Genomic DNA, 54,542 nt, shown 5'->3' on the forward strand with positions numbered 1-54,542 from the left:
GCGTACTGGTCCAAAGTGCCCGCGCCCGCGAGCACGCCTTCGCGGGCTTCGTCCCACGGGCGGCCGGTTTCCGCTTCGTTCGCCTTCGCCAGCTCGTCGGCGTGAGCCCGCAGCCGCCCGGCCGCGGTGTGCAGCAGCACGCCGCGTTCGGCGGCCGGGGTCCGGGCCCACTGGGCCCGGGTCCGGTTCGCCAGCGCGAGCGCGGCGTCGATCTCGTGTTCGCCCGCGGCCGGCATCCTGCCCACCACGCTGCCATCGGCCGGGTTCCGGATTTCGATCGTCCCCGCGGTCATCCGCACCTCCTTCTCGTCGTGGCCGGGTTACCCCTGCGCGAGGAGTTCGACACGCCGTTTGACCGGCCCGACAGCGGGTAGCCCGCTGCGGTGACTGCTTCGCTCGACTACACCGTGGTGATCCCCACGACGGGCCGGGAGACGCTTCGGCCACTGCTGGACACCCTGCTCGGCGGGGAAGGCCCGCGACCGGCGGAAATCCTGGTCGTCGACGACCGCCCCGGCGGGTCCGATCTGGACGTTCCCGGCGAGGTCCGCGTACTCCGCTCCGGCGGGCGCGGCCCGGCGGCGGCCCGCAACCTCGGCTGGCGCACCGCGAAGAGCGAGTGGATCGCCTTCGTCGACGACGACGTCGTGCTCGCGCACGACTGGCCCCGGCAGCTCGCCGGCGATCTCCTGTCGCTGCCACCGGACGTCGCCGCGTCCCAGGGCCGGATCACCGTCCCGCTGCCCGCGGACCGGCGGCCCGCCGACGACGAGCGGGGCACCGCGGGGCTCGAGCACGCGCGGTGGATCACCGCCGACATGGCCTACCGCCGCAGCGCGCTCCTCGAGGCCGGCGGTTTCGACGAACGGTTCCCGCGCGCGTTCCGCGAAGACTCCGATCTCGCGCTGCGCGTGGCCGAAGCCGGGCACCGGATCGGCCAGGGCACGCGGCTGACCACGCACCCCGCTCGCCGGGCCGGGTTCTTCTACAGCCTCAAAGCCCAGCGCGGCAACGCCGACAACGCGCTGATGCGGGCCAAGCACGGCGTGCTCTGGCGCCAGCGGACCGGCGCCGGCCCCGGCAGGCTCGGCAGGCACGCACTGTCCACAGTGGCCGGTCTGGCCGCGCTGACCCTGCCGTTGCTGCGGCAGCGCGGAAAAGCGCTGCTGGCGGCCGGAGTCTGGGCCGGGCTGACCGCGGAGTTCGCCACCCGGCGGATCCTGCCGGGCCCGCGGACGCCCGGCGAAGTCGCGCGCATGGCCGTCACCAGCGTCCTCATCCCGCCCGCGGCGTGCTACCACCGGCTGCGCGGGGAAATCGCGGCCCGGCGCCCCCGGCCGCCCGTCGCGGTGCTGTTCGACCGGGACGACACGCTGATCGTCGACGTCCCCTACCTGAACGACCCGGACGGCGTCCGCCCGGTACCCGGGGCCGTCGAGCTCGTCCGCGGGCTCCGGGAGCGTGGCATCCCGGTGGGTGTGGTGAGCAACCAGTCCGGAGTCGCGAAAGGGCTGATCACGCGAGAACAGCTCGACGCGGTGAACGCCCGCGTCAAGGAGCTCTTCGGCCCGTTCGGCACCTGGCAGGTCTGCGTCCACGACGACGGTGACGGGTGCGCGTGCCGCAAACCAGCCCCCGGCATGGTGTTCCGCGCGGCCGACGAGCTCGGCGTCGATCCCGCGTCCTGTGTGCTCATCGGCGACACCGGCGCCGACGTCGACGCCGCTCTCGCCGCGGGCGCCCGCGCGGTGCTGGTGCCCACCGCCCGGACTCTGGAGCCGGAGATCGCCAGGGCCCGCCGGGACGCCGCCGTCGCCCGCGATCTGTCCGAAGCGCTGCGCCTCGCCGGAGTCGCCGGATGACCCGGGTGCTCGTCGCCCGCCAGGACAACCTCGGGGACGTCCTGCTCGCCGGGCCCTGCGTCCGCGCGGTCGCCGCGTCCGCGTCGCACGTGACGCTGCTGGCCGGGCCGCACGGCCGCGCCGCCGCCGAACTGCTGCCGGGCGTGGACGACGTGCTCACCTGGACGGCGCCGTGGATCGACCCCGAGCCGCCGCCGGTCACCGCGGAGGACACCGGCGAGTTCGTCTCGCTGATCCGGTCCCGGTCCTTCGACCGCGCGCTGATCCTGACGTCATTCCACCAGTCGCCGTTGCCGCTGGCACTGTTGCTGAGACAGGCCGGGGTGCCGTGGATCGGCGCGATTTCCGAGGACTACCCGGGCAGCCTGCTCGACCTGCGCCACCGCGTCGACGGCGATCCGCCGGAGCCGGTGCGCATGCTGTCGCTCGCGGAAGCGGCGGGCTTTTCGCTGCCGCCGGACGACCACGGCGCCCTGGCGCTGCGGCGCCCGCTGCCGAACACCAGCAGGCTGACCGGCGGCGGGGCGTACGTCGTGGTGCACCCGGCCGCGTCCGTGCCCGCCCGCCAGCCGTCCGCCGGCTGGAGCCGCGGGATGGTGCGGGCGCTGGCCGCCGACGGGCACCGGGTGCTCGTGACGGGCGCGCCGTCGGAACGGCCGCTGACACAGCACGTGGCGGGAACGTCGGCGGTGAACCTCGGCGGCCGGACGTCACTGGCCGAACTGGCCGCGGTGCTGTCGGGGGCCCAGGTCGTGGTGGCACCCAACACGGGCCCGGCCCACCTCGCGGCGGCGGCGGGCACGCCGGTGGTGTCGCTGTTCGCCCCGGTGGTGCCGCCGGAGCGCTGGGCACCGTACGGGGTTCCCACGGTGGTGCTCGGCGACCAGCGGGCACCCTGCCGGGCCAGCCGCGCCCGGGTGTGCCCGGTCCCGGGTCATCCCTGCCTCGACACGATCGACCCCGCGGACGTCTGCCGCGCGGTCACCGCGCTCGCCCAGCCCGGCGTCGTCCCCCCGGTCCCGGCGGCGATAGCCGTTCAGCCACCGATCTCCTTGCTCACGCCGCTCGGCCCGTCGTAGGTCCGGTCCGGCAGGCGCCGGACGACGTCGAGGGTGCCGGAGTCCGCGCCGTTCTTCTCGGCGGCGCGCACCAGGTCGTCACGCTTCGCCGGGTAGTCGACGCCGGCGAGGTACTTCTGGAGTTCGATCGGGTTCGGCTTGCTCACGGGAGCTCTCCTTCCGTTCGGGGAACGGCGCGATTACCCCGTCCGGCGGCCGGCACACGCTCAGGACGGCACCGGCTGCTCCCCCACCGGATGAAGCGGCCGGACCGTGGCGTCGGGATGCCGGGTCAACGGCTGCAGCGGCAGCGGCGTCGATTCGGCGAGCTGTTCCAGGTGCCGCAGCAGGATTCCCTCCCGCAGCGCCCACGGGCACACTTCGACGCTCGACACGTCCAGCGCCGTCAACGTCACTTCGGCCGCCACCGCGCCGGCCACCACCTGGCGGGCGCGCGGTTTCGAAATTCCGCGCAGCGCCGCCCGCTCGGCCGCTCGCACGCGGGCCAGCCGCGGGATCCACTCGCGGACGTCCGCGACCACCAGCTCCCGCGTGACGAACGGGCCCTTGCGCTGCGGCGGGGCGCCGGTGAGACGGGCCAGCTGCTTGAACGTCTTCGACGTCGCGACGACCCGGCGCGGCGGGCCTTCCCAGCGCAGCCGGTCCAGCACCTCCGACAGCGTGTCGCGGACGTGCCCGCGCAGGGCCTTCACCTGCTTGCGCGTCGGCGGGTCGGCGGTGAGGAACTCGCGGGTGAGCCGGCCCGCGCCCAGCGGCAGGGAAACCGCCAGCTCCGGCTCGACGTTCCGGCCCAGCACCAGCTCCATCGAGCCGCCGCCGATGTCGATCAGCAACAACCGCCCGGCCGACCAGCCGTACCAGCGGCGGGCGGCGAAGTACGTCAGGCGCGCCTCCTCCTCGCCGGAGAGGAACTGCGGCCGGATCCCGGCGCCCGCCTGGATGCGGTCGATGACGGCGTCGCGGTTCACCGCGTCGCGGACCGCCGCGGTGACGAACGGGTACAGCTGGTCGACACCCAGCCGCACCGCCGCGTCCACCGCCCGGCCCACCGCGGCCGTCACCCGCTCGATCCCGGTCTCGCTCAGCGTCCCGTCGGGCAGCAGCTCTTCGGCGAGGAGCGTCGGTTCCTTCACCGCGTGCGCCGGGAGCGGCGGCGCCCCCGCGGACACGTCCACCACCTGCAGCTGGGCCGAATTCGACCCGATGTCCAGCACCGCAAGTCTCATCCGGCCGGGGTACCCCGCGGGTCGCGTGTTTAGTCCCCGGCCGAGGTGGTAGCCGATCGGTGACGAAAGGAGATGCCCGTGTCGCTCCCGGCGCCCCTGCCCGCGGAAGCCGCTTCGCCCCGGCGCGCGGTCGTCACCGGGGCCGACTCCGGCATCGGCCGCGCGGTCGCGGTGGCCCTCGCCGGTGGCGGCCTGGACGTCGGCATCACCTACCACTCGGACGCCGGCGGCGCGGAGGAAACCGCTGCCGAGGTCCGTTCGCACGGCGTGGCCGCCCACGTCCGGCAGCTCGACCTGACCGAGCTCCCCGGGGCCGCCGACGTCGTCGATGCGTTCGCCGAGGACCTGGGCGGGATCGACGTGCTGGTCAATTGCTCCGGTACCGGCAGCAGCCAGCGCGTGCTGGACCTCAGCTACGAGAAGTGGCGTGAAGTCCTCGACGTCGACCTGGACGGTGTTTTCCTGCTGTCGCAACGCGCCGCGAGCCACATGATCGACGCCGGGCACGGCGGCCGGATCATCACCATCACCAGCGTCCACGAGCACGTCCCGCGAGTCGGCGCCGCGCCCTACTGCGCCGCCAAGGCCGGGGCGGGCGGGCTGACCCAGGTGCTCGCGCTGGAGCTGGCCGAGCACGGCATCACCGTGAACTCGGTGGCCCCCGGCGAAATCTCGACGCCGATGACCGGGCAGGCCGACGCCGACCCGCGGGAGCAGGACCGGCCCGGCATCCCGCTCGGCCGCCCCGGCCACGCGGCCGAGGTGGCGGCCGCGGTCGCGTTCCTGGCCACCCCGGCGGCCGGCTACATCACCGGCACGTCGCTCGTCGTCGACGGCGGTCTGCTCCTGATGGGCGCCCAGCACGGGACCGCCTACCGCGGTCACGACTGGCGTTCCCCCTGAGACCAGGGGCCCGCGTCCTGGCTGCAGGGACCGGCGCGGGTCCCGGCCGCGGGCCGGGCGGCGGCTCAACCCCGCCGTCCGGCCCCTTCCACTCCGTTTCCCGCCCGCTCCGGCGGGTATCCGGGCGAGAACGGACAAAGGAGGCACCCATGACGTCCGCCGAGACCCGCCGCCGGAGTGCGCCGGCGTGGCTGCGCCCGGCTGTCGCTGTGCTGGGCCTGCTCTATCTTGCGCTCGGGATCGCCGGGTTCCTGACGCCGGAAACCGCCGCGGTCGGTCACGAGACGAGCCGCGCGGTGTGGATCTTCAGCACCACCCCGCTCCTCAACATCGTCCACGTGGCCGTCGGGGTGCTCGGCCTGCTCGCCGCGACCCGCCGCACCGGCTCGATCCTCTACTGCTGGGTGCTGTTCGTCGGCTTCGCCGGGATGACCTCGTACGGCATCCTGGCCACCGCGTTCGGCAACCCGGAGGACCCGGTCAACCTGAACTGGGCGGACAACTGGCTGCACGGGCTCACCGCGGTCGCCGGGCTGGTGCTCGGCGTCGTGGCCGCCCGGGCGGCGGCGCGGGCCGCCGCCCGCTGATCCGGGGAGTTTTCGGCGTGCGGCCACCGGGTAGCCGGGACAGGACACCGCGTGAAGGAGGTTCCATGCACCGCGAAAGCGATCAGCATGCGCCGTTGGGCAGCGGGGCATGACGGCCGGCGGCCCGGCTCAGCCCACCGTCGTCGTGCATCACCGGCTCCACGCGGACTTCGCCGTCCCGTTCCCGTGGCTGCGCCGCGTCCTCGGCTCGCGAAGCGGCCTGGAACTCGACGCCGCCGGCCTGCGCGTCCGCTTCGGCCCGTGGCTGGTGGAGACCCCGCTGAGCAACCTGGCCGGCGCCGAGGCCACCGGCCCGTACAGCGTTTTCCGCGGCCTCGGCGTCCGGCTCTCGCTCGCCGACGGCGGCCTGACCTTCGGCACGACGACGCGAGGCGGCGTGTGCCTCCGGTTCCGGGAGCCGGTGGCCGGGATCGACCCGTGGGGCCGGCTCCGCCACCCCGGCCTGACCGTGACGGTCGCCGAACCGGAACTGGTCGCCGAAGCCGTCAACCGGATCGTGGCGGCCGCATGACGAGGACCCGCATCCTCGCCGTGGCGGTCGACTGCCGTCAGCCGGACCTGCTCGCCGAGTTCTGGGAAAAGGCGCTGGGCAACGGCAAAACCCGGACGTGGACCGACTCGCACGGCCTGACCTACCGCCAGCTCGACTTCGCCGACGGCCCCGCACTGTTGTTCCAGCCGGTACCCGAAGAGAAGGCCGGGAAGAACCGCCTGCACCTCGACCTCACCCCGGTGGGCCGCGACCAGCGGGCCGAGGTGGAACGGCTGGTGATGCTCGGGGCGAAGGTCCTCGACGACCCACCCGACGACCCGTGGGTCGTCCTCGCCGACCCGGAAGGGAACGAGTTCTGCGTGCTCCCGCCGCGGTGATTCAAGAATGGCCCTCGGGCAGCGAGACGGTGTCGCCGGCGTGGGCGGCCAGGCGTTCGTCGAAGCCGTCCGGGGCCCCGGGTCTGCGGAAGCCCGGCGGGTCGGGCTGGCCTGGGTACTCCTCGCCGTAAAGCTCCTGGACGAAGGCCACGACCGTCTCCGGCTGCGGCAGGACGTCCTCGCCGAGGTAGGCGAGCACGATCACGTCCTCGCCGGTCGCCGACTCGACCGCCGCGGCCCAGCCGTCCCGCTCGTCCCACAGCAGCGCCGTCTCGTGGTCCGGGAACCGCGTGAGCCGCCGCTCGAGCGCGAGGTAGGCGCCGGCGGGTACGTCGACTTCGCAGAACCAAGCGGGCACGTCCAGCTTGGCCGCGACGGCCAGCAGGTACTGCCTCAGCCCGCGCGCCGCCGCGCCGAGCCCGTCCCGTTCGATCATCGCGCGCCTGCCCATCCGGTCGGTGCCCCCGCCGGGTGATACCCCGTCACCCACCCGGTCAACCCGGTGTTCCCCGGGTGGAGCAGCACGTCACGGCTCGTCCTCTGTGGATTCCCGAGGGTCACCGGCCGAGCAGGCGCAGCACGTCTTCGTCGCCGGTCTGGCGGAAATCGGCGTACCACTGGCCGACCGCGCGAAATTCCGGCGGCTCGGCGACGCAGACGACGTCGTCGGCTTCCTCCCGCAGCCGCGCCGCCGCGCCCGGGGCGGCGACCGGCGCGGCGAAGACGACCGTCCGCGGGCCGGCCGCCCGCACGTCACGCAGCGCCGCGGTCGCGGTGACGCCGGTGGCCAGGCCGTCGTCGACGAGGACGACGTCACGACCGGCCAGAAGGACCGGCGCCCGGCCGGCACGGTAACGCTCGAGCCGACGGCGCGCCTCCGCCCGCTCCCGGCTCTCCGCCCGCGCCATCCGGGCGGCCGTCAGCTTCAGCGCGTGCAGGATGGCTTCGTCGTAGATCGCCGGGCCGTCGGCGGTCACGGCACCGACGCCGTACTCGCGCCGCCCCGGCGCGCCGATCTTGCGGGCCACCGCGACGTCCAGCTCGGCGCCGAGCCGGCGGGCGACCACGGCGGCCACCGGGACGCCGCCGCGGGCGAGGCCGAGCACGAGCGGGTCGGCCCAGCGGCGTTTCCGCAGTTCCGCGGCGAGCTGCCGTCCGCCGTCGTCGCGATCGGCGAAGATCCGGGGCATCGGTCCCGGCCGGCGGGAAACGCTCAGGGGCGCCATTCGTCGCGCCAGTCGGGGTGGGCTTCGTACACGGACGCGATCAGCTTGACCGAAGCGTCGTCGTGGGCGTCGCGGATCTCGCGGCGCAGGAACTCGGCCTTCTCGGCGAACGGCACCGGGTGCCTGTCCTCCATCGCTTCGACCGGCCCGCCGGCGAGCAGCAGCCCGTCACCGTCGTCGGTGTACATGATCCGGAGCCGTCCGCGCCGCTCGGCCTCGTCGATCAGCGGCAATTCGCCCGCCCGGACGCGCTCTTCGTCCTCCGCGAGCCGGGCGAGCACGAATTCGTCGAGCTTCGCGGTCGTGGTGTCGTCGAGGTTCGTCATGCGCCCGGGTTACCCGGACGGCGGCCCTGGCACACACCGCTCAGACGTTCGCGCGCGCCAGCCGCCTGGCCACCGCGAACCCCGTCCCGAGCAGGACGGCACCCCCGGTGATCCACGGCCACAGCGGCATCGAGCCGTCTCCACCCGGGCTCGCCGCCCCCGCGGCGACCGGCACCGCGGCCGCCGGTACCGCCGGCTGCGGGCCCGCGACGGTGAGCCGGAACGGGACCGAGCCGGAGACCGGGTGCCCGTCGGCGGAGGTGACCCGGTACCGGATGGTGTAGACCCCCGCCGGGCCGAGCGGGCGCAGCGGCGCGGACACCCGGGCATCCACAACGGACGCCGGGCCGGACTCCCAGTGCGAAGTGCCGTCGGGGCCGAGAACGGCGAGCTCGGTGAACTGGTTCTCCACGGGCTCGTTGAACACGAGCGCGGCCTCGGCCGGGGAGGTGGCGACGGCCGCGTCCTTGGCCGGAGTGCTGGACACCAGGACGCTGTGCGCGTCCGCCGCGGGGGCGCCGAGCAGGATCGCGCACCCGGCGGCCGCCAGCGCGCCGGCGATCCGGACGCGGAAAGACAAGCGGGAAGTCATGATTTCCTCGCGTTCTGGGGAATTCGAGCGACAGGGGAACCGTAGCGAGCACGTCCGGCCTCGCAATGGGAGCCGTGAAACGGCTGTGTTAACCAATTCTCACCGCCGCGCGGCGCGACCACCCGCGAACCGGGCAAATCGGGCGACTACTCCAGTGGTTCGCCACTCCAGCCACCCGAACGGCGCGGTGTTCGGGGCGTTCGGCGCAACTTCTCACCGTGGCGAGCCGCCGGGACGGCCGACGACTTTACCTGGCCTTCATGTGAAGATCACCCCCCGAAACGTGCCGGCTGGTTTTCTGCTCCCCACATCCCGTTCTTTCCCGCCGCTCCCCGATTCCCGGCACATCTCTTTCCCGGGGTGCGGATTCCCGTTCTTTGGAGGACGAAACCGTGCGAGGACCCGCCCTGCGCCGTGACCACGTCATAGCCGCGAGCCTGGCAGGCGCGGTCGTGATCGTCGTCGGCTACGCGTCCGGCATCGGCCTGCGTCCCGGTGGCACCGCCGACGCGGCGACCCCGCCCGTGGTCGCGGACGGCGGGCACCCCGCCACCCCGGCAACCCCTGGCACGCAACCACTTCCGCCGGGTCTGCCCCCCGCGGACGTGCCGGCGGTCCCGCTGCCCGCGGTCCCCGTCGGCGACCAGCCGGGCCAGACCGTGCCGTCGATGCCGTCGATGCCGTCGATGCCGTCGATGCCGGGCGACATCGGCGTGGTCCCGACCCCGGAGCCGGTGCCCACGGAACCCGGCTCGCCGGAACCCGCGCCGCCGCCGACGACCCCGGTGCCACCGGGCACCGACGTACCTCCGTGCCAGCCCGGTCTGCCGCAGCAGGTGCTGGACACCGTCGGCGGGCTGCCCCTGCTTGGCTCCGTCACCACCAGTCTCGGGGTGACCGGGCCGAGCGGCGTGGGCGCGCTCGTCCTCGGCTACTGCCGCACGACCGACGGCGGCCTGGAGCCCGCGATGGTCCCCGCCGGCGCCGTCGACGTCCCGGCCACGACCGTCCCCAGTGGACGGTGAGCGTGGAACCCGTCAAGGCCTGGTACGTGCTCGCCCGCACCGTCGACTACGCCGGCCTCACGCTGTTCGCCGGCGGGCTGCTGTTCCTGGCCGTGCTCTGGCCCGCCGGGGCAGGCCACCGCGGCGCCCGTTCGGTGCTGGTGACCGGCTGGCTCCTCGGCCTGCTCGGCACGCTCGCCGGCCTGGGGCTGCAAGCGGCGTGGGCCGCGCAACGCCCGCCGGGCGACCTCTTCGCCTGGGACCTCCTCAGCCAGGCACTGGACAGCCAGTTCGGGCGGATCTGGTTCGCCAGGGCCCTGCTGTGGCTGCTCGGCGGCGTGGTGCTGGCCTGGCTGCTGCAACGCGGCCGCGCCGCCGCGACGGCGTTGCCCTGGCGCGTCGGGACCGGCGCGGTCCTGCTCGGGCTGCTCCGCACGACCGGGCTCACCGGCCACGCGGTGGAGAGCACCCGGCCGTGGCTGACGCAGCTCGCGGATCTCGCCCACCTCGCGGGAGCCTCCGCGTGGATCGGCGGTCTCGCCGTGCTGCTGTTCGGCGTCCTCGCCCGCCGTGACCCCGAGGAACTCGCCGCGGTCGTCCCCCGGTATTCGAAGTTGGCGATGACGTCGGTCGCCGTGGTGGTCGCCGCGGGCACGGTGCTCGCGTGGCAGACCATCGGCAGCTTCGGCCGGGTGTTCAGCACGGCCTACGGGCAGACCCTGCTGGTCAAGCTCGCCGTGCTCGCCGCCGTGCTGCTCATCGCGCAGGCCAGCCGCAGCTGGGTGGGCCGCCGCCTCGACTTCGCCGTCGTGCTGCGCGGGGACGCCGCCACCGTCCGCCCGTTCGTCTATTCCGTCGCCGCCGAGACCACGCTCGTGCTCGTGGTCCTCCTCGCGGCGAGCTTCCTCGTCACGGCCAGCCCCGGCCGATGATCACCCCCGAAAGGAGTCTCTCGATGGACAACCCCAACCCCGCCGCCCCCGAGCAGCCGGAGGTGGTGCGGCGACGGCGGAACTGGCCGATCGCCGTGGCGATCCTCGCCCTGGCGACGGCGTTGTTCAGTCTCTCCACGCTTCGCGGCGGGCAGACCGAACAGGCCGCGCCGAGCCAGGCCGCGAACGTCGACCTCGCCGCGCTGGCCCAGCAGGGTCCGCTCGCGGTTCCGCTCTACCAGGGCCTCGCCGCGGAACAGGCCGGTGGCGCCGCGGCCGCCGCGCCGGCTGCCGCGCCGACGACGAAGTCGGTCGACGCGATGGGCTACAAGTTCACCCCGGCGAGCCTGACCATCTCGGTGGGCGACACGGTGACGTGGACCAACCACGACACCGCGCCGCACAACATCGTGGTCACCGACGGGCCGGAGAAGTTCACCTCGCCGACCCTGCAGACCGGGCAGACGTTCAGCCACACCTTCACCAAGGCCGGGACCTACTCCTACTACTGCGCGATCCACCCGGACATGAAGGCCACCATCACCGTCACCGGCACGGCCCCGACGACGGCCCCGCCGACCTCGGCCCCGACGTCCGCGCCGACGACGGACCCGACCCACTCGATGCCGATGCCGTCCACCCCGGCCGGCGGCGGCTCCTGCGTGCCGAAGTCGGTCCTGCAGCCGATCTTCGACCACATCAAGAGCGCGCACCTGGAGACCTCACCGGGTCAGCAGGTGCAGGACATCCTCAACCTGGACCAGTACATCAAGACCCACACGGTGTGGCTGGAAACGGTGCTCGCCCCGGCGTTCGACGGGTCGGCGGAAAAGGTCGTCACCGACACCCTCGCCCCGATCGTCGCGCACATCAAGAGCGCGCACCTCGAGGAGTCGCTGGGCCAGCAGGTGACCGACCTGCTGAACCTCGACCAGTACATCAAGACGCACACGGTGTGGCTCGAAAACGTGCTCACGCCGATGCTGAACCAGGCGAGCTGCTGAGGTTCGCCGTCCCCGCGGGTGGCCCGGTCTTCCGGCCGGGCCACCCGCTCCCTTCCCCGGAGGCCATCCCCATGACCGACACCGCCGTCCTGCCGGCGATCGGCTACACCCTGCGCCAAGACCGCTGCGTCATCGAGGTTTCCCCGCGCCCGCCCGTGATCCGCGGCCGGCTCGCCGCGACCGGCGGGCACTGGACGCCCGGCTCGACGCTCACGGTCACCTTCGACCCCGGCTCGCTGCGGACCGGGATCCCCTTCCTCGGCCGGGCGTTCCGGGGCGGCGAACTCACCTTCACCGCCGACGAAACCGGTGACGACCCCTTCGTGGCCGAGGGCCGGGTGGGCGGCCGAGAAGTCCGGCTGTGCGGGGACGTCCGGCACCGGGACTCCCGCAGTGTGGTCGTCTGGGCCGTCGGCGTCGTGCCCCCGGCCCGGCGGAAACCGCGGCGGGCGGGACGGCTCGTGCGGCTGCTCGCCCGGCGGCGGCTGCGCGTCGAGATCGCGATCGAGTTCGTCCGATGAGGCGCGTCGCACTGGTCGTCGCCGGACTGCTGCTCTTCCTGAACCTGCCGTTCGCGGGGCCGGCGGCCGCGGCGACGCAGCAGGTGATGATGCAGAACTACGCCTTCTCCCCCGCCTCGCTGACCGTCCGGGTCGGCGACACGGTCACCTGGATGCAGCACGACGAGGCCCCGCACGACGTCGTCACGACGAGCGCGCCGGTCGCGTTCCGCAGCCCGCGCCTGTCGGCCGGCCAAAGCTGGAGCTACACGTTCCAGCAGCCCGGCACCTATGCGTACTACTGCTCGGTGCACCCCGACATGCGGGCCTCGGTGACGGTCCTGCCCGCGCCCGCGACGGCCGCCCCGAAACCGGCACCGACCACGCCGGCGGCGGCCAAACCGGCACCGGCCCGCACCCCGACGTCCGCCGGAGCCCCGGCCGCCGCGGCGCCGGCGACCACCACCCCGGCCACCACACCGCCGGCCTCCGCCGCTCCGGCGTCCACGCCACCGGTGGTCCAGCAGGCGGTCGCGGCGACCCCGCCGACCCTGGACCCGATGCTGCTGGTCGCCGGGCTCGTCACCGGGATCGCCGTGCTGTGCCTGCTCCTGCTGGGCTCGCGCAGGGCGTGAATTCCTGTCCGGAACCTGTCCGGACAAAGGACTGGACCACTGGGATCAGGCCCCGACAATGGAAGCATCGCCCTTCAGCGTGGAAGGTGGCCGATGAACTTCCTCGTTCCCTTGCTGAGCCTGGTCCTCGCGGCCACCCCGGCCGCGGTTCCGGCCGCCACTCCGATCTGCGGCAAGTACTGTGACACCAGGGATCCGGCGCTGTCACCCGGTGACCGCGAAGGCGCTTCGGCCACGACCGGAGGGCGCCGGATCTCCCTGCACCTCGACGACGGCGACGACATGGGCTGGGCGGCGATCACCGGCGGCGCGGCCGGCGACCACGTCTGGCTGGACCGCTCGTTCGACGCCGGGCGGACGTGGGCGTCGGGCAGCAAGCTCGGGGACACCGCGACCCCGGCCGGGGCGACCGGCTGGCGGACCCTGATGTACAACGCCGACGACTGGGCGAACAAGGGCGTCGGGCTGCTGCGCGCGTGCGGGCAGCCCGGCGGGTCGGGGACCATCGCGTGCACCGGCTGGGCCCGCCCGACGTGGAACGCCTGGGACCGGCGCACCGCGGCCGCCACGGCGCTGATGGAGCGCTACAACCTGGGCACCGGCCTGTTCGACACCACCGGGTGGTGGAACTCGGCCAACGCGCTCACCGCGGTCATCGACGACGTCCGGGTCAGTGGCATGGGCAGCTACCGCTACGCGATCGACACGACGTACACGAAGAACCTCGCCGCTCAGGGCGGCAACTTCCGCAACGACTACCTGGACGACACCGGCTGGTGGGGCCTCGCGTGGGTGGACGCGTACGACCTGACGGGCGACAGCCGCTACCTGAACACCGCCCGCGCCGACGCCGACCACATGGACGCCTACTGGGACGGCGTCTGCGGCGGCGGGGTCTGGTGGAGCACGAGCCGCACCTACAAGAACGCCATCCCGAACTCGCTGTACATCCAGCTGAACGCGGCCCTGCACAACCGGATCCCGGGCGACACGGCGTACCTGGCGCGAGCACGGGCGGGCTGGACCTGGTTCGCGGGCAGCGGCATGATCAACGGCTCGAACCTGGTCAACGACGGACTGACCACCTCGACGTGCGCCAACAACGGCCAGGCGGTCTGGACGTACAACCAGGGCGTGCCGCTGGCGGCGCTCACCGAGCTGAACCGCGCGACGGGTGACGCGAGCCTGCTGACGAAGGCCCGCGCGATGGCGAACGCGTCGACGACCAACGGATCCCTGAACCCGGGCGGCATCCTCCGCGACCCGGGCGAGACACCGGGCGGCGGCGGCATCGACGGTCCGACGTTCAAGGGCGTGTACGTCCGGGACCTGGCAGTGCTCAACACGGCGCTTTCGGACCACCCGTACACGAGCTACCTGCAGCGCCAAGCAAACTCGGCGTACGCGAACGACCGCAACAGCGCGGACGCGTACGGACTGCTGTGGGCGGGCCCGCTCGACCAGTCCGACGCGGCCCGCCAGCAGAGCGCACTGGACCTGATGAACGCGGCCCCCTGACCGTGTCGTGAGTGAGAAACAGTGTTCCAACCCTGTTTCTCACTCACGACCCCGGCTCAGAGCGTCTTTTCCAGGCGGCCGGCCAGGAGCCTGATGAACCGCGACGGGTCGGCCAGCTCGCCGCCCTCCGCCAGGAGCGCCATTCCGTACAGCAGCTCGGCCGTTTCGGCCAGGCCCTCGTCGTCCGGCCGCGACGCGTGCGCCTCGCGCAGGCCCGTCACCAGCGCGTGCTCCGGGTTGAGCTCGAGGATCCGCTTGATCGGCGGCAGCTCCTGCCCCATCGCGCGGTACATCTTCTCCAGCGTCGGCGTCAGGTCGTGGGTGTCCCCGACGATGCAGGCGGGCGACGTCGTCAGCCGCGACGACAGGCGGACCTCCTTGACCGTGTCGCCCAGGGCCGTCGCCATCCACGTCAGCAGGCTTTCGAAGTCCTTCTTCTGCTGCTCGCGGGCGACCTCGGTGGCCTTCTTGTCCTCGTCCGACTCGAGGTCGACCTGGCCCTTGGCAATCGACTGGAACTGCTTCCCGTCGAAGCCCGGCACCGCGTCGACCCACATCTCGTCGATCGGGTCGGTCAGCACCAGCACTTCGTAGCCCTTGGCCCGGAACGCCTCCATGTGCGGGGAGTTCTCGATCGCCGACCGCGACTCGCCGGTCATGTAGTAGATGTGCTGCTGGCCGTCCTTCATCCGCTCGACGTACGCACGCAGCGACGTCGGCTTCTCGGCGTCTTGCGTCGACGCGAACGACGAGATCTCGAGGATGGCTTCGCGGTTCTCGAAGTCGTCGAGCAGGCCTTCCTTGACCGCGCGGCCGAACTCCTGCCAGAACGTCGCGTACTTCTCGGCGTCGGCGGTCATCATCGTCTTGACCGTCGAGAGCACCTTCTTCACCAGGCGGCGGCGGATCAGCTGGATCTGCCGGTCCTGCTGCAGGATCTCCCGCGAAACGTTGAGCGAGAGGTCCTGCGCGTCGACGACGCCCTTGACGAACCGCAGGTACTCGGGGACGAGCGACTCGCAGTCGTCCATGATGAAGACGCGCTTGACGTAGAGCTGCACGCCGCGCTTGCGCTCCCGCATGAACAGGTCCATCGGCGCGCGCGAGGGCAGGAACAGCAGCGCCTGGTACTCGAACGTGCCCTCGGCCTGGAGCCGGATCGTCTCCAGCGGGTCCTGCCAGTCGTGGCTGACGTGCTTGTAGAACTCGTGGTACTCGTCCTCGGTGACCTCGCTCGACGAGCGCGCCCACAGCGCCTTCATCGAGTTGACGGTCTCGGCCTTCGCGTCCTCGCCCTCGCCCTCGCCCGTCATCCGGATGGGCCAGGTGATGAAGTCGGAGTACTTCTTGACGATCTCCCGGATCTTCGCCGGGGACGTGTAGTCGTAGAGGTGGTCCTCGGCGTCTTCGGGCTTCAGGTGCAGGGTCACCGCGGTGCCCTGCGGCGCGTCCTCGATCTCCTGGATCGTGTAGGTGCCTTCGCCGGTCGATTCCCAGCGGACGCCTTCGGTGGTGCCGGCGCGGCGCGTCACGAGCGTGACCTTGTCCGCGACCATGAAGCTCGCGTAGAACCCGACGCCGAACTGCCCGATCAGGTCCTGCGACGCCGCCGCGTCCTTCGCCTCCTTGAGCTTGGTCAGGAAGTCGGCGGTGCCCGACTTGGCGATCGTGCCGATCAGGGCGATCACCTCGTCGCGGGTCATGCCGATGCCGTTGTCCCGCACCGTCAGGGTCCGCTCGGCCGGATCCGTCTCGATCGTGACGTGCAGGTCGGAGGTGTCCGCGTCGAGGTCCTTGTCGCGGTACGACTCCAGCCGCAGCTTGTCGAGGGCGTCGGAGGCGTTGGACACGAGTTCGCGCAGGAACGTGTCCTTGTTCGAATAGATCGAATGGATCATCAGCTGGAGCAGCTGACGCGCTTCCGACTGGAACTCCAGCGTCTCGATCGGGGTGGTCACTTCCGGTCCTTTCCGCATGTCGAAGCAAGGTCAAAAGCCGAGGTGGGTCGATCCTACCGAGCACGTCCGACACTCCGGGCGATCGAGGGGCCGAACCCCCCGGACGGCGGGCGCGTCCGGTCCGGTGAAACACGATTGACGCAGCTCAGGGCGCTCGGCGACGATGATCCGCAGCAGAGCGGAAAGCCGCCCGCCGGGCGGCTTTCCGCGTATCCGAAGCAGAAAAGAGGTGCCCGGTGAAGGTTCTCGTCCTCAACGCCGGCTACGAGCCGCTGCAGACCGTTTCCGTCCCGCACGCCATCCGCATGCTCGTGCGGCACGTCGCCGAGATCCACGAGGCCGAGGACGGCCTCGCCTACGGGCTGTTCCCGCGCCCCAAGATCGTGCGGTTGCTGCGGTACGTCGTCATGAAGTGGCGATATACGCAGCCACCGCGCTGGTCCCGGCGCGGTGTGCTGGTCCGGGACGGGCACCGCTGCGCGTACTGCGGGCAGCGCGCCACCACGATCGACCACGTGCGGCCGATCAGCCGTGGCGGGGCCCGGACCGACTGGCTCAACACCGTCGCCGCGTGCGGCGGCACGGCCCGCAGCTGCAACGCCCGCAAGGCCGACAAGCTGCCTGCCGAGGCCGGGATGAAGCTCCGCTTCGCCCCGTACGTCCCGGCGTGGGACCAGCTGCACCGGCTCGGCGCGTGAGCGCGACCTGTCCGTCGGCACATCGGCGGACAGGTCGTTAAGCTCGAACCGATCGTCTTCCGCACGCGTGTGTCCGGGGGAAGGCCGGGAGGTCGTCGTGACCGACGCAGGAGAGTTGATCGCCGGGCGCTACCGGCTGGCCGAGCGGATCGGCCAGGGGGCGATGGGCGTCGTCTGGCGCGCCCGCGACGAGCGGCTGGACCGGGTGGTCGCCGTGAAGCAGCTGGACTACGAGCCGGCCATCGGGCAGGCCGCGGGTGACCAGGCGGCGCTGCGTGCGCTGCGCGAAGCGCGGCTGACGGCGCGGCTGCGGCACCCGCACGCGGTCACGGTGCACGACGTCGTCGAGGAGTCCGGCGAGCCCTACCTGGTCATGGAGTACCTGCCGTCGCGCAGTCTCGCGGACATCCTGCTCGACCGGGACACCCTGCCCGCCGACGAGGTGGCCCGCATCGGCGCGCAGATCGCTTCGGCGCTCGCGGCCGCGCACGCCGAGGGCGTCATGCACCGCGACGTCACGCCGGCGAACGTCCTCATCGGCGAGTCCGGCGTCGCCAAGATCGCCGACTTCGGCATCTCCCGGGGAACCGGCGAAGGACTGGTGACCGGCGGCGGCTTCATCGCCGGCACCCCCGCCTTCCTGGCCCCCGAAGTCGCCGGTGGTGGCGAAGGCGGCTTCCCGGCGGACGTGTTCGCGCTCGGCGCGACGCTCTACCGCGCGCTGGAGGGCATGCCGCCGTTCGGCACCGACGACAACCCGATCACCCTGCTCCTGAAGGTCGCCAAGGAGGAGGTCATCCCGCCGCGGCACAGCGGGCCGCTCGCCGACGTCCTCGGCCGTCTCCTGCAGCGAGATCCCGCGGACCGCCCGACGATGGCCGAAGTCCAGGCGCTGTTCGAGGCGGTCACCGAGAACCGTCCGCTGCCGCCGCCGCGGCCCCGGCGGACCGCGACCCGCCTGATCCGCGTCCGGCGCCCGCGGCGCCGGCTCGTCCTGGCCAGCGCGGCCGGCGCGGTCCTGCTGGCCCTGGGCGTGGTGATCGGGACGGCGCTGGTCCCCGGCGGCACGGCCACCGTCGCGGCGCCGGTCTCGTCCGCTCCTCCGGTCTCGGCACCACCGGCCCCGACGACCACCGCCGACCTGGGCTGCGCCGCCCGCTACGAGGTGACGAACTCCTGGCCGGGCGGCTACCAGGTGCAGGTGACGGTCCGCAACGACCACGGCGCCGGCCTCTCCGGCTGGCGCGTCCTCTGGACGATGCCCGCCGGGCACCGCATCAGCGACCTGTGGAACGGCAACTTCACCGTCGACGGTTCGACCGTGACGGTCGAAAACGCCTCCTGGAACGCGAAGCTGGACGCGGCCGGGGCGACGACGTTCGGCTTCATCGCCTTGACGCAGAGCGGAAGCGGCGACGCCCGCCCGTCCCTCACCTGCCGGTCGCTCTGAGCACCCGAACGCACCTGTTCCCCCGGCGGCGTGCCCTGCGATAGTCGGAGCGCGGCCTTCGGGGAGGCATCGTGCACATCAGGTCCAGGCGCCGGTCGATCCGCTTCGACGGGCACACCGTGACGCTCAGCATCGCCACGACGAGCTGGGGAATCGTCCCCGACGACACCAAGAACCGGTTCCCGGTCGCGCAGATCACCCGGGTCGAGCACACCCCGGCGACGGCGTGGAAACCGGGCAAGATCGTGTTTGTGACCCCGGATTCGTCCCCCGACGTCGTCACGAACGTGCCGATGTTCGCCGACAAGCTGGCCGGCAACACGTTCCAGTACGACTACGGCGACCGCAAGAAGGTCGCGGAGTTCCTCGCCAAGCTCGAAAAGGCGCGCGGCCAGAGTTAGCGCCGCCACCGAGCGTCGTTGAGCCGATCGGCGTAATTCCGGCAAGATCGCGAACGCTTCTCAACGGTCAAGGCAACTGGTTCGTCGGTAGTGGTGATCAACCATCACACGGAGGTGCCAGTGCGAAGAACTTTGTCCATCGTCAGCGTCCTGCTTGCGGGCCAGGCCGGCCTGACCGGGCTCGCCCCGCCGCCCGCGGTCGCCGCGACCGCCCCGGCTCCCACGGCGACCGCCACGCTCGTCACCGCCGACCGCGTCACCGTCCGGACCACCGCGGACGGCCGCGACACCTATGAAATCCGGCCGGCCGCCGAGAAGGGCATGGCGCGGGCGTTGGTGCACCTGCGGCTCGGCGACCGTGACTACGAGGTCCCCGGCACCGCGCTCCCCTATCTCGGACGCGGGCTGGACCTGAGCCTGTTCGACGTCAAGGCCCTCCTGGCCGGCGCTCGGGTCCCGGTCGACACCCAGACCTTCGGCGCCGCTCTGGCGAAGCAGTTCAAAGAGGACAACGCGCGCGGCCATTTCGGCGGCCAGGGACTCTTCGCCGGTGGAGCGACCTTCGCGCTCTCCGGGGCACCGAAGCGGCAAGCCGTCCAGCCGCGGTCGGTGATGCGCACGGTGTCGGTCGACGCCACCGGCATCGACGGGAAGCCCGCCGACATCGGCATGGCGTTCCTGTACAACACCGACGACGGGAACCTCCTCGACCTGGACGAATCCCTGAACTACTTCTCGGGCGGCACGGCCAAGTTCAGCGTGCCCGACGGGAACTACAGCGCGTACGGCGTCTTCTGGACCGCCGACGCCGACGGCAACCCGACCGAGATGCGGTTCAGCGCGCAGCCGGAGTTCGCGGTCAACGCGGACACGACCGTCCGCGTCGACGCGAAACGCGCTTCCAGCAAGGTGACCTGGGTGACCCCGCGTCCGGCACTGCTCGACGACAACGGGTTCCAGTTCCGCCGCGCCGCGAAGACGGGACCGGCGCAGGTGATCGACTTCGACGCGGGGCCCGGCGTGCCGATCTCGGTCTCCCCGACGGCCGTCCCGGTGCGCACCGGGGCGCTGCAGACCTACCCGTACAGCAGGCTCGTGTCCCCGCCCGGGCCGGGCACGCCGTACGAATACGTGCTGCAGAAGGCCGCCATCGGCACGATTCCGCAGCAGCGGTACGTGATCACGGCGAAGGACATCGCCACCGTGAACGCCACCTACTACAGCGAGTACGCGACGCAGGGGTTGCGCCAGCGCAGCGGCATGTTCACCTTCGAGACCTTCGGCGGCCGGGCCGCCCACCCGATCGACCTGCCGCGCAGGCAGACCGAGTACGTCTCGGCCGCCCCCGACCTGATGTGGTTCGGCGGGATCGCCAAGTACCTGGTCCCCGGCCCGGGGTCGTTCCCCGGCTGGGCCGGCGGTCAGCACGAGGCGTTCCACCGCTACCAGGGCGGCTCGTCGCTCACCGAGGACTGGAACCGGTTCCCGCTGCACCCGGCGGGCGAGACGGCGCTGCTTCCGCTGGACGACGCGTCGATCTACACGCTGCCGGGCGCGACCCGGGCCGGCGACTTCGTGCGGTTCGCGATCACGCCGTTCAGCGACAACCAGCCCGGCCACACCGGCTTCGGGTTCTCCGGCGAGGCACGGGACACCATCACCGGGCACTACCGGCTCACCCAGGACGGCACCACCCTGGCCGAGGGCACCCCGTGGAACGGCGCCTACACCGTCGACCTCATGCAGGAGGTCGGCTCCGGCCCCTCGACGCTCGGGCTGACGGTCGACGCGGGCCGCACGGGCCCGATGTACCGCCAAAGCACCGCGACCCACACGGAGTGGACGTGGAAGTCGCACCACGTCGAGGGCGTGACGCTCCCGAAGGCGCTGTACTGCGGCCGCGGGGACGACGGACCGGATCGGTCCTGCGCGGTCGAACCCCTGATGACGCTCGGGTACGCCGTCGGCGGGCTCCGGCCGGACGGGTCCACGGTGTCCGGTCCGCAGGGACTGGACCTCACGGTCGGACACCTGCAGCAGAGCGCCGCGAGCGCGAGCACAGGGGCGACGGTCCAGTACTCGACCGACGGCTCCACCTGGCAGGACGCCACCGTCACCGCCCGCGGCGACGGCGTCTTCCACGCGGACTTCACCGCGACGACGGAGGCGTACCGCGGCACCGACGTCTCCCTGCGCGTCACGGCCTCCGACGCCGCCGGGGCGACGATCGCCGAGACGATCACCGCCGCCTACCACCTCTACGTGTCCTGAGAGGAATCTCCACTGTGAACAAGAGCTGGATGGGAGTGCTCGCCGCCGTGGTCGTGGCGGCCGGCGTGGCCACGCCGGCCGCGGCCGCCGCGCCGGTGTCCCGCGCGGCGTGCCCGGACCCGGGGCCGGGACTGCTGCGCTGCCTCACGACGTACACGTCGGGCGCGGCCCGCACCCTGGCCGACGGCCCGGCCGGCTGGGGTGCCGACGACCTGGCGTCGGCTTACCGGCTGCCTGGCGAGCCGGGACCGGACACCGTCGTCGGCATCTCGATCGCCTACGACGCCCCGAACCTGGAGGCAGACCTGGCCGCCTACCGGGCGCAGTACGGGCTGCCGCCGTGCACCTCGGCGAACGGCTGCTTCCGGAAGGTGAACCAGCAGGGCGCGGCGGCTCCCCTGCCGCCCGCCGACTTCGGCTGGGCACTGGAGTCCACATTGGACGTCTCGATGGTGTCGGCGGCGTGCCCGTCGTGCCGGATCGTCGTCGTGGAAGGCAACTCGCCCGGCTTCGCCGACCTGGCGGAGACGGAGGACACAGCGGTCCGGCTGGGCGCGAAGGTCGTGTCGAACAGCTACGGCGCAAGGGAAGGCGGTGTCCCGCTCTCCTTCGCGAGCCACTACCAGCACCCGGGTGTCACGGTGGTGGCGTCCTCGGGCGACACCGGTTTCACGGCGGCGAGCTACCCGGCGGTGCTGGCCTCGGTGGTCGCCATCGGCGGGACCTCGCTGGCCCGCGACCCGGACTCGCCGCGGGGCTGGACGGAATCGACATGGTCGGGCAGTGGCAGCGGCTGCTCGGCCTACATCGCGAAACCGAAGTGGCAGAAGGACACCCACTGCGGCAAACGCACGGTCGCGGACGTCGCGGCGGTGGCCGAAGACATCGCCATCCCCTTCTCGGACGCGGGTGGCTGGCGTTCGGTGAACGGCACCAGCGCCTCGGCGCCGTTCATCGCGGGCCTGATCGGCCGTTCCGGGCACGCGGGAACGACACAGCCCGCCGACTTCTACGCGCGGGCGGACCGGTTCGTGGACATCACCACGGGCAGCAACGACCGGACGGGCACGGGCCAGAAGTGCGGCGGTGACTACCTGTGCGTCGCGGGCCCGGGTTATGACGCCCCGACCGGTGTCGGCGTGCCGGACGGCCTCGCCGGCTTCTGACGGCGGGCAGTCCTGTCATGAACGACTCTTTCCTGTCGCCGGACGACAGGAAAGAGTCGTTCATGACAGCTCGACACCCGGACGGCACAACCCGCGCTCGTACGCCAGCAATCCCGCCGCCGTCCGGTGCGCGCACCCCAGCTTGCGCACCACCCGCGCGACGCAGTCGCGCACCACCGGCTCCGGCAGCCCGAGCCGCGAGGCGATTTCGGTGTTCGTCAGCGCCGACCCGACGCAGGCGAGCACGTCGGTCTCCCGGCCCGACAACCGGTCCACCCGGGCCAGCCGCTCGTCGCGCGGGCCGGACAACCGCGTCGCCGCCGACACCAGCCGCCGGGTCGCGTCGGAAGACAGCACCAGGTGGCCGTCCGCGGCCAGGCGGACCACCTTGACCAGGTCGTTCCGGCGGGCCGAGCGCAGCAGGAACCCGGCCGCGCCGTCCCGCAGCGCGCGCAGGATTCCCGCATCCGAGTCGAACGTCGCGAGCACGACGACCGCGGAACGCCGGGAAACCGGCTCCTGCACCGGCATCCCCAGGCGCAGGTCCAGCAGGACCACGTCCGGCAGCCGCCGCCGGAGGGTGACCAGCGCCGCCGTCGCGTCGGGGGCCGAGCCGACCACCTCGATGCCGTCCGCCTCGCCGAGGATCGTGCCCACGCGGGCCCGCACCGCCGGGTCGCGGTCGGCCACGAGGACCCGGACCGGCGGGGCGAGCACCTCTCTCAGTCCTTCGGCCGCAGGCGGATCAACGGCAGGTCCTTCTTCGACGCGCCGACCAGGTCCCGCCCACCGGGACCGCGAAGCCGCAGCTCACGGAACCGCACCGACGACAGCTGCGCGGCCTCGATCGGGTACACGTCGCCGTAGCGCTTGATCTTGTCCACCAGCTCCTTGCCGAGCAGCTCGACGAGACCGGCGTGCCGGGTCGCGCCGCCGCCCAGCGGCACGTCCAGCTGGGTGCGCACCTCGGGGAACCGCTGGTCCAGCTCGACGGCCAGCTGGTGGATCGTGACGTAGGCCCGGCCGAAGTCGGCGGCGTCGGGTCCAGGCGGGATCTCTTTCAGCACCTTGACGAGCTTGTCGTCCATCCCGAGCTTTTCCCACAGGGTCACGTTTTTCCTCCACTAGCGAACGCCGTTGGTCTACCAGAGGACCGGCACGCGGTCCACTCCCCCGGTGACACGGTTCGTCCGGATCCGGAGTTCATCCACCCGCGCGGCCAGCCGCAACCCGGGGAACCGGCGCAGCAGCGAACCGAACACGACCCGCAGTTCGGTGCGGGCCAGGCTCGCGCCGATGCAGAACCAGCCGCCGTAGGCGAAGCTGACGTGCGAGTTCGGCTTGCGCTCCGGGTCGAACGTCTCCGCGGCCGGGAACACGGCCGGGTCCCGGTTCGCGGCTCCGAGCGCCAGGATCACCGCGTCGCCGCGGGCGACGGTGACGCCGCCGAGCTCGACGTCGTCGTGCGCGTAGCGCAGGACACCGAGGCCGCTCGGCGCGGCCAGCCGCAGGATCTCCTCGACCACGCCGTGCACGCGGCCTTCGGGGTCGGCGGCCAGCGCGTCGCGCCGGGCGAGGTCGGTGAGCAGGTACAGCACGCCGAGGTCGATCCGGTTGGACGTCGTCTCGTGGCCGGCGAACAGCAGGCCGGCGGCGAGCCGGGCGACGTCGTCGTCGCCGAAGGACGGGTCGTCGGCCTGGGCGCGTACCAGGTCGGAGACGACGTCCTGGCCGGGCTCGCGCCGCTTGGCCGCCGCGAGCCGGCTCATGTACCCGGCGAACTCGTCGAGCGCCGCGTCCGCGCCGTCGCCGATGTCCATCCGGCCCATCCGCTCCGACAGCACGCGGAAGGTGTCGCGGTCTTCGTACGGGACGCCGAGCAGCTCGCAGATCACCAGCACGGGCAGCGGGAACGACAGGTGTTCGTGCAGGTCGACCGGCTCGTCCCGGTGCCGGGCCCGCTCCATCGCGTCGAAGCAGCCGTCGGCGAACTCCTGGACGTGACCGGCGAGCCGGCGGATGCGGTTGGCGGAGAACGCGGGCACGAGCAGCCGCCGCATCCGCGCGTGTTCGGCGTGCTCGGTCTCGTGGTCGCCCTGCGGGCGGCTGAGGATGGCCGCGTCCGACAGCGCCGACGCCTCCTCGGGGGCCGGGTGCGAGCGGCCGAACCTCGGGTCGGTGAACACGTCGCGGACCTGCTCGAACCCGGTGACGAGCCAGGCCGGGTCGCCCGCCGGGGTGGTCACCGCGACCACCGGTCCCCGGCGGCGCAGCACCTCGAACAGCGGGGCGATCTCGAGGACGTTCGGCCGGTCGAACGGCAGGCGCGGGGTGTCCGTGGTGGCGGTCATCGGGGTTCTCCTCCCGGGTGCGCGGCCGGTAGGCGCGGACACGGACGGGCCGGTCACCGGCCACTCCCCGGTCCCCCTGCCCTCCACGGTACCCAGCGTGGCCGTGTTCGGGCGGAAACCTGCCCTATCGGGCTAGCCCGGGAAAGCTTGATCGTCCACAGTGGACCATAGCCGGTTCAGCGCTTCGGGCCCTTCAGCACGCGCAGCAACACGACGCCCGCCGCGAGCACGGCGGCGACCGCCACCAGGATCCACACCCAGCCGGGGATGACTGTGGTGTCGACGGCGGCGGGCGCGGCCGCGGCGGGCGTCGGCGGCGTGGCCGGAGCGGAAGCCGGAGCAGTGAGGCTGAAGCTCAGGCTGCCGGTGACGTTGTCGCCGTCCTTCGCGACGACCTTCCAGGTCAGGGTGTAGGCCTGGGCCCCGCCCGCCGGGGTCACGGGCACCGTCACGACCCCGCCCGCCACCGACGGCGTGCCGAGCCGCCACCTGGCGCCGTCGCGGCCGACGACTCGGACCGGGTCCGGCGGCAACGTGACCGGCTCACCGAAGGTGAGCTGGATCTGCGTCGGAGCCGTCGCGAGCGAAGCGCCTTCGGCCGGCGAGCTCGACACGAGCTCGGTGTGGGCCGAGGCGGGCCCGGCGAACACGACGAGCCCGGTGAGGGCGGCCAGCACGGCTCCGAAGGCACGGCAAAGGATCATCCGGACATCCTGCCCTATCCGGTCTTCCGGTCCTGGTTCGCCTTTCGCAGCCGGGGGTACCCGTCCGGCGCAACCTCCGGGGCCGCTCATCCGTACTGCTCTCCGGGAGGATCCCCGGCGAGGAGGAAACGGGATGCGCGGAACCGGGGTGGTGACCCTGCTCGGGTCGGTGCTGGTCACGGCGGCCTGCGCGGCGCCGCACACCACTACGCCGAGCCCGATCGCGGAACCGGTCCCGCTGACCACCACGAGCCGTCCGGCACCGCCCACGACGACAGCACCGACAGCACCGACGGCACCGACGGCACCGCCCGCGCCGCCGTGCGCCGTCACCACCGGCGCCTGCGTGAGCCTGGCGCAGCGGCTGGCCTGGCTGCTGCGGGACGGCCGGGTCGTGCACGGCCCGGTCCCGGCCGGGTTCGGGCCGCCGGAGGAGGCGACGCCGGCCGGGTCGTTCCACGTCGTGTGGAAGGACCGCGAGCACCGCAGCAGCGTCTACGGCACCGACATGCCCAACTCGGTGTTCTTCGCGGCCGGCGGCATCGCGTTCCACGCCGGGCCGCTGGACGCGCCTTCGCACGGCTGCGTCCACCTCGCCGGCACCGACTCGGCGGCGTTCTTCGACGGGCTGAACGTCGGGGACGCGGTGCAGGTCTTGTAGGCTCGGTCCCTTGCTGGACACTCCTGCTGTCGTCTCCCGGCTGCGCGCCGCGGGCTGCGTGTTCGCCGAGGACGAGGCGGACCTCCTCGTCGCGGCCGCCTCGACCCCCGCCGAGCTCGACTCGCTGGTGGAGCGCCGGGTCGCCGGGCTCCCGCTGGAGCACCTGCTCGGCTGGGCGGAGTTCCACGGCCTTCGCGTCGTCGTGCGGCCGGGGGTGTTCGTGCCCCGGCACCGCACGGAGTTCCTGGTCGACGTCGCCGTTTCGCTCGCGCCACCGGACCCGGTGGTCCTCGACCTCTGCTGCGGCTCGGGTGCGCTCGGCGCCGCGTTCACCGCGGCGGTGCGGCCGCGTGAGCTGTACGCGGCGGACGTCGAACCCGCCGCCGTCGAGTGCGCCCGCGTGAACCTCCCCGGCGCCCGCGTCCACCAGGGCGACCTCTACGACGCGTTGCCGGCTTCGCTGAGCGGCCGCGTCGACGTCCTGCTGGCCAACGTGCCGTACGTCCCGTCGGAGGCAGTGGCGACGATGCCGCCGGAGGCCCGGCTGCACGAGCCCCTCGTGGCGCTCGACGGCGGCGCGGACGGCCTCGACCTCGCCCGCCGGGTCGCCGCGGGCGCGCCACGCTGGCTGGCTCCGGGCGGAACCGTGCTGATCGAGTCGAGTGAACGGCAGGCGCCGGTGCTGGGCCGGATCCTCGCCGCGGCCGGGCTGACGTCCGGCGTGCACGAGTCCGACGAACAGGGCGCGACCGTCGTGACCGGCACCGCCGAAATCTGATCTCACGTTCCGGCGGTCCCGGACGTCTACAGGGTGTGATCGTGAAACCGTTCGAGCAGATCGTGGCCGAGCACGGGCCGATGGTCCTCCGGGTCTGCCGGGCCGTGCTCGGCCCCGCCGACGCCGAAGACGCCTGGTCGGAGACCTTCCTGGCGGCGTTGAAGGCGTACCCCGGGCTACCCGCCGACGCGAACGTCCAGGCGTGGCTCGTCACGATCGCGCACCGCAAGGCCGTCGACGTCACCCGCGCCCAGGCGCGCCGGCCGGTTCCGGTCGGCGAGATCCCGGACCGGCCCGGCGACGCCGACACCCGCGACGGCGACCTGTGGGAGGCGCTGGCGAGGCTGCCGGACAAGCAGCGTGCCGCCGTCGCCTACCACTACCTGGCCGGGCTGCCCTACCGCGAGATCGCGGAGATCACCGGGGGCAGCACCGACGCCGCCCGCCGGGCGGCCGCCGACGGCATCAAAGCCCTGCGGGCCACCTACCCCTTGGAAGGAGCGCACTCATGATCGACATCATCGCGTCGCTTCCGGTGTCCTACGAAGTCCTCCCGGACCGCCTGCACGAGCGGCTCACCGAAGCCGCTTCCCGGGAGGGGCTGCTGGACGTCGCCTACCACACCGTCGACACCCCGGTCGGGTCGCTCCTGCTGGCCGCGACCGAGCAGGGCCTGGTCAAGGTGGCCTTCGACCGCCAGGACCACGAGGCCGTGCTCGCCGCGCTGGCGAAGGCGATCAGCCCGCGGATCCTGCGGGCGCCCGCCCGGCTCGACGCGGTCGTCCGGCAGCTCGACGAGTACTTCGCGGGCGGGCGGCGTGCGTTCGACGTCCCGCTGGACTTCCGGCTGGCCCGCGGGTTCCGCCTGTCCGTGCTGGAGCACCTGCCGGAGATCGCCTACGGGCGCACCGAAAGCTACGCGCAGGTCGCGGCGGCCGCGGGCAGCCCGAAGGCGGTGCGGGCGGTCGGCACCGCGTGCGCGCTCAACCCGTTGCCGGTGGTGGTGCCGTGCCACCGGGTCGTGCGGTCCGACGGGTCGTACGGCCAGTACGCGGGCGGCGAGGAAGCCAAGCGGACCCTCCTGACGATGGAGGCGGCGTGACGGTCTTCGAAAAGCGCGTCGCCGCGGCCGACTGGGACGCGGTGGCGGCGGAGGTCGACGACTACGGCTGCGCGCTCCTGCCGCGGCTGCTCACCTCGGCCGAATGCGCCCGGCTGATCGCGCTGTGGGACGAGCCGTCACACTTCCGGGCGACGGTGAACCTGCGGCGCCACCGCTTCGGCGACCACGGCGACTACCGGTACTTCGCCGCGCCGTTCCCCGAGCCCGTCCAACGGCTGCGTACGGCGCTCTACCCGCGGCTGCTGCCGATCGCGCGGGAGTGGCACGCCCGGCTCGGCCGCGAGGCGGAGTGGCCGTCCACTTTGGACGAGTGGCTGGCGGTCTGCCACGACGCGGGGCAGCGGCGGCCCACCCCGATCCTGCTGCGCTACGAGCCGGGCGGCTGGAACGCGCTGCACCGGGACCTCTACGGCGACAAGGTGTTCCCGCTGCAGGTCGTGATCAACCTCAACGACCCGGGCACCGACCACACCGGCGGCGAGTTCCTGCTGGTGGAGCAGCGGCCGCGGGCCCAGTCGCGCGGCACGGCGACCCTCATCCCGCGGGGCCACGGCCTGGTGTTCACCACCCGCGACCGGCCGGTCCGCTCGGTCCGCGGCTGGTCGGCGGCCCCGGTGCGCCACGGCGTCTCGGCGGTCCGCTCGGGCCACCGGCACACCCTCGGCCTCGTGTTCCACGACGCGACATGACCGCCCTCGAGCTCGAGGCGATCGTGGGGCTGATCGGCGGGGCCCGCCACATCGTCATCGGCACCGCGGCGGACCCGGCGTCGCGGGAGGGTGGCGCACGGATCGCGTCGGCGTGGGGCGGCCTGGTGCTGGCGACGGTGACCTGGCCGGAGACAGCGGCGTCGTGGCTGCGCCAGGCCCGGCGGTTCGCGGCGCCGGAGCCGGACGTCTGGGTGGTCAGCGCCACGCCGGCGGGCTGGGCCGGAATGGCACGGCGGCTGCGGCAGTCGACGTCGTGGAGTCCACATCGGACGATCCTCACCGCGGCACTGGCGGATTTCCGGTTGCCCGGCGTGCGCGGCGCCCGGGCCGACGGCAGCACTTGGGAGGCCTGATGAACCACGCCGTGGTCGATTCCCCGATCGGCTCGCTGACCCTCGTCGGATCCGGCGGCGTTGGATCCGGCGGCGTCGGATCCGGCGGCGTCGGATCCGGCGGTGTCGGATCCGGCGGTGTCGTGACCGGGTTGTACTTCCCGGGCCACTGGACGCGGCCCGACCGTGCCGCGTTCGGCACGCGTGAGGATTCGGCGTTCCCCGAGGCCGTTCGTCAGCTGAAGGAGTACTTCGCCGGGCAGCGCACGGAGTTCGACGTGCCGATGCGGGCCGAGGGCGACGAGTTCCAGCGTGCCGTCTGGGCCGAGATCGCGAAGATCCCCTACGGCTCGACAGCGACGTACGGCGACCTGGCCCGGGCGGTCGGCGGGCTGCCGCACGAAGTCGGCGCGGCGGTCGGGCGGAACCCGCTGAGCATCCTGGTGGCGTGCCACCGCGTCGTCGGCAAGGGCGGAAAGCCGACCGGATACGCGGGCGGCCTGAAACGCAAGGCGTTCCTGCTGGAACTGGAACGCCCGGCGGGCGGAGGGCTCTGGTGATCAGACGCGGCCGAGCAGCATCGCCGCGCCGAGGCCGGTCATGGTCACGGCGATCAGGACGTCGAGGACACGCCAGGCCACGGGCTTGGCGAAGACCCCGGCCAGCCTCCGCGCCCCGAACCCGAGCGCGCTGAACCAGACGGCGCTGGCGATCCCGGCGCCGACGCCGAACAGCCAGCGCCCGTCGCCGTGGGCGACCGCGACCGAGCCCAGCAGCAGGACCGTGTCGAGGTAGACGTGCGGGTTGAGCCAGGTGAACGCCACGCACGCGAGGACCGCCTTGCGCAGCGGCGTGCGTTCCTCGCCGACGGTCATGACCGACGGCCGGAACGCTCGCCGCGCGGCGATAGCACCGTAGCCGAGCAGGAACATCCCGCCGCCGACAGCGATGACCCCGATCGCGGCCGGCCACTGCTTGAGAACGGCGCCGATCCCGCTGACGCCGAGGCCGATCAGGACGAGGTCGGACACCGCGCAGATGACCACCAGCGGCGCCACCGCGCCACCGCGGAGGCCTTGTTGCAGGAGGAAGGCGTTCTGGGAGCCGATCGCGACGATGAGCGACAGGCCGGTGCCGAAGCCGGCCAGGAGGAGAGCGAGCACGGTCTTCACGGTAGGTCGCCGCGGCGATGTTACTCCAGCTAAAGATTCTTACGTAAGATTAGCGCTCGTGATGTCCGATCTGCCGCTCGACCAGGTCAAGACGCTGCTCGCCGTCGTGGACGAGCAAAGCTTCGACGCGGCCGCCGCGGTGCTGCACGTGACACCGTCCGCGGTCAGCCAGCGGGTGAAGGCGCTGGAGCAGCGCACCGGCCGGGTCCTGCTGCTGCGCACGAAACCGGTCTCGCTGACGGAGTCGGGCAAGGTCGTCGCCCGCTTCGCGCGCTCACTGGCCCAGCTGGAGCAGGACGCGCTGACCGAGCTCGGCCTCGGGTCCTCGGCCACCCGGACGGTCTCGATCGCCGTGAACGCCGACTCCCTGGCGACGTGGTTCCTGCCGGCGCTGGCCCGGCTCCCCCAGTCCCACGGCGTCTGCTTCGACCTGCAGCGGGAGGACCAGGACCACACGGCGGCGCTGCTGCGCGAAGGCTTGGTGATGGCGGCGGTCACGGCGGCCCCGCACCCGGTGCAGGGCTGCACCTCCCACCGCCTGGGCCGGATGCGCTACCGCGCGATGGCCTCCCCGGCGTTCGTCGACCGGTGGCTGTCTTCCGGCCCGCTCCCCCACCAGCTCCCCGCCGCGCCGGTGATCGTCTTCGACCGCAAGGACGACCTCCAGGACCGCTTCCTGCGCGGCCTCACCCGCCGCCGCACGTTCACCATGGTCCGCCACCACATCCCGGCCTCGGAGTCCTTTGTAGACGCCGTCGCGGCCGGCCTGGGCTGGGGCATGGTCCCGGAGCTCCAAGCCGCTCCCCGCGGCGACGCCCTGGTGGACCTGGCCCCGGACCGGCCGCTCGACGTGCCGCTGCACTGGCAGCAGTGGAAGCTGGACTCGCCCGCGCTGGCAGCCGTGGCGGAGGCCGTGGCCGAGGGAGCCAAGGAGTCACTCCGCTGACCGGCGCTCCGGGAACGTCCGGATCACTCGCTGACGGGCCGGCCCGGAGCCTTCGGTCTCGTCAACCCGGCTTCCCCGGGAAGCCGTCCACTCCGTGTTCCACCAGGTCGAAAGCCTGTTCGACGACCGCGGCCTGCTCGCGCCGGACCACTGTGGCGTCGTCCCCCGCGAGGACCCGGCTCATCGCGTGGGCGAAAACCGTCGTGATCGCCGTCGTCAGGAGGCCGGCCACCATGCGGGAGCGGAAGGCTTCGCCCGTCTCCTCGGTGAGCACCTCCGCCAGCGCCTCCGCGATTTCGCGCTCCTGCTCGTACCACCGGGCCATCAGCGCGGGGCTCGAGGTGAGCACCCACCAGAATCCGGGACCGCCCGCGATGGCGCCCGACAACGGGTGGCCCGCCGCCAGCAGTTCGTGCTGGTGACGGCGCAGAGCCGCGCAAGCCGACGTTCCCGCCGGACGGGAACGCACCACTGAAACCAGCTCCGCCAGCCGGTCCGCGTGCCGGTCGAGGAACAGGTCCTCTTTGCGGGGGAAGTAGTTGAACACCGTCATCTTGGAGACGCCGGCGGCTTCGGCGACCTCGGCGACCGTCACCTCGTCGAAGCCGCGCTGGATGAACAGGCCCGTGGCCACGTTCGAGATCAGCTGCCGCGTCGCCTGCTTCTTGCGCTCGCGCAGTCCGGGGTCCGCCATGGGCCGAGTATAGACCGAACACAAAGTTTGACTAGGTACAAGTTTTGCGGCATCCTCGGAGCCATGAACAGGGATGTGGTGATCTCCGGGGGCGGACCGGTCGGCTTGATGCTGGCCTGCGAACTGCGGCTGGCGGGCGTGGACGTGCTCGTCGTCGAACGGCTGCCCGAGCCGGACCAGACGATCAAGGCCGGGTCGGTCAACCTGACGACGGCCGAAGCCTTCTACCGCCGGGGGCTGCTGCCCGCGATGGACGAGGTCGTGCGGCAGAACTTCGCGCAGATCCAGAAGTTCCTCGAATCACGCGGCGGGGGCGGCCCGAAGGCTGTCCCGGTGGGGCACTTCGCCGGGATCATGGTCACCTCGACCGGCGTCGACTTCGACGATCCCGCCTTCCGGGACGTCGGGCCCGCCGGCCGGGTGGTCGTGATCCAGCAGCAGGCCGTCGAGGCCATCCTGGCCGGCCGCGCGGCCGAACTGGGCGTCGAGATCCGGCGGGGCGTCGAGCTCACCGGGTTCGACGCCGGCGACGACGGCGTGACCGTGCAGCTGTCCGAGGGCGAACCCGTGCGCGCCGGCTGGCTCGTCGGCGCCGACGGCGGCCGCAGCTTCGTCCGCAAGCGAGCCGGCTTCGAGTTCCCCGGCACCGACCCCGCCGTCACCGGGCGGCAGGCACTGGCCGACCTCACCGGTGCCGAGGCGCTGCCCGCCGGCTGGCAGCACGGCACCGGCGGGCTCTACGTCCACGGGCCAACTCCCGGCCGGATGCTCACCGTCGAATTCGACGGGCCACCCGCGGACCGCGACGCCCCGGTCACCGCCGACGAGCTCGAAGCCAGCTTCCGGCGGGTGTCCGGTGCGGACATCAGGGTGACGAAGGTCCACAGCGCGACGCGCTTCACGGACAACGCGCGCCAGGCGACCACCTACCGCTTGGGCCGCGTGCTGCTGGCCGGGGACGCGGCGCACGTCCACTCCCCCTTCGGCGGCCAGGGCCTCAACCTCGGCATCGGCGACGCGGTCAACCTGGGCTGGAAGCTCGCCGCGACCATCCGGGGCTGGGCGCCGGACGGCCTGCTCGACACCTACACGACCGAGCGGCACCCGATCGGCGAGTGGGTCCTCGAATGGACCCGGGCACAGGTCGCGCTGATGCGCAGCGACGTGCGGACCAAGGCGCTGCGCCAGGTCGTCACGGACCTGCTGCTCACCGGCGACGGCGCGACGTACCTGGCCAAGAAGCTCTCCGGCGTCCTGCACCGCTACCCGATCGAAGGCGAGCACGACCTCACCGGCCGCGCCGCACCCGACTTCGCGTTCGCCGACGGCTCCCGGCTCGGCGAGCACCTCCAGGACGGCAAGGCGCTCCTGCTGGACCTCACCGAGAACACCGCCCTGCGCGAGACGGCGAGCGGATGGGCCGGACGGGTCGGAGTGCTGACCGCGAAGTGCGACAGCGAACCAGCGTTGACGGGAGTGCTGATCAGGCCGGACGGCCACATCGCCTGGGCCAGCGAGGACGGCTCGACGGCCGGCCTGGAAGCGGCGCTTCGGCGGTGGTTCGGCGAACCCGCCTGACGCAAAGGGGCGCACCGCCGCGGCGGGGCCGGTCAACCCGCCGCGGCGCGTCACGACTGATCAGGGGCTGTGCGAACGAACTTTCCGTGTCGCCGGCGCCGCCCGAACCGCTATCCCTCGGCCGCCAGCTGCACGGCGACGTCGATGATCATGTCCTCCTGGCCGCCGACCAGGGCGAGCTCGCCGCAGCGGCGCAGGATCGCCTGCGCCGGGACTCCGTAGCGTTCCGCCGCGCGCTCCGCGTGCAGCAGGAAGCTCGAGTAGACCCCGGCCCAGCCCTGGACGATCGCGTTGCGGTCCATCTTCGGCCACCGGTGCAGGTACGGGCGGACCACCTCTTCGGCCGCGTCGAGCAGGCCGGCGACGTCGAGGCCCGTGTCGATCTCCAGGCGGTCGAAAACCGCCGCGAGGACCTCCGTCGGCGAGTTGCCCGCGCCCGCGCCGAGCGCGCACAGCGAACCGTCGATGTAGCGGACGCCGGCTTCGTACGCCAGCACGGAGTTCGCGACGCCGAGCGAGAGGTTCTGGTGCCCGTGGTAGCCGACCCACGCCGTGTCGCCGACCTCGGCGACCAGCGCTTCGAAGCGGGCACGTGCTTCGTGCATCAGCAGCGCGCCGGCCGAGTCCGTCACGTACGCCGCCTGGCAGCCCGCGTCCACCATGATCCGGGCCTGTTTCGCCAGGTCTTCCGGCGGGGTCCGGTGCGCCATCATGAGGAACCCGGCGGTCTCCATCCCGAGTTCCCGCGCCAGCCCGAAGTGCTGCGGCGACACGTCGGCTTCGGTGCAGTGCGTCGCCACCCGCACCATTTCGGCCCCCGCGTCGAAGGCGCGCCGGAGGTCCTCGGCCGTCCCGATGCCGGGCACGAGCAGCACCGCGATCTTCGCCTGCTTCGCCTCTTCGCGCGCCGCGGAGATCAGCTTCAGTTCGTCGACGGCGGAAAAGCCGTAGGTGAACGACGAGCCGCCGAGGCCGTCGCCGTGGGTCACCTCGATCACCTCGACACCCGCGCGGTCGAGGGCGCGCACCGTGTCCCGCACCTGCTGTTCGGTGAAGCGGTGCGCCATCGCGTGACTGCCGTCGCGCAGCGTCGTGTCGATGATCCGGACGTCGTGCCGCAGTTCCGGGCGTGTCATGCCGGCACCTCCTGCTTCGCGCGCGCCATCAGCTCGCCGACGCGGGCGGCCGCGGCGGTCATGATATCGAGGTTTCCGGCGTATTCGGGCAGGTAGTCGCCGTTGCCGCGGACCTCGAGGAAGATCCCGACCCGCCCGTTCCCGTCCCAGTCTTCGCGTGCGTCGTCGAACTGCGGGTCCGCGCGCAGTGTGTAGCCGGGGACGTACTTGCGCACCTCGTCGGCCATCTCGTGGATCGACGCGGTGATCGCGTCGCGGTCCGCGTCGAGGGGGATCGCGCAGAACACCGTGTCCCGCATGATCATCGGCGGTTCGACCGGGTTGAGGATGATGATCGCCTTGCCGCGCCCCGCCCCGCCGATCTCGGCCACCGCCTGCGACGTCGTGCGCGTGAACTCGTCGATGTTCGCCCGCGTGCCCAGCCCGGCGCTGCGGGAAGCCACCGAAGCGACGATTTCCGCGTACGGCACCGGGACCACCCGGGAAACGGCGTGCACCATGGGGATCGTGGCCTGCCCGCCGCAGGTGATCATCGAGACGTTCGGGGCTTCGAGGTGCGCGCCGAGGTTCACCGGCGGGCACACCATCGGGCCGAGGTGCGCCGGCGTCAGGTCGATCGCCTGGATGCCCGCCTCCTCGTACCGCGGCGCGTTCGCGGCGTGCGCCTTCGCCGACGTCGCCTCGAACACCAGGTCCGGCAGGGGGTCCTGGCGCAGCAGCCAGTCGACGCCTTCCGCGGAGGCCGGGATGCCCTGGGCGCGGGCGCGTTCGAGACCGTCGGACTCGACCACACCGACCACATAACCGACTTCGAGTACTTCACTGCGTCGCAGCTTCGCCAGCAAATCGGTGCCGATGTTGCCGGGGCCGACGATCGCCGCCATCACGGGAGCCATGTCCCGACCGTCGCACCGCGGCCACGGCCGACGACAGTCAGGCGTTCCGTTCACCGGAACGCCTGGTCCGGCGGCCGGCGCCCCGGCGGAGATGGTCGCTTGGAAGGACGCTGGTCCAGCCGGCGGTCCCGGCCGAGACGCCGAACCCGGCCGCGATCGGCGTGAGGAGGCCGCTCGGCCGGATCTCGGTGGTGACGATGGCGAAAATCCCGGCGGTCACCGCGAAGACGGCGGGCCACCGGGTGAAGGGGCGTTCATGAGGCCCCAGTGAACCGGTGGCAAAGCGCGTGGGCCGGCAGGTTCGCGACAGCTTGATCGCCACGACAGGTGAGGTCGGATTCCCTCCAGGACCGGCCCAGCCGGGTCCCGCGGCGGCGCCGGGGCCCGGCCGGAACCCCTTACAGCTCCTGGTGGTCCGCGTGCTCCACCCGGGCCTCCGCCACCGGGCGGCCGATGCTGACGCGGAAGTCGTCCACGCCGTCGAGCACGAACGTCGGCGTCCCCTCGGCCTTGTCCGCGCGGCAGTGGTGGACGTCCGCGTCGGTCACGTCCCGCAGGACGAACGCCGGGCGCGTGTCCGGCTTGCCGAACCGCACGTCCACGTTGTCCCAGCTGATGCCGCGGGCGTGGCGCACGAAGAAGCCGTACGCCGGGAGCGTGCCGAACATCGACGGCTCCGGGTACGCGGTTTCCAGCTCCGGCGGGTTCTGCACCGCGTCACCCGGGGTGAGGCCGCCCGCCAGGTGGTGGCGGATGTTGCTCAGCTTGACGTCCTCGATCGGGTGGCCCGGGATGCCGGCGAGGCACGACGGGTAACGCGGGTCGGCGTCGACGGTCGTGACGTCGCTGATGCTCACGCGGCGCAGGAACCCGACCGGGATCCCGGCCGGCCCGCGCATCCGGGCGCCCAGCCGGAGGAACAGGGGCATCTGGACGTCGCGCATGGTCAGGTTGCTGATCGTGACGTCCTCCAGCCAGCCGCCGTCGACCGTTTCCAGTGCCAGGCCGCGGCAATGCTCGAAAACCACGTTGGAGATCGCGATGTTGCGGAAGCCGCCGTTGGATTCGGTGCCGAACTTGACGCGGCCGGTGCGGCCGTAGCCCGCGGTCTTGAACGTGCCGCCGACGAGTGTGCCGAGGTCGTAGCCGCTGACGAAGCAGTTGTCGATGGTGACGTTTTCGGTGTCGCGCACCTGGTTCAGCGCGTACGTGCTCTTGAGCACGATGGCGTCGTCGTTGGGCGAGTTCACCGTCGTGTTGGCGATCCGGACGTTCTTGCAGCAGTCGATGTTGATGCCGTCGCGGTTGGTGTCGATCACGACGCCGTCGATGCGGAAGTTGTCGACGCCGGTGGGCAGGATGCCGAAGTGGCCGCCGTTGACGATCGTGATGTCGCGGATCGCGACGTTGCGGCACAGCTTGAGCGCGATCGCCTTGTTCCCGTTGAGCGGCGCGGATTCCGCGCTCCCGCCGGCCACCAGGCCCTTGCCGTCGATCTTGCCCGGCCCCTCGATGGTGACGTTCTCCAGGTTTTCGCCCCAGATCAGGCTGTTGTGCCAGTGGCTGTGCCCGAAGTCCTGGTAGGGGTTGCCCGCGCCCGGTTCGGCGGCGTCGTAGCCCTGGCCGCCGGCCGGGGCGGCGCCGAGGATCGTCGCGTTCGCCGCGAGGTACAGCGCGATGTTGCTCTTGAGGTGGATCGAGTAGCTCGCGTACGTCCCCGCCGGGAAGTACACGGTCCCGCCGCGCGTGGCGGCCGCGTCGATCGCGCGGTTGATCGCGGCGGTGTCGATGGTGTGCCCGTCGCCCTTCGCGCCGAACTTCGTGACGTCGAAGAAGCGGCCCGGCGCACTCGACAGTTCCTCAGCCTCGGCCCCCTGAGATCCGGCCAATGGCAGGGCAGCACCGGCGGCACCCGCTGCTCCCCAGGCGACGACACGGCGGCGGCTCAACGCTCTTCCCACAAGATCTCCCTTATCACGCAACGGCAGAAGCACTGCTTCCGACGGCGGATCGGGAACGCGACCCAAGCTAAAGGCAAAAGATCGGATGAGTCAAGCTCGTCCCCGCTCTCCGGAGAAAGCGGGGACGAGCCCGATCTTCAGTCGAGCACTTCGCGCACGGTGCCCGCGGCGACCGTCAGCCGGCCTTCGCGCATGGCGAACCCGAGGCCCGGGCTCATCGCGACCGGCTGCCCCAGCTCCACCGTCAGCTCCGCCGCCTCACCCGGCCGGACGACCGTGACGCCCTCGGCGAGGGCGACCACCCCGACGACGTCACTGGTGCGGAAGTGGAACTGCGGCCGGTAGTTCGCCGCGAACGGCGTCCGCCTGCCGCCCTCGGCGGCCGACAGCACGTGGACGTCCGCGCGGAACCGCGTGTGCGGCCGGACGCTGCCCGGCAGGCAGACGACCTGGCCGCGGCGGACCTCACCGCGCTTCACCCCGCGCAGCAGCACCGCGGCGTTGTCGCCGGCCTCGGCGCGCTCCATCGGCTTGCCGAACGTCTCGAGCCCGGTGGCCACGCTGGTCACCGCCGGGCCGAGCCCGATCACCTCGACCGCGTCACCGACGGCGAGGGTGCCCTGCTCCACCGCGCCGGTCACGACGGTGCCGCGGCCGGTGATGGTGAGGACGTTCTCGATCGGCATCAGGAACGGCAGGTCGAGCCGCCGCGGCGGGATCGGCACGTGCTCGTCGACGGCGGCGAGCAGGTCCAGGATCCGCCCGGTCCACAGCGGGTCGCCCTCGAGGGCACGCAGGCCGGAGACCCGGACCACGGGCACGGCGTCGCCGTCGAACCCGTAGCGCGTCAGCAGCTCGCGGACCTCGAGCTCGACCAGGTCGAGCAGGTCCTCGTCGTCGGCGAGGTCGGCCTTGTTGAGCGCGACCACGAGGTGCTCGACCCCGATCCGGCGTGCCAGCACGACGTGCTCACGGGTCTGCGGCATCGCGCCGTCCTGCGCCGAAACCACGAGCACCGCGCCGTCCAGCTGGGCCGCGCCGGTGATCATGTTCTTGACGTAGTCGGCGTGGCCCGGCATGTCGACGTGCGCGTAGTGCCGGGTCGGCGTCTCGTACTCGACGTGCGCGATGTTGATCGTGATGCCGCGCTCGATCTCCTCCGGCGCGCGGTCGATGCGGTCGAAGGCGACGTAGCGGTTGGTCCCGCCGTGGGCGGCGAGGACCTTCGTGATGGCCGCGGTCAGGGTGGTCTTGCCGTGGTCGACGTGGCCCATCGTGCCGATGTTCAGGTGCGGCTTGGTCCGCACGTACTGCTGCTTGGTCATGGATTTTCCTTGCGCTGGAAAGAGAATGCGCGAAACCGGGCGGAGCGCGTCGACCCTCCCCCGGCGGTTTCGCGCCCAGGGCGGGGAAATCGGGGAAGGGTCAGCTTCGAGCGCCGGTCGGCCGTGCCGAAAGGGCGCTCGGCAGGGACAGGCCTGCGAACGTCGCGCTATCGGTCACGGGGAACATGCCCCGGAGGGTGTCACGCCTTCCGGGGCGGTGTCATCCGGTTTTCGCGCGGCCGCATGATCAGCGCCGCGACGTGGTACGCGCAAGGGTTTTCGGTGCGGTTCGCGTAGGAATGCTCGACGTCGGCGGGAAAGTAGAGTGAGTCGCCCGCCGTCAGGACGTACTCCGTCTCGCCGACACCGAGGCACAGCGTGCCCGACTCGACGGCGACGAATTCGTGGGAACCCGGGGCGTACGCGGGAAACGTGCCCGCGTCGCAGCCCGGAGGCAGGGTCGTGCGGATCCACTCGAAGTTGACGCCGGGCACCACCGGCGTCAGCACAGTGCGGTGCCAGCCACCCGGTTCGGCGATGTGCTCCTGATCGGCGGCGCGGCGGACGATCACGCGGTCGGTCTCGAGGTCGGCCAGCAGCCGCGAGAGGGACAGCCCGAGGCCGTCGGCGATTCGCGACAACACCACGACAGTGGGAGTTTTTTCGCCGCGCTCGATGGCCGACAGCATGCTGACGCTGACGCCGGCGTCCTTGGCGAGGGCGCTCAACGCGAGCCCGCGGCCGGTGCGCAGGTCGTGCAGACGGCGGCCGAGCATCCCCGGATCGATCATTCCTCTATAATACTCATCATGTCCACTATAGAGGAAGCAACGGAGGCCGACGCCGAAGGCATCACTGCGGTCTTCGCGCCGTACGTCACCGACTCCGTCGTCACCTTCGAGACCACGCCGCCGACCGCGGACCAGTGGCGCGCGAAGATCCGCGAGCGCGCGTGGCCGTTCCTCGTCGTCGCGGAAGAAGGCGAGATCCTCGGCTACGCGCTCGCCGCGCCGTGGCGCCCGAAGCCGGCGTACCGGTACTCGGTGGAGACGACGATCTACCTGGCACCGGCCGCCACCGGCCGCGGCCACGGGCGGCGGCTGCTGGACGAGCTGGTGAAGCGGTGCGGAGACGCCGGAGCGCGGCAGGCGATCGCAGTCATCGTCGACTCGGGCAGCCCGGCATCACGCAACCTGCACCGGGCGGCCGGCTTCACCGACGCCGGAGTGCTGCGGCGCGTGGGGTTCAAGCACGACCGCTGGCTCGACACCCTGCTGATGCAGCGCGAACTCGGCTAGCGGGACTTCGCCCGCAGGTGCAGCCGCTCCCCCTGTTTCCCGAACAGGCTGAGGATCTCCGCCGGCCGGCCGCCGACCGCACCGAACCAGTGCGGGAGGCGGGTGTCGAACTCCGCCGCCTCGCCCGGGCCCAGTGTCATGTCGCGGTCGGCCAGGATCAGGCGCAGCCGGCCCGACAGGACGTACAGCCACTCGTAGCCCTCGTGGACCTGCGGGTCGGGTTCGCCCGTCTCCGGTTCCAGGATCATCTTGAACGCCTGGGGTGCGCCCGGCTGGCGGGTCAGCGGCAGCACCGTCATCGCCGCGCCGTTGTGACGCGGGATGCGGCGGGCGGTCAGGCGGACCCTCGGGTCGCCGACCTCCGGGGCGCCCACCAGCTCGTCCAGGGGCACCTGGTGGGCCTGGGCGATCGGCAGCAGCAGCTCGAGGCTCGGCTTCCGCTGGCCGGACTCCAGGCGCGACAGCGTGCTCTTCGAAATGCCCGTCGCCGCCGACAGGTCGGCGAGCGTGACCCGCCGCTGCGTGCGGACCCGCTTGAGCCGGGGTCCGACCTCGGCCAGGGCCTGGGTGATCGCGTCCGTCATGTCTCCAGGAAACCCGCTCGTCCCGGAAACGGCAACATTTGTTGTCGGAATCGCGAAGCCTGGTCCATCGTGGCGGCATGACCGAAAACAGCTATGACGTCCTGGTGGTGGGTGGCGGCGCGGCCGGGCTCAGCGCCGCGCTGATGCTGGGCCGGGCGCGGCGACGCGTGCTGGTCGTCGACGCCCGCGCGCCCCGCAACGCCCCTGCCTCCCACATGCACGGCTTCCTCTCCCGCGACGGCCTGCCGCCGTCCGAACTGCTCGAAATCGGCCGCGAGGAGCTCCGCGGCTACGGCGTGGAGGTCGTCGAAGACCACGTGACCCGGCTCGAACCGGGGTTCGCGGCCCGGCTGGCGAGCGGCCGCGAGCTGACCGCCCGGCGCGTCCTGGTCGCCACCGGCGTCCACGACGACCTGCCGGACCTCCCCGGCCTGCGGGAGAGCTGGGGCAGCGACGCGATGACCTGCCCGTACTGCCACGGCTACGAAGTCCGCGACCAGCCGCTCGGCGTGCTCGGCACCGAACCCGCGAGCGTCGAGCACGCGCTGCTGGTCCGCCAGTGGTCGCCGGACGTCGTGTACTTCGCGCACACCGAAGTACTGTCCGAAGAGGACCGTGAACGGCTCGACGCGCGCGGGATCCGCGTCGTCGAGGGTGTCGTCACCGCCGTGCGGCGGGAAGGCGGCCACCTCGCCGGGATCGAGCTCGGCGCCCGGTTCGTGCCGCGGACGGCGCTGTTCCTCCGCACCCGGACCGTGCCGCAGGACGACCTGCTGCGCGGGCTCGGCTACGTCGAAGGCGACGTCGACCCGTCCGGGAAGACCGGCGTGCCGGGCGTGTGGGCGGCCGGGAACGTCGTCGACGCGCGGGCGACCGTGATCATCGCCGCGGCCCAGGGCGCCGCCGCCGGGGGCGCGCTGAACCACGACCTCGTCACCGAAGACGTCCGGCGGGCGGTCGACGGCTTCGCCGGCTTCTCCCCCGCGGCGGAACGCGCGGCCGCGGGAGCACGCTAGCGTCCGGGGACGCGGCGTGCCAGGCTCGGTGGATGCGCCCGACGCTGTACGAATTCGCCGGCGGCGAGCCCGCGTTCCGCGCGCTGGCCGCCGCCCACCACGAGCGCTGCCTGGCCGACCCGGAGCTGAACCACCCGTTCTCCCACCCCGGGCAGCACCCGCAGCACGTCGACCGGCTCGCCTGGTACTGGGCCGAGGTCATGGGCGGGCCGCCGCGCTTCTCGCAGGAGTGCAGCGACCACTCGGCGATGCTGCGGATGCACGCCGGAAACGGCGACATAAGCGACCTCGGCCGCCGGTTCGTGACCTGTTTCGTGCAGGCCGCGGACGACGCCGGCCTGCCCGCCGATCCCGAGTTCCGCGCCGCGCTGCGGGCCTACATGGAGTGGGCGGTGGCCGAGGTGCTCACCTACCCGGGCCCAGCCGACGATGTGCCCCCCGGGCTGGCCATGCCCCGCTGGTCGTGGGACGGGTTGCGACCGATGTAACGCTCGGGGCGGCCACCGCGTCTTGCAGGCGACGACCGGCTGTGGAGGTCCGTCGCCAGAGCCGGTCCGGGCGGGTTCCCCCCACTCGTCCGGACCGGCTCGTCCACTGCGTCTGATTTCCGCGTGCGCCGCTCCGGCGACTCGGCCAGACTGGCCACCATGGTGCTCGACCGGTTCCTCCTCGCCAGCAAGGGTTTCGAACGCCACCTCCGCACGGTCGCGCCGGACGGCTGGGGCGCGCCGACACCGTGCACCGACTGGGACGTCCGGGCGCTGGTCAACCACATGACCCGCGGCAACCTCAACTACGTCGGGCTCCTGCGCGGGGCCACCCGCGAGGAGTTCCTGGCCCAGCGTGAAGCCGACGCGCTCGGAGACGACCCCGTCGCCGCGTTCACCGGGTCGGTCCAGGCCTGCGCGGACGCTTTCGCCGAGGAAGGCGCGCTCGACCGCGTCGTCGACTACCCGCTCGGCAAGCTCACCGGACGGCAGGCCCTGGCCTTGCGGACGGCGGACAGCACCGTCCACACCTGGGATCTCGCCCGCGCGCTCGGGGCCGACGAGACCCTCGACCCGGGCCTGGTCGCGTGGATCGACGAAAGCCACGACGAGATCTTCGCGGGACTGGCACCGGGCCCGAGGTTCTTCGCCGACCCGCCGCCGGGCGCGCCCCACGCGACCCGCCAGGACCGGGTGCTCACGCGGTTCGGCCGCGATCCTCGCTGAGCCCGCAGCCCAGCCGCGCGGCCAGCTCGGTCAGCGCCCGCCCCAGCGGCAGGTCGACCCGGAGCGACGCATAGCGGTCGCCGCGGGTCTCGCCTTGGTTGACGATGGCCACCGGCTTGCCCGCGTTCGCCGCGTGGCGGACGAACCGCAGCCCGGACATCACCGTCAGGGAAGAGCCCAGCACCAGCAACGCGGCGGCGTCGTCGACCAGCCGGTAGCACTGCTCGACGCGCGGCCGCGGCACGTTCTCGCCGAAGAACACGACGTCCGGCTTGAGCACGCCTTCGCACGCCTCGCACGGTACCGGCCGGAACCCGCGCACGACGTCGTCGGGCAGCTCGACGTCGCCGTCCGGGTTGATCCGGCTCGCCGTGCCCTCGAAGCCCGGGTTCGCCGCCCGCAGCCGCCGTTCCAGGTCCGCGCGCGGGCTGGTGCGGCGGCAGTCCAGGCAGATCACCCGGTCGAGGCTGCCGTGCAGCTCGACCGCGTCCGCGGTGCCCGCCCCCCGGTGCAGGCCGTCGACGTTCTGCGTGATGACGCCGCCGACGAAACCGCCGTCGCGCAGAGCGGTCACCGCGCGGTGGCCGTCGTTGGGATCGGCTCGGGCGATGGTGCGCCAGCCGAGGTGGCTGCGCGCCCAGTACCGCTGCCGTCCTGCGGCGCTGGTGACGAACTCGTCGTAGGTCATCGGCGTGTGCCGGCGCAGGCTGCCGGCTTCGCCGCGGTAGTCGGGGATCCCGGACTCGGTGGACAGCCCGGCGCCGCTGAGCACGGCGACCCGGCCGCGCGCGACGACGCCGGTCAGCTCGTCGAGGCTGGACGTCCGCGGCAGCGGCGCGTCCGCCGACGTCCAGGAGAGGGTGGGCCGGGTGCGCACTAGGCCAGGGTACGGGGGCCGGGAAGGATCTTCTCGAACCAGTGATCGGCGTAGCGCTCGTCGTTGAACGGCGCGACCTCCCGGTACCCGGCCGCGCGGTACAGCCCGATCGCTTCGGCGAGAGCGCGGTTCGTCTCCAGCCGCAGCGTCCGGACGCCTTTCCCGAGGGCGTACGCCTCCAGTTCGCCCAGCAGCCGCCGCCCGAGCCCCAGGCCGCGTGCTGTCGGCGACACCCACATCCGCTTGACCTCGGCCGGCGCGTCGTCGCGGAGCTTGCACGCGCCGCACCCCACCGGTTCGCCGCGCAGCGTGGCCACCAGCAGGACCCCGGCGGGCGGCGTCATCTCGGCGTCGGCCGCGGAGATGCTGAGCCGCGGGTCGAAACCCTCGTCGAACCGCTCGGCCAGCTCGGCGAAGTAGGCCCGCAGGCAGAACCGGGCGTCCGGGTGGCCGGGCGGACGCGGGGCGACCTCGACCGCCGAAGCCGTCAGGAGCCGCTCGACCTCGGCCATCGCGGCGACGAGCCGGGTGCGCTGCCCGCCGGACAGCGGGGCGAGGATCGCGGTGGCCGCGTCGTCGGAGAGCCGGTCGAGGGTGGCGCGTTCGGCCAGCCCGGCTTCGGTGAGCCGCGCGGTCCGGACGCGGCCGTCGCCGTCGCTGGGCTCGACGCGCACCAGGCCGTCCTGCTCCAGCCCGCGCAGCAGCCGGCTCAGGTACCCGGAGTCGAGGCCGAGCCGGGCCCGCAGCTCGCGGACGTCCCGGCCCGCCTCGCCGATCTCCCACAGCACCCGGGCCTGGCCCAGCGGGCGCGCGCGGGCGAGGAAGGTGTCGTCGAGCGCGCCGATCCGCTGGGTGACGGTCCGGTTGAAGCGCCGGAGGTCCCGTACCAGGTCCTGGTCCATTACCTGACTATAGTCAGAGAATTCTGTCCGCGAACCGAGACAGTCTCACTCACTCGTGACAGTCTGCGTTGGCCATGTCACATTCGGCTTCCGCGGGCCCGGCGTTCTGCGGTAGACCGGAAGTTCTGCCGCAGAGCGGGCGGACTGGGAAACGGCGATGGTCGACGAACCGGAGCACGAACACGGCGCGAGCTCGGTGACGAACGAGCTGCCGGGGACCGTGGCCGGTTCCGTGGTCCAGGCGGGCATGATCCGGCAGGTCGTCGTCTCCGGTGCGGCGGGAAGCGCTGCCGGTACTGGTGTTCTTCGCGGCAGCTGCCATTTTCGGCTTCGGCCACAAGCCCTCCGCGAACGAGAGCCTCAACGCCCAGGCGACGCACATCGCCTCTCCGGTCGAATGCCGGCCGGATTACTGGAACCCGAGAAGAAAGCGGCCTAGCCAAAAAGCACAATCGCGCCGGCTGCCACGTCGGGCGGCGGCGGGACAGCGACAGGTGCCTGTCCCACCGCCAGGACACCGCGAGGGCCTTGTGCGGCAGGCGGGTGCCCGTATGCTCGGTCGGGGAGTTCCCGGTGGGCTGTGGAGGGGTTGCCGTGCCTGAACCTGTTCTGGTGTCCGTGGCCGCGGCGGTCGCGGGGAAAGCCGTGGTGGGGCTGTACCACCTGATCAAAGCCAAGTTCGCCGACGACCCCGACGCGACAGCAGTGCTCGAAGCCGCGGAAGGGGCCGCTCAGGACTCGCCGGAGGTGCGCGAGCTCGCCGAGACCCTGGAGGCCAAGCAGGCGGCGGATCCGGAGTTCGGCGAGCAGGTGCGGGCCGAGTGGGAACGCGCGGCCGTCGGGCAGCACGCCGAGACCGGCGGCGTCACCAACCAGATCTCCGGCCATGTCGGCGGGATCGTCGTGCAGGCGCGCGACATCGAGGGCGGCATCACCTTCTGAGGCGGGGTGCCGGCCCGTCCCAGACCGAGTCTGTGTCCACAAAGGACTCCAGCAGGGTGGTCAGGCGGGCGTCGCCGCGGCCGTTCAGCTCGTCGGAGGCGATCCTGCGGGCCACGCCGGCGAGGAAGTCGGCGATCTGCACGCGGGCGTCGGACCGGGAGTCGACGAAACGCACACCCGCCAGCCGGTGGCCGAGGGTCGCTTTGAGCTGGAGCACGCGCTCGGCGGTGAGGGCGAGCTGCTCGTCGTGCACCAGGGCGACCGGGGTGCCGTCCGCGCTCCAGTGCCGGACCGTGTGGATCACCGCCGGCACCAGCGGATCCAGCACGGGCACCAGGCCCGGGTCGCTCGCCAGCCGGGCCCGGTAGGCGGCCACGCGATCCTCCCCGCCGCGGAACCGGCCGACGATCTCACCGGCTTCGCCGGGGACCCGGGCGAGCTCGCCGGCCAGCGCGAAGAACTCCCGCGGCGACGTCGTCACGCCGCGCCGGGGGTTCAGGCGCAGCACGCTGGTGAACGCGGTCAGGAAGAACTCCCAGCGGGCGGCGCCGAACGCGGCCGGACCCGCGCGGTGGAGAGTGCGGGCCGACGCCTCCGTGCCGTCTTCGGCCAGCAGCGTCACGGCGGCCCGTACGGCGAAGAACGTCTTGTCGGTCAGGTGCACGTGCCCGCGCCCGGCGAGCGGGCCGCCGGGGTCGAGCAGCCACTCGAGGACCGCGCGGTGCTTGGCGCGGAGCAGGTGGTTGGCCTTGTACTCCTCCGCGGGCGAGCCGATACGCTCGCGGATCTCGCGCACGCAGGCGGCCGCCGCGGACGGCGGCATCCGCACGCCGGCGTGGGCGAAGACGTCCGTTTCGCCGCCGAGCAGGTTCTCGCCCTCCGAGCCCGACTCGTCGCAGGCGATCTCGACCGGGCTCACACCCCCGATCGTGCCAGACCGGGCAGGCGACGGCGAGCGTTTACCGGCGGCGGCCCAGCGGGCGCCCGTCCGCGGTGAACCGGCAGAGCAGGGAAAAGGCCTGCGGGGACGGCCCGTGGTCCCGAAGGTACCGCAGCCGCGCCAGTGCCTGCTCGACGCCGGGGCGGCCACCGTCCGGCACCCACCACAAGGCCGTCGACGGCTGCGGGGTCCGCGCGAACCACTCGCGCCGGCGCAGCAGGGCCCGCCCGTGCGCGCTGCGGTAGACGAACTCGTGCAGGCTGCGGTAGTCGCGCCACACCGAGACGTTGACGACCAGCCCGGCGCCGCCGTCCGAGGCGACGATCGCGTGCCCGGATCCGGCGTCCAGCCGCCAGACGAACCCGGGTGCGGCTTCGGCGAGCCGCGCGACGGCGTCGAAGGCGTTCGCGAACCCGGACATGACCGGGTCGTCCAGCGGCGCCCGCGGCACCGCGACGTTCACCTGGGCGAGCTCGGCCACGCCGCCAGCGTAGGCCGGACCGTGGTTGACTGGCCGGATGCTGCCCTGGGACGGCGAACTCGCCGGCCGGCTCGACCGGCACACCGTGAACTCCGCGCTGCTGCGCGACAATCCGCTCGGCGACCCGCACGAGCGGCCGCTGTGGGTGTACGTCCCGCCCGGTTACGACGACGGCGACGAGCGGTACCCGGCGGTGTACGTCATCCAGGGCTACACCGGGCACCTGACGATGTGGGCCAACCGCACGCCGTTCCGGCAGCCGTTCGTGGAGACGGCCGACGCCGTCTTCGCCGATGGCGCACCGGGTTGCGTCGTGGTCTACGTCGACGCGTGGACCGCGTACGGCGGCTCGCAGTTCGTCGATTCGCCGGGCACCGGCCGCTACCACTCCTACCTGTGCGACGAGATCGTGCCGTGGGTCGACGAGCACTACCGGACCCTCCCGGACCGCGAATCCCGCGCGATCGCCGGGAAGTCGTCGGGCGGGTTCGGCGCGATGATCACGCCGATGCTGCGGCCGGACTTGTTCGGCGCGCTGGCGACGCACGCGGGAGACTCGCTGTACGAGCTGTGCTACGTCCCCGACTTCGGCAAGGCGGTCCGCGCGCTGCGCGACTACGACCAGGACATCCAGGCGTGGTGGGCGGACTTCCGCTCGCGTCCGGCGTTCACGAAACCCGAGGATTCGACGCTGCTGATGATGCTCGGCGTCTCGGCGTGCTTTTCGGCACGGGAGGACGGGACGCCGGAGCTGCCGTTCGACCCGCTGACCGGCGCGCTGCGGCCGGAGCAGTGGCAGCGCTGGCTGGACTGGGACCCGGTCCGGATGGTGGCGGGCCACGCCGAGGCGGTCCGGTCGCTGCGCGCGGTGTGGATCGACGCGGGCACCAGCGACGAGTGGTTCCTCGACCTCGGCGCGGAGGCCTTCCGCGCGGAAGCGGTGCGGGCGGGCCTGCCGGAGGACCGGATCCACTTCGAGCTGTTCGACGCCGGCCACGGCGGGATCGACTACCGCTACCCGCTTTCGCTGGCCTGGCTGGCGGAGCGGCTGGCCCGCTGAGCACGCGGGGCCACGGGGTCCGAGGTCATGAACGAGTCGTTCATGACCTCGGGCGGGGTGAACGAGTCGTTCACGACGCCGGAGGTGCTTCGCTAGGCTCGGCCGGGTGGTGACCGAGACCGATCTGGCCCTGCCCGGCGGGCGCACCCTGCACGTCTACGACACCGGCGGCTCCGCCCGGCTCACGGTCTTCTGGCACCACGGCACGCCCAACACCGGTGCCCCGCCCGGGCCGTTGCTGCCGCTCGCCCGGGAGCTCGGCGTGCGCTGGGTGTCGTTCGACCGGCCGGGCTACCGGACCTCCACACCGGTGCCGGGGCGGACCGTCGGGAACGCCGCCGAGTGCGTGAGCGCGGTCGCCGACGCGCTCGGCATCGGCGAGTTCGCCCTCATGGGGCACTCCGGCGGCAGCTCGCACGCCCTCGCCTGCGCCGCCCGGCTGCCAGAGCGGGTCGTCGCCGTCGCCGCCCTCGCCGCGGTCGCGCCGTTCGACGCCGAGGGACTCGACTGGTTCGGCGGCATGGCCGCCGCGAGCGCCGCTTCGCTGCGCGCGGCCACCGAAGGCCGGGCGGCGAAGGAGAAGTACGAAGCCGCCGCCGAGTTCGATCCCGATGTCTTCACCGCCGCCGACTTCGCCGCGCTGAAGGGGTCATGGTCGTGGCTGGACGAGGTCGTCCGCGCGGCGCTCGCGGGCGGGCCCGGCGGCCTGATCGACGACGACCTCGCCTACGTCACGCCCTGGGGTGCCGACCCCGCGCGGATCGGCGCGCCCGTCCTGCTGGTCCACGGCGAGCAGGACCGGATGATCCCCGCCTCGCACAGCGCTTGGCTCGCCCGGCGGTGCCCGGACGCCGAGTACCGGCCCACGCCCGGCGACGGGCACCTGTCCGTGCTGAGCCACGCCGCCGGCGCCCTCACCTGGCTCGCCGGTCACAGCAGGGCGAGCGATGCGACGACCGGCCCGGGGCCCGTCACCTCCACGACTCCGGCGTCCCGGCCGATGTGACAGCCACCGAAGTGACGCCGGTCACGGCCGGGCGACGGCATTCGTCCCCTCCCACCGGGCGCCGCGCCCATGATCGGCTGGGCCGATGATCGTGCTGCGCATCATCGGGACCGTGCTGTGGTTCGCCGTGCCGGCCGGGCTGCTCACCTACGCCATCCACGACCTGGTCGTGCGGGACGCGCCGACCTACTCGGTCGAAGGCACGGTCTCCGACCACTGGCAGACGCACTCGTCGTCCTCCGGGCCGGATCCGACCACCACCACGACCTACTTCGTCACCATCCGCGCCTCGGACGGGCGGGACCTCGAACTCCACGACTTCCGGCAGGAACTCGACACCGCACCGGGCACCCCGGTGGTGGCCGCGGTTTCGCGGGTGACCGGCGAGGTCGTCCAGCTCCGCCGGAGCGGCACCCCGATCGACCTGCGGCCGCCGATCGGCGACGACGTGACGATGATCGTGTTCGGCGGCCTCGGCCTGTTCATCGCCCTCGTGCGCGAGACCGCGCTCGAAAGCGTCCATTGGACGGGGTTCGTCCTCGGCGCGCTCTCCGCGGGCGGCGGCGTGTACTTCGCGCTGCGCCTGGCCGGGTGAGCCGGAACCGCGTCGTCAGCGAGCCGGCAGCAGCGGCAGGAGCTCCTGGTGGCGCCCGGCGCGGCGCAGCACGGGCGAACCCGGCCCGTCCGGCACCCGGGCACCGGCCCGCAGCGCGCCCAGGAACCGCACGATGACCTGCGGCTCCGGCAGGATGTCCGCCCCGCCGAGGTAGGCCAGCACGATCATCTCCTCCCCGCACGCCGCCTCGACCGCGACCGCCCACCCGTGCACCTCGTCCCACAGCAGCGCCACGTCGCGGTCGGGGAACCGGCGCAGCCGCCAGTCCACCGCCAGGTAGGCCGACACCGGGACGTCGACGTCCACCGTGCAGGACTCGAGGCCGAGGCCGAGTGCCCTGGCCACCTCGCCCAGGTACGCGCGCAGGCCGCGCTGGAACCAGAACTCGAGATCGGTGTCGATCAGGCCGGACACCCGTTTCCTTTCGCCACGTTCGACAATACCGGCGACGGCCGCGATAGCATTGTCTTCCACCGCGCGACGGCCACCGTGATTCGTGCGTAGACCGTACCGAGATCACCGACGGCGGCCCACCATGGGATTTCCCCTGCACGGAGATCGTGCAGTGACACGCGGCGTCTGCACGTGCATTGCTCCATTGTGGACGATCAAATTCGCTGGTGACACCGTTTTCCCGCAATTTCCGCGAAACTCTGCCGGGCACACCGCGAAAACGGCGGTCCGGAAAGTTCAGCCGATTGCCGGAATCGCGACGCGGGTCCGCTCCAGCTCCGCGAAGAGATCTCCGAGCCGCTCGACGCGCGCCAGGACGTCGTCGGCGGTGAACCGCAGGTGCGTGACGTGCCGGCAGGCGCGAACCTCGTCCCACGTGACCGGAGCCGACACCGTCGGCTCGTCGCGCCCGCGAAGCGAGTACGGCGCCACCGTGGTCTTGAACGGGTTGTTCTGGCTCCAGTCGATGAAGACCTTGCCCGGACGCAGGTTCTTCGTCATCCGCGCCACGACGAGGTCCGGCGTCTCCGCGGCGAGCCGCTCGGCCAGCGCCTTCGCGTACCGCGACGGCTCACCGCCGTCGGTCGTCACCACGCCCGCGTACAGCTGCATGCCCTTCGAGCCGCTGGTCTTCGCCACCGGAGTGAGCCCGTCCGCGACGAGGACGTCGTAGAGCCGTTCGGCGACCCGGCAGCAGTCGACCACCGTCGCGCCGGGACCGGGGTCGAGGTCGAACACCAGCCGGTCCGGAGTGCTCCGCTCGTCGCCGGGGCCGACGGTCCACTGGTGGACGTGCAGTTCGAGGGCGGCGAGGTTGGCCGCCCACACCAGCTCCGGCAGGTCGTCGATCACCGGGTACGCGACGATCTCGGCGTCCTTGCCCCGGCCGCCGACGGCCAGGTGCGCGAGGCGGACCCAGTCGGGGGCGTGCCGCGAGACGTCCTTCTCGAAGAACGAACCACCGGCGACGCCGTCGGGGAACCGCACGAACGTCATGGCCCGGTCCCGGATGTGCGGCAGCAGCACCGGCGCGATCCGCGTGTAGTAGTCGAGCACCTCGCCCTTGGTGAACCCGTTCCGCGGGTAGAGCACCTTCTCGAGGTTCGACAGCGTCAGCTGCCGCGCACCGACCCGCACCGTGATCCGGCTCCCCGCCACGGGCCCACGTTACCGTGGCATGACGTGGCCGGAGACCACCCGCTCGACGAACTGCTCCGCGACTTCGCGCAGCTTCGTGTTCTCGCGCTGCGACTGCTCGACGAGCAGGGAGAACGCGTCGTCGGCGTCGATCTGGCGGATCGCCATCAGCATGCCCTTGGCCTGGTCGATCACCGCGCGGGAGGTCAGCGCCGTCCGGAGGTGCTCCGCGGTCTCCCGGGCCCGCAGGTACCGGTGGTACACGCGGAGGATCGCCTCCACCGCGGCGGTGTAGAGCTCGAGCAGCCTGCCCTCGATCTCCTCGAAGCCGTCGTCCTGCCGTCCGTAGCAGTTGACCGCGCCGGAAAACTGCTCGTCGGCCACGAGCGGTGCGGCGAGGAAGCTCCCGAACCCCGCCTCCTCCGCGCCGCGGGCGAAGTCCGGCCAGTTCCGAACGGCGTCGGTGATCGAGGTCCGGACGATCTTGCCGCTGCGGATCGCTTCGAGACAGGGGCCGTCGCCGAGCCGGTACTGGTCGCCGTCGAGGTCGCCGACGACGCCGCTCGTCGCGGACGCCGTGTGCGGCACCTCCCCGGTCACCAGGGTGACGGACGCCTCGTCGACGCCGGGAACGGCGTGCCGGACCTGCAGGCACACGTGCCGCAGCAAGATCCGGAAGTCGTCCTCCTCCTTGAGGACGGCGGTCAACGCCTCCAGTGCGCCGGTGACGTCGTCGAACAGCGGCGAAGCCGTCGCGGTGGGTTCCAGCCGGTCCATGTCTGCTCCTCCCGCTCCCGCATGCGAAGCTGCCGGGTACCCAATTCCCGGCCTGCCATGTACGGGCAGGTTTGCCGGTGGCGGCCGGTTGGTAACCAGCGGCCATGTCGTCGGAAGAGGGCTCGCCGGGCGAACTGCCGCACAAACTGCCGCTGGACGGCGAGCTGGCCGCGGTCGCCGCGCGGATGTCCGGGCTGCTGCTCTCGCGCGAGAGCGTGGGCTCGGTGCTGGAACTGATCGTCTCGCTCGCCGGGACGACGATCACCGCCGCGGCGGGGGTGGGGGTGACTCTCGTCGACCCCGGCGGCGAACTCACCACGACGAGCGCGTCGAGCCCGCTCGTGCGCGAAGCCGACACCCTGCAGTACGAACTGGGCGAAGGCCCCTGCATGGCCGCGCTGGCCGAGTGCTCGCCGCAGCGGATCGACGACGTCACGGCCGAGCGGCGCTGGCCGCGGTGGTGCGCCGCGGTCGCCGGCGCGGGGCTGCGGTCGGTGCTGACCGCCCCGATGGTCACCGACGAGGGCTGCCACGGCGCCGTCAAGATCTACGCGACGACGCCCGGCGCGTTCGGGCCCTCCGACGAGCGGACGCTGCTGACGTTCGCCGAGCGCGCGGCGATCCTGGTCGCCAACACCCGCGCCTACGAACGGGCGAGCCGGTTCAGCGAGCAGTTCAAGCACACCCTCCGCGAGCGCGACCTGATCACGCTGGCCAAGGGGTTCCTCATGAGCCGGGACGGCGTCGGCGAGGAGGCCGCCTTCGACCGTCTGCTTTCGCTGGCACGCGCCCGCGGCCGCAGCCCCGCCGAGGCCGCCGCGGACCTCCTCGTCCCGGCGCCGTCGGAACGGTGAGCCGCATGCGCTTCCTGCCCGAGGAGGAACAGCGACGGCTGATCGCCGCCTGCTTCGCCCGGAGCGACCTGACGCTGGAACAGCTGTGGATGCGGTACTTCGCGCTCGGCGGCAGCCTGAGCCTGCTGGAACTCGACGCCTACCTCAACGGCCTGACCGCGCTGCCCCGCGTCGACCGCGACATGCTCGCCCACGCGGTCAACGAGCGGCTCGACGAGGTGGCCGGGCCGGCGCGCGCCCCCTACAGCCACTCCGTCCGCGACGCGAAACCGTTGCACGGCCCCCTGAAAGCGCTCGTCGACCTGCTCGAAGGAGCGCACCGCGCACCACCGGAGCGGCTCCCCGCCATCGTCGCCGAGGCCGGACGCGCGCTCGACGTGACCATCGGCGTCTACCTCGCCGACTACGACCAGCGCACGCTCGTGCCGCTGCGGCCGGGCGCGGCGGAGCTCGACATCGACACGACCGTCGGCGGGGACGTGTTCCGCCGCGCCGGGACCACCGTCACGCGGGAAGGCACCTTGTGGACGGTGCTGCTCGACGGCGTGGAGCGGCTCGGGGTGCTGGAGATCGTCCCGGCCGAGGACGCCGACCCGGACGACCCGGTGCTGCGGGAGCAGTGCCGCTGGCTGGCCGCGCTGCTCGGCCACCTCGTCACCGTCACGACCCAGTACGGCGACGGCCTGGACAGCCGTCGGCGGCGACGGCACCGCGGCTCCCCCGCCGAGCTGCTGTGGCAGAGCCTGCCGCCGCTGACCGGCGCCACCGAGAGCGTCGTCGTCGGCGCGAGCATCCAGCCGGCGTACGACCTGTGCGGCACCGTGTTCGACTACGCGCTTTCGGAACGGCGGGCGCAGCTGGCGCTGTTCGACGCCGGGCCGCGCTCGGGCGGCGCGAACATCGCCGTCGTCAACGCCCTGTCCGCCTACCGCGCCGCGCGGCACGACGGCGCCCCGCTCGAGGACCAGTTCGCCGCGGTCGGTGCCGAGCTCGCCGCCCTGCCGGACGCCCCGGCCGTCACCGGCGTGGTCGCCGAGCTGGACCTCGCCACCGGCGGGCTGCGCTGGCTGAACGCCGGCAGCCCCGCCCCGCTGCTCGTCCGCGGCGGCGAGGTCCTGCCCGCGGACGCCGCCATCGGCACGGGGTTCGCCGCGCCGGGCGGACCACCCCCGGCCGGTGAGGCCCGGCTCGAACCAGGGGACCTGCTCGTCCTGCATTCCCGCGGCGCCACCGAAACCCGGGACCGGGCGGGCGAGCCGTTCGGCCGCGACCGGATCGCCCGGCACCTCGGCGACGACGCCGGCCAGCTGCCCCCGGAAATCGCCCGCCGGCTCACCCGCGAGATCCTCGCCCACGGCGGCGGCGAGCCGCGGCAGGACACGGCCGTGCTGGTCACCCGCTGGCTCTCCCCCAGCGGGCAGAGCTGAACCCGGGCGGTGCCTGAACCGGCGGTGGCTGAACCGGCAGTGCCGAACCGGGCAGTGCCTCAACCAGCAGTGCCCAACCCAGGCCGGGCCTGAATCGGCGGCGCCGAATCCGGGGGGCACCGAACCCGGACCGCAGAATCCAGGCGGTGCGCCGTCGTCGTGGCTTCCGGCAGAACCCGGTCAGCAGGCAGCGCTGGCGGCGGGTCGCCCGCCAGGGGGACCCCCGGATTTCACGTTACCGCAGGGGTCCGACAGTTTCGGGCGGGTCAGTTCTTCCTCGCCGTCGTGCACCACGGCCGACAGCAGCTCCCGCAGCGCGTCCGAGAGCGACGCGAACATCGGCACGACCGCCGCCAGGCCGG

General features: G+C 72.6%; 65 protein-coding genes (2 of these 65 cut by a window edge). 36 read left to right on the forward strand and 29 right to left on the reverse strand.

Annotated elements, in window-relative coordinates:
• A protein-coding gene (locus tag CF165_RS21785; RefSeq protein ID WP_093949361.1) for an aldehyde dehydrogenase family protein crosses the window boundary here: on the reverse strand, positions 1-293 show its beginning. The gene continues 1,057 nt to the left of window position 1, outside the view; 293 of the gene's 1,350 nt are visible here — the first part of the coding sequence; the start codon lies at positions 291-293; its stop codon lies beyond the left edge, outside the window.
• A 90-nt stretch (positions 294-383) separates the two neighbouring features.
• Here CF165_RS21785 and CF165_RS21790 point away from each other — a divergent pair, with 90 nt between their 5' ends.
• Together CF165_RS21790 and CF165_RS21795 are read left to right on the forward strand one after the other, a co-directional pair.
• Positions 384-1,862 carry an HAD-IIIA family hydrolase gene (locus tag CF165_RS21790; RefSeq protein ID WP_093949362.1) on the forward strand — a complete coding sequence of 493 codons (1,479 nt, stop codon included), beginning with the start codon at positions 384-386 and terminating at the stop codon, positions 1,860-1,862.
• Positions 1,859-2,941 carry a glycosyltransferase family 9 protein gene (locus CF165_RS21795; protein ID WP_093949363.1) on the forward strand — a complete coding sequence of 361 codons (1,083 nt, stop codon included), beginning with the start codon at positions 1,859-1,861 and terminating at the stop codon, positions 2,939-2,941. Before CF165_RS21790 ends, CF165_RS21795 begins: the two co-directional genes overlap by 4 nt.
• Here CF165_RS21795 and CF165_RS21800 read toward each other — a convergent pair.
• Both CF165_RS21800 and CF165_RS21805 read right to left on the reverse strand, forming a co-directional pair.
• Positions 2,899-3,087, reverse strand: a complete 189-nt coding sequence (locus tag CF165_RS21800) for a DUF2795 domain-containing protein (protein ID WP_093949364.1) — start codon at positions 3,085-3,087, stop codon at positions 2,899-2,901. The two genes, CF165_RS21795 and CF165_RS21800, sit on opposite strands and share 43 nt — an antisense overlap.
• A gap of 60 nt (positions 3,088-3,147) precedes the next feature.
• A complete protein-coding gene (locus tag CF165_RS21805) occupies positions 3,148-4,167 on the reverse strand; it encodes a Ppx/GppA family phosphatase (RefSeq protein WP_093949365.1) in 1,020 nt (339 codons plus the stop codon).
• A gap of 72 nt (positions 4,168-4,239) precedes the next feature.
• Between CF165_RS21805 and CF165_RS21810 the strand changes: the two genes are divergently transcribed.
• From CF165_RS21810 to CF165_RS21825, 4 genes are all read left to right on the forward strand, one after another.
• Positions 4,240-5,070 carry an SDR family oxidoreductase gene (locus tag CF165_RS21810; protein ID WP_240521716.1) on the forward strand — a complete coding sequence of 277 codons (831 nt, stop codon included), beginning with the start codon at positions 4,240-4,242 and terminating at the stop codon, positions 5,068-5,070.
• Positions 5,071-5,219: 149 nt separating this feature from the next.
• On the forward strand, positions 5,220-5,657 hold the full coding sequence (locus CF165_RS21815; protein ID WP_093949366.1) for a DUF4383 domain-containing protein: 438 nt from the start codon (positions 5,220-5,222) through the stop codon (positions 5,655-5,657).
• 109 nt (positions 5,658-5,766) lie between these two features.
• The gene (locus CF165_RS21820; RefSeq protein WP_093949367.1) at positions 5,767-6,189 is read left to right on the forward strand and encodes a hypothetical protein; all 423 of its coding nucleotides are present in this window, start codon (positions 5,767-5,769) and stop codon (positions 6,187-6,189) included.
• A complete protein-coding gene (locus CF165_RS21825; protein ID WP_093949368.1) occupies positions 6,186-6,548 on the forward strand; it encodes a VOC family protein in 363 nt (120 codons plus the stop codon). Before CF165_RS21820 ends, CF165_RS21825 begins: the two co-directional genes overlap by 4 nt.
• A 1-nt stretch (position 6,549) precedes the next feature.
• On the opposite strand, the gene CF165_RS21830 is transcribed toward CF165_RS21825, so the two are convergent.
• From CF165_RS21830 to CF165_RS21845, 4 genes are all read right to left on the reverse strand, one after another.
• Positions 6,550-6,984, reverse strand: a complete 435-nt coding sequence (locus CF165_RS21830) for a DUF6292 family protein (RefSeq protein ID WP_093949369.1) — start codon at positions 6,982-6,984, stop codon at positions 6,550-6,552.
• Between the two features lie 121 nt (positions 6,985-7,105).
• Complete coding sequence (locus CF165_RS21835; protein ID WP_167441532.1) at positions 7,106-7,738, reverse strand: phosphoribosyltransferase; 633 nt, start codon at positions 7,736-7,738, stop codon at positions 7,106-7,108.
• Between the two features lie 23 nt (positions 7,739-7,761).
• The gene (locus CF165_RS21840; RefSeq protein WP_093949371.1) at positions 7,762-8,100 is read right to left on the reverse strand and encodes a DUF6221 family protein; all 339 of its coding nucleotides are present in this window, start codon (positions 8,098-8,100) and stop codon (positions 7,762-7,764) included.
• A gap of 40 nt (positions 8,101-8,140) precedes the next feature.
• Positions 8,141-8,692: a copper resistance CopC family protein gene (locus tag CF165_RS21845; RefSeq protein ID WP_093949372.1), complete on the reverse strand. Its 552-nt coding sequence runs from the start codon at positions 8,690-8,692 to the stop codon at positions 8,141-8,143.
• Between the two features lie 392 nt (positions 8,693-9,084).
• On the opposite strand from CF165_RS21845, the gene CF165_RS21850 reads away from it, so the two are divergent.
• The 6 genes from CF165_RS21850 to CF165_RS21875 all read left to right on the forward strand — a co-directional run bounded on the left by CF165_RS21850 (position 9,085) and on the right by CF165_RS21875 (position 14,285).
• A complete protein-coding gene (locus CF165_RS21850; RefSeq protein ID WP_093949455.1) occupies positions 9,085-9,717 on the forward strand; it encodes a hypothetical protein in 633 nt (210 codons plus the stop codon).
• A 2-nt stretch (positions 9,718-9,719) separates the two neighbouring features.
• Positions 9,720-10,628 carry a CopD family protein gene (locus tag CF165_RS21855; protein WP_093949373.1) on the forward strand — a complete coding sequence of 303 codons (909 nt, stop codon included), beginning with the start codon at positions 9,720-9,722 and terminating at the stop codon, positions 10,626-10,628.
• Between the two features lie 23 nt (positions 10,629-10,651).
• Positions 10,652-11,632, forward strand: a complete 981-nt coding sequence (locus CF165_RS21860; protein ID WP_093949374.1) for a cupredoxin domain-containing protein — start codon at positions 10,652-10,654, stop codon at positions 11,630-11,632.
• 71 nt (positions 11,633-11,703) lie between these two features.
• Positions 11,704-12,153 (forward strand): hypothetical protein, encoded by a 450-nt coding sequence (locus tag CF165_RS21865; RefSeq protein ID WP_093949375.1) that lies wholly within the window; start codon positions 11,704-11,706, stop codon positions 12,151-12,153.
• On the forward strand, positions 12,150-12,767 hold the full coding sequence (locus CF165_RS21870) for a cupredoxin domain-containing protein (protein ID WP_093949376.1): 618 nt from the start codon (positions 12,150-12,152) through the stop codon (positions 12,765-12,767). The genes CF165_RS21865 and CF165_RS21870 overlap by 4 nt, the downstream gene beginning before the upstream one ends.
• Before the next feature lie 93 nt (positions 12,768-12,860).
• A complete protein-coding gene (locus CF165_RS21875) occupies positions 12,861-14,285 on the forward strand; it encodes a glycoside hydrolase family 76 protein (protein ID WP_093949377.1) in 1,425 nt (474 codons plus the stop codon).
• A gap of 56 nt (positions 14,286-14,341) precedes the next feature.
• Here CF165_RS21875 and htpG read toward each other — a convergent pair whose 3' ends face one another.
• Positions 14,342-16,243 carry a molecular chaperone HtpG gene (gene htpG, locus CF165_RS21880; protein ID WP_167441533.1) on the reverse strand — a complete coding sequence of 634 codons (1,902 nt, stop codon included), beginning with the start codon at positions 16,241-16,243 and terminating at the stop codon, positions 14,342-14,344.
• Between the two features lie 236 nt (positions 16,244-16,479).
• On the opposite strand from htpG, the gene CF165_RS21885 reads away from it, so the two are divergent.
• The 5 genes from CF165_RS21885 (at position 16,480) to CF165_RS21905 (ending at position 22,229) form a co-directional block, all read left to right on the forward strand.
• Positions 16,480-16,941 carry an HNH endonuclease gene (locus CF165_RS21885; RefSeq protein WP_093949379.1) on the forward strand — a complete coding sequence of 154 codons (462 nt, stop codon included), beginning with the start codon at positions 16,480-16,482 and terminating at the stop codon, positions 16,939-16,941.
• A 97-nt stretch (positions 16,942-17,038) separates the two neighbouring features.
• Positions 17,039-18,391, forward strand: a complete 1,353-nt coding sequence (locus CF165_RS21890) for a protein kinase domain-containing protein (RefSeq protein WP_093949380.1) — start codon at positions 17,039-17,041, stop codon at positions 18,389-18,391.
• A gap of 71 nt (positions 18,392-18,462) precedes the next feature.
• A complete protein-coding gene (locus CF165_RS21895; protein ID WP_093949381.1) occupies positions 18,463-18,792 on the forward strand; it encodes a hypothetical protein in 330 nt (109 codons plus the stop codon).
• Positions 18,793-18,912: 120 nt separating this feature from the next.
• A complete protein-coding gene (locus CF165_RS21900) occupies positions 18,913-21,063 on the forward strand; it encodes a hypothetical protein (protein WP_240521717.1) in 2,151 nt (716 codons plus the stop codon).
• A 14-nt stretch (positions 21,064-21,077) separates the two neighbouring features.
• A complete protein-coding gene (locus tag CF165_RS21905; protein ID WP_240521718.1) occupies positions 21,078-22,229 on the forward strand; it encodes a S53 family peptidase in 1,152 nt (383 codons plus the stop codon).
• A gap of 60 nt (positions 22,230-22,289) precedes the next feature.
• Here the strand turns inward: CF165_RS21905 and CF165_RS21910 are convergent, their stop codons facing one another.
• The 4 genes from CF165_RS21910 to CF165_RS21925 form a co-directional block, all read right to left on the reverse strand.
• A complete protein-coding gene (locus CF165_RS21910) occupies positions 22,290-22,946 on the reverse strand; it encodes a response regulator (RefSeq protein ID WP_093949382.1) in 657 nt (218 codons plus the stop codon).
• Between the two features lie 5 nt (positions 22,947-22,951).
• A complete protein-coding gene (locus CF165_RS21915) occupies positions 22,952-23,341 on the reverse strand; it encodes a hypothetical protein (RefSeq protein WP_093949383.1) in 390 nt (129 codons plus the stop codon).
• Between the two features lie 30 nt (positions 23,342-23,371).
• Entirely contained in the window at positions 23,372-24,580 is a 1,209-nt protein-coding gene (locus CF165_RS21920) for a cytochrome P450 (RefSeq protein ID WP_143268626.1), read from the reverse strand.
• A 176-nt stretch (positions 24,581-24,756) separates the two neighbouring features.
• The gene (locus CF165_RS21925) at positions 24,757-25,284 is read right to left on the reverse strand and encodes a copper resistance CopC family protein (RefSeq protein WP_093949384.1); all 528 of its coding nucleotides are present in this window, start codon (positions 25,282-25,284) and stop codon (positions 24,757-24,759) included.
• A 133-nt stretch (positions 25,285-25,417) separates the two neighbouring features.
• Between CF165_RS21925 and CF165_RS21930 the strand changes: the two genes are divergently transcribed.
• From CF165_RS21930 to CF165_RS21960, 7 genes are read left to right on the forward strand one after another with little or no spacing between them, the layout of a single operon-like run.
• Positions 25,418-25,945, forward strand: a complete 528-nt coding sequence (locus CF165_RS21930) for a L,D-transpeptidase (protein WP_093949385.1) — start codon at positions 25,418-25,420, stop codon at positions 25,943-25,945.
• Between the two features lie 13 nt (positions 25,946-25,958).
• Entirely contained in the window at positions 25,959-26,723 is a 765-nt protein-coding gene (locus tag CF165_RS21935; RefSeq protein WP_093949458.1) for a putative protein N(5)-glutamine methyltransferase, read from the forward strand.
• A 35-nt stretch (positions 26,724-26,758) separates the two neighbouring features.
• Positions 26,759-27,235 carry an RNA polymerase sigma factor gene (locus CF165_RS21940; RefSeq protein ID WP_093949386.1) on the forward strand — a complete coding sequence of 159 codons (477 nt, stop codon included), beginning with the start codon at positions 26,759-26,761 and terminating at the stop codon, positions 27,233-27,235.
• Positions 27,232-27,825 (forward strand): methylated-DNA--[protein]-cysteine S-methyltransferase, encoded by a 594-nt coding sequence (locus CF165_RS21945; RefSeq protein ID WP_093949387.1) that lies wholly within the window; start codon positions 27,232-27,234, stop codon positions 27,823-27,825. Before CF165_RS21940 ends, CF165_RS21945 begins: the two co-directional genes overlap by 4 nt.
• Positions 27,822-28,535, forward strand: a complete 714-nt coding sequence (locus CF165_RS21950) for a 2OG-Fe(II) oxygenase (protein WP_093949388.1) — start codon at positions 27,822-27,824, stop codon at positions 28,533-28,535. Before CF165_RS21945 ends, CF165_RS21950 begins: the two co-directional genes overlap by 4 nt.
• Positions 28,532-28,909, forward strand: coding sequence for a type 1 periplasmic-binding domain-containing protein (locus CF165_RS21955; RefSeq protein WP_093949389.1), 378 nt, complete (start codon positions 28,532-28,534; stop codon positions 28,907-28,909). Before CF165_RS21950 ends, CF165_RS21955 begins: the two co-directional genes overlap by 4 nt.
• Positions 28,909-29,448 (forward strand): methylated-DNA--[protein]-cysteine S-methyltransferase, encoded by a 540-nt coding sequence (locus tag CF165_RS21960; RefSeq protein ID WP_167441534.1) that lies wholly within the window; start codon positions 28,909-28,911, stop codon positions 29,446-29,448. Before CF165_RS21955 ends, CF165_RS21960 begins: the two co-directional genes overlap by 1 nt.
• On the opposite strand, the gene CF165_RS21965 is transcribed toward CF165_RS21960, so the two are convergent.
• Positions 29,449-30,051 carry a LysE/ArgO family amino acid transporter gene (locus CF165_RS21965; protein WP_093949460.1) on the reverse strand — a complete coding sequence of 201 codons (603 nt, stop codon included), beginning with the start codon at positions 30,049-30,051 and terminating at the stop codon, positions 29,449-29,451.
• Between the two features lie 70 nt (positions 30,052-30,121).
• Here CF165_RS21965 and CF165_RS21970 point away from each other — a divergent pair, with 70 nt between their 5' ends.
• Positions 30,122-31,006 carry a LysR family transcriptional regulator ArgP gene (locus CF165_RS21970; protein WP_167441537.1) on the forward strand — a complete coding sequence of 295 codons (885 nt, stop codon included), beginning with the start codon at positions 30,122-30,124 and terminating at the stop codon, positions 31,004-31,006.
• Positions 31,007-31,067: 61 nt separating this feature from the next.
• Here the strand turns inward: CF165_RS21970 and CF165_RS21975 are convergent, their stop codons facing one another.
• Positions 31,068-31,700, reverse strand: coding sequence for a TetR/AcrR family transcriptional regulator (locus CF165_RS21975; protein ID WP_093949391.1), 633 nt, complete (start codon positions 31,698-31,700; stop codon positions 31,068-31,070).
• Positions 31,701-31,763: 63 nt separating this feature from the next.
• Between CF165_RS21975 and CF165_RS21980 the strand changes: the two genes are divergently transcribed.
• Complete coding sequence (locus tag CF165_RS21980; RefSeq protein ID WP_093949392.1) at positions 31,764-33,278, forward strand: FAD-dependent monooxygenase; 1,515 nt, start codon at positions 31,764-31,766, stop codon at positions 33,276-33,278.
• A gap of 110 nt (positions 33,279-33,388) precedes the next feature.
• Here CF165_RS21980 and dmpG read toward each other — a convergent pair whose 3' ends face one another.
• From dmpG to CF165_RS22010, 6 genes are all read right to left on the reverse strand, one after another.
• Positions 33,389-34,414, reverse strand: a complete 1,026-nt coding sequence (dmpG, locus tag CF165_RS21985) for a 4-hydroxy-2-oxovalerate aldolase (protein ID WP_093949393.1) — start codon at positions 34,412-34,414, stop codon at positions 33,389-33,391.
• Positions 34,411-35,310, reverse strand: coding sequence for an acetaldehyde dehydrogenase (acetylating) (locus CF165_RS21990; RefSeq protein WP_093949394.1), 900 nt, complete (start codon positions 35,308-35,310; stop codon positions 34,411-34,413). The genes dmpG and CF165_RS21990 overlap by 4 nt, the downstream gene beginning before the upstream one ends.
• 37 nt (positions 35,311-35,347) lie before the next feature.
• Positions 35,348-35,632, reverse strand: a complete 285-nt coding sequence (locus CF165_RS53655) for an MFS transporter (protein ID WP_093949395.1) — start codon at positions 35,630-35,632, stop codon at positions 35,348-35,350.
• Between the two features lie 76 nt (positions 35,633-35,708).
• Positions 35,709-37,199 (reverse strand): rhamnogalacturonidase, encoded by a 1,491-nt coding sequence (locus CF165_RS22000; protein ID WP_093949396.1) that lies wholly within the window; start codon positions 37,197-37,199, stop codon positions 35,709-35,711.
• A gap of 209 nt (positions 37,200-37,408) precedes the next feature.
• On the reverse strand, positions 37,409-38,596 hold the full coding sequence (gene tuf, locus CF165_RS22005; RefSeq protein WP_093949397.1) for an elongation factor Tu: 1,188 nt from the start codon (positions 38,594-38,596) through the stop codon (positions 37,409-37,411).
• Positions 38,597-38,796: 200 nt separating this feature from the next.
• A complete protein-coding gene (locus CF165_RS22010) occupies positions 38,797-39,387 on the reverse strand; it encodes a helix-turn-helix domain-containing protein (RefSeq protein ID WP_093949398.1) in 591 nt (196 codons plus the stop codon).
• A gap of 18 nt (positions 39,388-39,405) precedes the next feature.
• Between CF165_RS22010 and CF165_RS22015 the strand changes: the two genes are divergently transcribed.
• The gene (locus tag CF165_RS22015) at positions 39,406-39,894 is read left to right on the forward strand and encodes a GNAT family N-acetyltransferase (RefSeq protein ID WP_093949399.1); all 489 of its coding nucleotides are present in this window, start codon (positions 39,406-39,408) and stop codon (positions 39,892-39,894) included.
• Here the strand turns inward: CF165_RS22015 and CF165_RS22020 are convergent.
• Positions 39,891-40,478 carry a helix-turn-helix domain-containing protein gene (locus CF165_RS22020; RefSeq protein ID WP_093949400.1) on the reverse strand — a complete coding sequence of 196 codons (588 nt, stop codon included), beginning with the start codon at positions 40,476-40,478 and terminating at the stop codon, positions 39,891-39,893. The two genes, CF165_RS22015 and CF165_RS22020, sit on opposite strands and share 4 nt — an antisense overlap.
• 77 nt (positions 40,479-40,555) lie before the next feature.
• Here CF165_RS22020 and CF165_RS22025 point away from each other — a divergent pair, with 77 nt between their 5' ends.
• The 3 genes from CF165_RS22025 (at position 40,556) to CF165_RS22035 (ending at position 42,708) form a co-directional block, all read left to right on the forward strand.
• Entirely contained in the window at positions 40,556-41,494 is a 939-nt protein-coding gene (locus tag CF165_RS22025) for an NAD(P)/FAD-dependent oxidoreductase (protein ID WP_093949401.1), read from the forward strand.
• Positions 41,495-41,526: 32 nt separating this feature from the next.
• Positions 41,527-41,982 (forward strand): group II truncated hemoglobin, encoded by a 456-nt coding sequence (locus CF165_RS22030; protein WP_093949402.1) that lies wholly within the window; start codon positions 41,527-41,529, stop codon positions 41,980-41,982.
• Positions 41,983-42,105: 123 nt separating this feature from the next.
• On the forward strand, positions 42,106-42,708 hold the full coding sequence (locus CF165_RS22035) for a TIGR03086 family metal-binding protein (RefSeq protein WP_240521719.1): 603 nt from the start codon (positions 42,106-42,108) through the stop codon (positions 42,706-42,708).
• Here CF165_RS22035 and CF165_RS22040 read toward each other — a convergent pair.
• Both CF165_RS22040 and CF165_RS22045 read right to left on the reverse strand, forming a co-directional pair.
• Positions 42,680-43,585 (reverse strand): NAD-dependent protein deacetylase, encoded by a 906-nt coding sequence (locus CF165_RS22040; RefSeq protein ID WP_093949403.1) that lies wholly within the window; start codon positions 43,583-43,585, stop codon positions 42,680-42,682. The two genes, CF165_RS22035 and CF165_RS22040, sit on opposite strands and share 29 nt — an antisense overlap.
• Positions 43,585-44,487, reverse strand: a complete 903-nt coding sequence (locus tag CF165_RS22045) for a MarR family winged helix-turn-helix transcriptional regulator (protein ID WP_093949404.1) — start codon at positions 44,485-44,487, stop codon at positions 43,585-43,587. Before CF165_RS22045 ends, CF165_RS22040 begins: the two co-directional genes overlap by 1 nt.
• Positions 44,488-45,081: 594 nt before the next feature.
• Here CF165_RS22045 and CF165_RS22050 point away from each other — a divergent pair.
• Positions 45,082-45,429: a hypothetical protein gene (locus CF165_RS22050; protein WP_093949405.1), complete on the forward strand. Its 348-nt coding sequence runs from the start codon at positions 45,082-45,084 to the stop codon at positions 45,427-45,429.
• Here the strand turns inward: CF165_RS22050 and CF165_RS22055 are convergent.
• Complete coding sequence (locus CF165_RS22055; RefSeq protein ID WP_093949406.1) at positions 45,419-46,348, reverse strand: DUF3800 domain-containing protein; 930 nt, start codon at positions 46,346-46,348, stop codon at positions 45,419-45,421. The two genes, CF165_RS22050 and CF165_RS22055, sit on opposite strands and share 11 nt — an antisense overlap.
• A gap of 40 nt (positions 46,349-46,388) precedes the next feature.
• Positions 46,389-46,850: a DUF3291 domain-containing protein gene (locus CF165_RS22060; RefSeq protein ID WP_158226811.1), complete on the reverse strand. Its 462-nt coding sequence runs from the start codon at positions 46,848-46,850 to the stop codon at positions 46,389-46,391.
• 37 nt (positions 46,851-46,887) lie between these two features.
• On the opposite strand from CF165_RS22060, the gene CF165_RS22065 reads away from it, so the two are divergent.
• From CF165_RS22065 to CF165_RS22075, 3 genes are all read left to right on the forward strand, one after another.
• Positions 46,888-47,910: an alpha/beta hydrolase gene (locus CF165_RS22065; RefSeq protein WP_093949407.1), complete on the forward strand. Its 1,023-nt coding sequence runs from the start codon at positions 46,888-46,890 to the stop codon at positions 47,908-47,910.
• Between the two features lie 106 nt (positions 47,911-48,016).
• Entirely contained in the window at positions 48,017-48,916 is a 900-nt protein-coding gene (locus tag CF165_RS22070; protein ID WP_093949408.1) for an alpha/beta fold hydrolase, read from the forward strand.
• An 85-nt stretch (positions 48,917-49,001) separates the two neighbouring features.
• Entirely contained in the window at positions 49,002-49,511 is a 510-nt protein-coding gene (locus CF165_RS22075; protein ID WP_093949409.1) for a hypothetical protein, read from the forward strand.
• 15 nt (positions 49,512-49,526) lie between these two features.
• Here the strand turns inward: CF165_RS22075 and CF165_RS22080 are convergent, their stop codons facing one another.
• The 3 genes from CF165_RS22080 to CF165_RS22090 all read right to left on the reverse strand — a co-directional run bounded on the left by CF165_RS22080 (position 49,527) and on the right by CF165_RS22090 (position 51,899).
• A complete protein-coding gene (locus CF165_RS22080) occupies positions 49,527-49,946 on the reverse strand; it encodes a DUF6292 family protein (protein ID WP_093949410.1) in 420 nt (139 codons plus the stop codon).
• 276 nt (positions 49,947-50,222) lie between these two features.
• The gene (gene ligD / locus CF165_RS22085; RefSeq protein ID WP_167441536.1) at positions 50,223-51,143 is read right to left on the reverse strand and encodes a non-homologous end-joining DNA ligase; all 921 of its coding nucleotides are present in this window, start codon (positions 51,141-51,143) and stop codon (positions 50,223-50,225) included.
• 9 nt (positions 51,144-51,152) lie between these two features.
• Complete coding sequence (locus CF165_RS22090) at positions 51,153-51,899, reverse strand: GAF and ANTAR domain-containing protein (RefSeq protein ID WP_093949411.1); 747 nt, start codon at positions 51,897-51,899, stop codon at positions 51,153-51,155.
• 104 nt (positions 51,900-52,003) lie between these two features.
• On the opposite strand from CF165_RS22090, the gene CF165_RS22095 reads away from it, so the two are divergent.
• Both CF165_RS22095 and CF165_RS22100 read left to right on the forward strand, forming a co-directional pair.
• Complete coding sequence (locus CF165_RS22095) at positions 52,004-52,753, forward strand: GAF and ANTAR domain-containing protein (protein WP_093949412.1); 750 nt, start codon at positions 52,004-52,006, stop codon at positions 52,751-52,753.
• Positions 52,754-52,758: 5 nt separating this feature from the next.
• Positions 52,759-54,180: a PP2C family protein-serine/threonine phosphatase gene (locus tag CF165_RS22100; RefSeq protein WP_093949413.1), complete on the forward strand. Its 1,422-nt coding sequence runs from the start codon at positions 52,759-52,761 to the stop codon at positions 54,178-54,180.
• Positions 54,181-54,360: 180 nt separating this feature from the next.
• Here CF165_RS22100 and CF165_RS22105 read toward each other — a convergent pair whose 3' ends face one another.
• Positions 54,361-54,542, reverse strand: partial view of an STAS domain-containing protein gene (locus CF165_RS22105; protein WP_240521720.1) — the 3' end only. It continues 304 nt past the right edge of the window; only the last 182 of its 486 coding nucleotides appear in the window; its start codon lies off the right edge, out of view; it ends in the stop codon at positions 54,361-54,363.

Origin of the sequence: Amycolatopsis vastitatis (assembly GCF_002234595.1) — a bacterium.
GTDB lineage: Bacteria > Actinomycetota > Actinomycetes > Mycobacteriales > Pseudonocardiaceae > Amycolatopsis > Amycolatopsis vastitatis.

Coding starts and splice junctions, on each gene's coding strand:
- CF165_RS21795 (WP_093949363.1), top strand. CDS start 1,859: ATGACCCGGGTGCTCGTCGCCCGCCAGGACAACCTCGGGGACGTCCTG.
- CF165_RS21805 (WP_093949365.1), bottom strand. CDS start 4,167: ATGAGACTTGCGGTGCTGGACATCGGGTCGAATTCGGCCCAGCTGCAG.
- CF165_RS21810 (WP_240521716.1), top strand. CDS start 4,240: ATGCCCGTGTCGCTCCCGGCGCCCCTGCCCGCGGAAGCCGCTTCGCCC.
- CF165_RS21815 (WP_093949366.1), top strand. CDS start 5,220: ATGACGTCCGCCGAGACCCGCCGCCGGAGTGCGCCGGCGTGGCTGCGC.
- CF165_RS21820 (WP_093949367.1), top strand. CDS start 5,767: ATGACGGCCGGCGGCCCGGCTCAGCCCACCGTCGTCGTGCATCACCGG.
- CF165_RS21825 (WP_093949368.1), top strand. CDS start 6,186: ATGACGAGGACCCGCATCCTCGCCGTGGCGGTCGACTGCCGTCAGCCG.
- CF165_RS21830 (WP_093949369.1), bottom strand. CDS start 6,984: ATGATCGAACGGGACGGGCTCGGCGCGGCGGCGCGCGGGCTGAGGCAG.
- CF165_RS21835 (WP_167441532.1), bottom strand. CDS start 7,738: ATGCCCCGGATCTTCGCCGATCGCGACGACGGCGGACGGCAGCTCGCC.
- CF165_RS21840 (WP_093949371.1), bottom strand. CDS start 8,100: ATGACGAACCTCGACGACACCACGACCGCGAAGCTCGACGAATTCGTG.
- CF165_RS21845 (WP_093949372.1), bottom strand. CDS start 8,692: ATGACTTCCCGCTTGTCTTTCCGCGTCCGGATCGCCGGCGCGCTGGCG.
- CF165_RS21860 (WP_093949374.1), top strand. CDS start 10,652: ATGGACAACCCCAACCCCGCCGCCCCCGAGCAGCCGGAGGTGGTGCGG.
- CF165_RS21865 (WP_093949375.1), top strand. CDS start 11,704: ATGACCGACACCGCCGTCCTGCCGGCGATCGGCTACACCCTGCGCCAA.
- CF165_RS21870 (WP_093949376.1), top strand. CDS start 12,150: ATGAGGCGCGTCGCACTGGTCGTCGCCGGACTGCTGCTCTTCCTGAAC.
- CF165_RS21875 (WP_093949377.1), top strand. CDS start 12,861: ATGAACTTCCTCGTTCCCTTGCTGAGCCTGGTCCTCGCGGCCACCCCG.
- CF165_RS21920 (WP_143268626.1), bottom strand. CDS start 24,580: ATGACCGCCACCACGGACACCCCGCGCCTGCCGTTCGACCGGCCGAAC.
- CF165_RS21925 (WP_093949384.1), bottom strand. CDS start 25,284: ATGATCCTTTGCCGTGCCTTCGGAGCCGTGCTGGCCGCCCTCACCGGG.
- CF165_RS21930 (WP_093949385.1), top strand. CDS start 25,418: ATGCGCGGAACCGGGGTGGTGACCCTGCTCGGGTCGGTGCTGGTCACG.
- CF165_RS21945 (WP_093949387.1), top strand. CDS start 27,232: ATGATCGACATCATCGCGTCGCTTCCGGTGTCCTACGAAGTCCTCCCG.
- CF165_RS21955 (WP_093949389.1), top strand. CDS start 28,532: ATGACCGCCCTCGAGCTCGAGGCGATCGTGGGGCTGATCGGCGGGGCC.
- CF165_RS21960 (WP_167441534.1), top strand. CDS start 28,909: ATGAACCACGCCGTGGTCGATTCCCCGATCGGCTCGCTGACCCTCGTC.
- CF165_RS21970 (WP_167441537.1), top strand. CDS start 30,122: ATGTCCGATCTGCCGCTCGACCAGGTCAAGACGCTGCTCGCCGTCGTG.
- CF165_RS21975 (WP_093949391.1), bottom strand. CDS start 31,700: ATGGCGGACCCCGGACTGCGCGAGCGCAAGAAGCAGGCGACGCGGCAG.
- CF165_RS21980 (WP_093949392.1), top strand. CDS start 31,764: ATGAACAGGGATGTGGTGATCTCCGGGGGCGGACCGGTCGGCTTGATG.
- dmpG (WP_093949393.1), bottom strand. CDS start 34,414: ATGACACGCCCGGAACTGCGGCACGACGTCCGGATCATCGACACGACG.
- CF165_RS21990 (WP_093949394.1), bottom strand. CDS start 35,310: ATGGCTCCCGTGATGGCGGCGATCGTCGGCCCCGGCAACATCGGCACC.
- tuf (WP_093949397.1), bottom strand. CDS start 38,596: ATGACCAAGCAGCAGTACGTGCGGACCAAGCCGCACCTGAACATCGGC.
- CF165_RS22010 (WP_093949398.1), bottom strand. CDS start 39,387: ATGATCGATCCGGGGATGCTCGGCCGCCGTCTGCACGACCTGCGCACC.
- CF165_RS22015 (WP_093949399.1), top strand. CDS start 39,406: ATGTCCACTATAGAGGAAGCAACGGAGGCCGACGCCGAAGGCATCACT.
- CF165_RS22020 (WP_093949400.1), bottom strand. CDS start 40,478: ATGACGGACGCGATCACCCAGGCCCTGGCCGAGGTCGGACCCCGGCTC.
- CF165_RS22025 (WP_093949401.1), top strand. CDS start 40,556: ATGACCGAAAACAGCTATGACGTCCTGGTGGTGGGTGGCGGCGCGGCC.
- CF165_RS22030 (WP_093949402.1), top strand. CDS start 41,527: ATGCGCCCGACGCTGTACGAATTCGCCGGCGGCGAGCCCGCGTTCCGC.
- CF165_RS22045 (WP_093949404.1), bottom strand. CDS start 44,487: ATGGACCAGGACCTGGTACGGGACCTCCGGCGCTTCAACCGGACCGTC.
- CF165_RS22065 (WP_093949407.1), top strand. CDS start 46,888: ATGCTGCCCTGGGACGGCGAACTCGCCGGCCGGCTCGACCGGCACACC.
- CF165_RS22075 (WP_093949409.1), top strand. CDS start 49,002: ATGATCGTGCTGCGCATCATCGGGACCGTGCTGTGGTTCGCCGTGCCG.
- CF165_RS22090 (WP_093949411.1), bottom strand. CDS start 51,899: ATGGACCGGCTGGAACCCACCGCGACGGCTTCGCCGCTGTTCGACGAC.
- CF165_RS22095 (WP_093949412.1), top strand. CDS start 52,004: ATGTCGTCGGAAGAGGGCTCGCCGGGCGAACTGCCGCACAAACTGCCG.
- CF165_RS22100 (WP_093949413.1), top strand. CDS start 52,759: ATGCGCTTCCTGCCCGAGGAGGAACAGCGACGGCTGATCGCCGCCTGC.